This is a genomic window from Bacillus sp. SB49 (assembly GCF_000469135.2).
Classification (GTDB): Bacteria; Bacillota; Bacilli; order Bacillales; family Halobacillaceae; genus Halobacillus.
In genome coordinates, this window is sequence record NZ_CP048117.1 from 3,372,332 (window position 1) to 3,430,002 (window position 57,671).

Genomic DNA, 57,671 nt, shown 5'->3' on the forward strand with positions numbered 1-57,671 from the left:
ATGTTCCTCCATCCAAGAGGTAAGCGGGCATAGACAGCACCGACAAGTATCATCGTCAAGATGATAAGCACCACAGGCCACGGGCCGACGAACAATTCATCAACCACTTTCCACGAGGGCATCCATAATACGGCGAGCAGGAAGTTCAACACCAGCCATCCCCCCAGGAGACGCCCCGCCATCATCTCCCGCAGACGCGTACAGCGCTTTTTCTTTTCTGCAACCTCGTCCGGAATGTACTTGGGCAACTCTTTCTGCTTCACATACCCTAGTTCATACGGATATGGAAACCGTTCTCCGCTGTCCCTGTAGTATTCGGCATCTGCCAAGGGATCACCCAAAGTATCATCGGGATACTGGGTGAGGTCATAAGGTGTGCTGTAAACCGGAAGCCCTGCCGGAAGGTGACGAAGAGCAGTCGGCCACTCCTTCTGTTTAAGTACCACACCACGGTAATGACTGACTCCGTCCTCCTCCCAGCGGAACACCAGAAGCGGATGAGCAAAAAATTTGGTCAGACGATCCTGCCGCATCACCATTTCCACTACTCTCCCCAAATATAAGGCGGTCATTTTCTTATAGAGAATCAGCTGTTCCGTCTCCTTCTCTTGCTCCGGAACAAGAAAATAGTGATAAAACCCTTCCTTTGTAATTCTTTTGACAGATGTATAGCTTACCTGCTTGTTACGGAACATCCCCACTCCTAGCAGCAGGAACAGAAGGGCCGGGTAAAGCGGAATCAGCCCGATGGACCAGTGACTCGCTCTGGATACCCCCAAGGTTATGTAAAGAAAAAAAGCACCCCCTAAACAAGAGAGTATTCCAAGTCCAATTCCCATGGCCTTGTGTCTTTTACTTACTGATTGTTTATAAGTTAATTCGTTATTCGAGTCCATGAATACCTTCCGCCTTCCTCTTCCTTTCTAATTACATATAAGCACAAGAGAGCGAAATTGCCAAAGCCAAGGTGCACATGGATCGTTTCCATCGACTTCCCCGATGACATTGCAAAGAGGATATCTCCTTCCTAGTGGAAAGTGCCACCTCGCTAAATACTACAACAAAAAAAGCCGGCACGATGGCCGGCTTTGTCGTTGTTTGTTTCTATTATACAGATTGAGCGGCAGTAATGATTGCCAGTTTGTAGACATCATCTGAATTACAACCACGGGAAAGGTCGTTAACTGGTTGATTCAATCCTTGTAGAATTGGACCTACTGCATCAAAGTTACCAAGACGCTGAGCAATCTTGTATCCAATGTTACCCGCTTCAAGGCTTGGGAATACGAACGTATTCGCTTCGCCTTTCAGTGGAGAATCCGGAGCTTTCTTCTCGGCTACAGATGGAACGAAGGCTGCGTCGAATTGGAATTCCCCATCGATAACCAACTCACTGTTCTGCTCTTTAGCAATTTGAAGCGCTTCGGATACTTTTTCCGTTTCCGGAGATTTTGCAGATCCTTTCGTAGAGAAGCTCAACATCGCTACCTTAGGGTCGATATCGAAGAGTTTCGCTGTTTCAGCACTCGCAAGGGCGATCTCTGCAAGGTCCTGACTGTCCGGCGTAATGTTGATCGCGCAATCAGCGAACACATACTTCTCTTCTTCCCTTACCATTACGAACACACCGGAAGTCTTCTTAATTCCTGGTTTTGTCTTGATGATCTGCAGGGCAGGTCGTACTGTGTCTGCCGTAGAATGAGCCGCACCGCTGACCAGGCCGTGAGCTTTGCCCATGTACACGAGCATAGTTCCGAAGTAATTCTCGTCCTGCAGGATTTCACGAGCTTTCTCTTCTGTCGCTTTTCCTTTACGGCGCTCGACGAAGCTAGCAACCATTTCATCATATTCCGGGTAGTCAGAAGGATCAAGAATTTCTGCTCCGTCAATATTTACATTGATTTCAGAAGCCTTCTGTTCTACTTTATCCTTATTTCCGACTAGTACAGGTTTCACTAGGCCGTCTGCACCAAGCTGGCTTACTGCTGTAAGAATACGTTCGTCCATTGCTTCAGGGAATACGATTTTCATGCCTTTACCGTCAATTTTAGCTTTCAGAGTATCAAATAGGTTACTCATGTTTGTCCCTCCAATTTTCATTCTGTTATATATGATAAGACCTTTTGTGTTTAAATGAAAGTGGTACGAGAGAAAATTTCCTTTTGAAGCGATTTCATTTTATAACTTTACCCTATTTGTCACTTATTGATACGCAACCTTGACAATTCCGTGAGCATCCACCGTTTCGTTATCTCGGACCTTTCATCTATGTTATATTGAGAAAGGAAGTAAACACCACACACCCTACTATAAAGGAGCGATTGATCCCATGCCTGAAGCAGTAGTTACAATGGATGGCTGGTATTGCTTGCATGATTTCCGTTCCATCGACTGGACAGCGTGGAAGTACGCATCCACCGAAGAACGGGAACAGGCGGCCCGCGAATTCCAGGAATTGATCACCAAATGGGAAAACACCGAGCAGAACAAAGAAGGCAGCCACGCCTTATATACGATCGTCGGCCAAAAAGCGGACTTTATGATGATGATCCTGCGACCGACAATGGAAGAATTGAATGAGATAGAAACAGCCTTTAATAAATCGAAGCTGGCTGAATTCACAAAACCAGCCTATTCCTACGTTTCGGTCGTTGAGCTTTCCAATTATATGGGGAATACCAACGAAGAAGATCCAGAAATTCAAGCACGCTTGAAACCGACCCTCCCTAAGTGGAACCACATTTGCTTCTACCCGATGGACAAGCGCCGTCAGGGCAACGATAATTGGTACGTACTCGAAAAAGACGAGCGCGCCAAGCTCATGTACGCACACGGGATGACAGGCCGTCAATATGCAGGGAAAATCCGTCAGATCATCACGGGCTCCATCGGCTTTGATGACTGGGAGTGGGGCGTCACCCTCTTCGCACACGACGTGCTTCAATTCAAAAAACTCGTCTATCAGATGCGGTTTGATGAAGTGACTTCCCGTTACGGCGATTTCGGTTCCTTCTATATCGGTAACATCCTCAAGCCTGAAGCGCTTGATCAGTTTTTGGAAGTTTGATTGAAAAATGAACGATATATCCGAACCTTCCCTTTGTAAGGGGGGTTCGGATTTTTTATGCCCTCCTCCACTAACCTCTAACCCCTCTCCAGGCCCACATGGAAAAGTCATCATTATTTTTCAGGGCTGGTCATATAGTGTTAAAGAACATGCAAACATGCCTTATTTGAAGTGAGGTGACAGCATGGCCGTCATTCCCTTTACAGAAGCGGACGTTAAGTTACTGGCGAGATTAATGAGGGCTGAAGCCGAGGGGGACGGACAATTAGGCATGCTGATGGTGGGAAATACAGGGGTCAACCGTGTCCGCGGCGACTGCATCGACTTCACAAATATCGATTCAATCCGGGACATGGTGTACCAGAGCCCGGGCGGCTTTGAAGCCACCCAAAAGGGTTATTTCTACCAAAGAGCCAGGGAGAAGGACATCCGACTGGCCCGCCGAACCATCCGCGGGGAGCGGTTCCATCCTGCAACCAACTCCTTATGGTTCTTCCGACCTCAAGGAGACTGCCCTGCTCAGTGGTACGGTCAATGGAACACTGGAAGATATAAGTCCCATTGCTTCTATTCACCGACAAGGGCTGACTGTCCAAGCGTATATTAAATCCATGAAGGAGTGGTTTAAATGGCACAGAATAAACCTCAATCAGGGCAAGGTGCACCGATGTACGGTCAGGGTCAAGCCCCGTTCTACGGGCAGAATCCGTACATGTATTATTACCCTCAACAGGGGCAGGGAGGAATGCAGCCTCCGCAGGTCCAGCCCGGGACATATTCAGGCAGTATCAACCCACCGAACATGCTGCCGTCGGAAGAATCCTATATCGAGAATATTCTCCGTTTGAACGCCGGCAAAGAGGCGACTGTTTACATGACATTCGAGAACAACGATCAATGGAATGCTAAGGTATTCAAAGGAATCATAGAAGCTGCTGGACGGGATCACATTATTCTCAGCGATCCACAAACAGGCAAGCGATACTTACTATTGACGATTTATCTGGATTACATCACCTTTGATGAAGAAATAAACTATAACCTTCCATTCGGAGGCTCTTCCGCCGGATTCGCTCAATACAACCCTCGATGACAGAACCAATCAAAAAAAACTCGCTATTCGTAGCGAGTTTTTAACTATTAAGCGAAAAGGGTGAGGCTATGAAGTCCCCATATGAAAGCTACCAGAGAGCTCAGCTTGGTGCGCTGGCACTTGTCGTCGTGCTCATTGTAGTCGGACTGTTTCAGCTGGAGCACCGCTGGATCCTCCTCTTGATGTTCTATGTTCTTGCCGCCAGTATCGCATTTGAAGCACTCATTGACAAAGCTCGCGAGCAGAAAGTGAATATGATCATCCACTTTACCTGTGCTGTAATAATTTTTCTGTTTACGACTCTTCTCTATTTTTAAACATGTTTGATGACTGCATACCCGAGCAGAATCCAGCCGATCAGGAATGACAGCCCGCCGAGCGGTGTAATCATTGCAAATGTCTTAATCCCGGTCGGCGCATAAATATAGAGGCTTCCGGAGAACAGGATAATTCCAATGAAGAAAAACCAACCGGCCCCTGTCATCGCACCCGTCTGGATTTTGCTCATTAACAGAGCGGTAACAAACAATGCCATCGTATGGAACATTTGATAATCGACTGCTTTCCCCCACTGTTCCAAGCCCTTCTCCGAAACTTTCCCTTCCAATCCGTGGGCTCCGAATGCTCCAAGTGCCACGGATAAAAAACCATTAATAATCGCTAATACCAAAAAGATTTTCATTCCATTCATCCCTTCTTAGAAATCAAAAATCGAGGGCCCGTTCGCCTCCCCGTGATCGACTTTCTTTTGTTGATCCGGACGGCTTGGTGCATCGACCCCCATCATACGACGGACTTCTTCTGCCGTCGGCTCCTGGACAGGTGCTTCCGTTCTTACCGGCTCCTCTTCCAATAACAAATCGGCCAGCAGGCGGATCGAGCGGACATGCTCGCGTACTTTTTGCTCGTCCCCATACTGAAGCATTGCTTCCTGTATTTCATTCGACATTTTCTTAAGCACTGTTTGATTCGTGATGGCCATATATTCAAACTCCTTTTTCTAAAAAAGATCCTCTGTCGTAGTTTAACACGCCTGTAACATCCCTGTCTTTCCATCTATGAAAGGTTTCAATAATTTGTAAGAATAGCTTCCCGCCTAAAGCAGAAGAACATAGAGCAACCCCCGATTATGCATCGGGGGTTGTTTCAAAACTGTATAATGCCGATCTGATACAAGAAGATCAGGATGATGATGATCGGCGCTATGAATTTCACAATGATATACCACAAACCTCCGATGGATGATCCAGTCAAATCCGTTGATTCCAGAGCGTCCGCTTTCCTATAATACCAACCGACAAGGAGCGCCATGGAAAGGCCGCCCAGCGGAAGAAGAATATTAGAGGCTACGTAATCCATGGAGTCAAGAATATTCAAATCCCCGATCGGCGTTATGCCTGACCAGATTCCAAATCCTAAGGATACCGCAATACCAAGGATGAACATGATGGATCCCATCACGATACTCGTCGCAAAGCGACTCCAGCCGAATGCACGCATGAAGTAGGCAGTCGGTACTTCCAGGATAGACACGGAAGAAGATAAGGAAGCAAGGATGAGAGCCAGGAAGAATATGATTCCGATCATCCCGCCAAACGGCATTTGTTCGAAAATACTAGGAAGCGTAATGAAGACCAGAGGCGGTCCGGAGCTCGGATCAATGGCAAAGGCGAATACGGCCGGAAAGATCACCAACCCTGCAATGACCGCAAAGAAGGTATCCATCAAACCAATGCCGACAATAGCTCCCGGCAGTTTATTTTCTTTAGACAAGTAGCTTCCGTATGTCAGCATCCCGCCCATTCCCAGGCTCAGGGAGAAGAAAGCCTGTCCGAGAGCAGCGAAATAAATGGAAGGATCCCTGAATGCCGACCAGTCCGGCTGGAAGAGAAACTTCACTCCTTCCATGGCTCCGTCCAGAGAAAGACTGAAGAAAGCAAGAATAATCAGAATGATTGCCAGAAGCGGCATAAAAATTTTGTTCGCTCCTTCAATGCCTTTCTTTACTCCTCCAAGAACGATCACGATCGTAATCATCATGAATAAGGCCGTCCATAAAATTGGCTGCCAAGGATTGCTGATAAATTGACCAAACGCACCATCATACCCAATATCCGGCTGGGTAAAGTACGATCCGTTCACGTACATCCAGAAGTAAAAAATCGCCCATCCGGCAACAACCGCATAAAATCCAAGAATTAAAAATGCACTGGCGATTCCGAAAAAGCCCGTAACGAACCACGGCGTACCTGGAGCGAGCTTCCGGAAGGAGCCGACAACATCACTTTGCGCCTTTCTGCCGATACTCACTTCTGTTAACAGCAACGGAACACCAATCAACAGTACACAAGCTAAGTAGAGGATCAGGAAAGCTCCCCCACCGTTATTACCTGCTACATAAGAAAATCTCCATATATTACCTAACCCGACAGCCGAGCCCATTGCCGCGAGCATAAACCCGAGCTTTGAGCCCCATTTCTCTCTCACCATTTTCCAACCAACCCCTTCTGTTTTTGCAACGGATGAACCTTATTATCTTTCTTTTCTGCATGTCGAAATATTCATCAGCATACCACAAAACATCGGCAATTCCTCTAGATTTCTGAAATTTCTCATTATTTACAGGCGCAGATCAATTCTGGAAGCCTGCCGCGCTTTGTTCTCTTTCTTAGGCGTCATTTTCTCTTGGAACTGCATGCAGCTGCTCCCGGTTGTACGGAGTATATACGCGGAAGGCAATTCCTTCGTTTTAAACTCATAGGCGCTGCAAGATCTGGGAAAGGCCGGATTCCATGTCGTTCGGAAATGCCTGCACTTAAAACAATTGATCTTGTCCATCCCGATCCTCCTCCTTTTCTACTTGTGACTGCATCATAGCACAGCTTCCCTTTCCCAGAAATAACGAGATGCCCGCTCCTTTCCCCGGAGCAGGCATCTCGTTTCATTTATTATCCAAATAGAAGTTTTCCAGCCTTTGAATGCGGGCTTCGAGCTTTTCATATTCTTCCCGCGAAACAAATCCTAGCTCTTTGAATTGATCCTGCATTCTTGCTTTCGCTTGATCATTCCATTCTTTATCTTTCGTTTCTCCCTTGGCAATCCAATTATTCACCATGGATTTCGCCTGAGTCGGACTGATTTCTCCCCGCTTCACCATTTCGTTCACCATCTTTTCGAACATCTCTTTCCCACTGATTGCTGCACCGATTCCCAAATGGAATCCTTTCTTCAATAAATCGCTCATTGTTCATCCCTCCTATTATGATGAATACCCTTCAACATCCGGACATGTTTAATGGAACAAATGAAAAATCCAAGCAACCCGACTCCCATAAAAACGCCGCTGATCCACACGCTCGGAAGAACAGGGACAACAAGTGTGTAATACAGGGCTGCTACCCCTGACACGAATATAAGAAACGAAAAAGCCGTGTAAACCAAATAAAGCTGATGGAACAGGCGATTTCTTTGATGATAGCTCTTCCATTCTCTTTCTTTGTCGCCATCCTCCAAGTACTCGATCAGCGCACGTGGGAACGATAACAGAGGACGAACGGTTTCCTTAATGACTTCTGTGTACAAAGAGGCATTCGATCCGTCGCCCGACACCCACTGTTTGATGACAGGTCTCCCCCATTGAATCAAGTCGATGTTCGGATAAACGGCACTGAGGACACCAATGATAATAGAAGTCGCCCGACCTAAAAATGCATAGTCAGCTGGAAGCTGAATCGGCTGATCTTTGACAAATTGCTGTAAATCAGAAAGCATATCATTCATCATATGCGCATCCAACTTGTCAAAGTTCCCGTCTAAATACATCTCTGTCGTCTGCTTAAGCAGCTTCTTCACCCGCTCGGTATCTGCATTAGGGAGAAGAAAGTCCATCTCCTGCAACGCCTCAATTACTCTATCGTAATCATCCAAAATAAATCCCTGCACCATCGTCCTCAGCGCATCAGCATCTTCCTGTTTGATTTCACCAACCATACCGAAGTCGATGACAACGACCGTTCCATCTGCTTTCAGCATCAGATTCCCTGGATGAGGATCGGAATGAAACATGCCTGCATCAAGAAACTGGGCGATACTTAAATCAAAGAGCGTACGAGCAATCTGTTCCCGGTCTATTCCATTTTTCTTTATGAACGAAAGGTCCGTGATCTTCGTTCCTTCCACCCATTCCATCACAAGTACGCGTTTAGTCGAAAGATCGCTGTAATATTCCGGAATATAGACAGATGGAAAGTCTCCAAACCTTTTCTTGAAATGACGGCCATTCTCCAACTCCATTGTAAAATCAAGCTCATTGCTGATGACTCGGACGACCTCCCTGTACAGGGCTGGTAAATCGGCTTTCTTCCCATAGACCGTAAACTTATTCAACATCCAGAAAACGATCTTCAAGGCACGGAAATCCATCCGGAACGTATCTTTCACTCTATAGCGCTGTACCTTGACTGCCACAGGAGTGCCGTCTTTTAAGTACGCCTTATACACTTCCCCTATGGAAGCAGATGCGACCGGTATTTCTTCTATTGTAGACAGATGTGTATCGACCGATGCGTTCCAGTCTTCTTCTATCGTTTCTTTGGATCGGTAGAATGGAACGGGCTCCACCCTGTCCACAAGTCCTTCCAGCTCCTTAATGAAAGAAGAAGGAAGCAAATCTCCTCTGGAACTCAAAAACTGCCCGAATTTTATCAGAAGCCCACCAAGATGCACCGCTTTTCTTCTATATTCTTCTGCCTGATCTGATAGCATTTCTTCCCATTTACGCTTCGTATCCTGATCCCATATCCTGTGACGCTTCTCGAACCAGTAGATGCGAATCAGGAATTTCATGGACATCCAAACGATGACGGTAATCCTGTATATGGATATGTACTTCATACGCTCCACAAGTTCCATCCCCCCGTTCTTATGTACTTTATCATTCCCCCATCTCTGTTGAATCAATCATCCATATATGGAAGAAAGATGAAAGACAAGACCAGTGTCACAGTTGCAAAAAAGACGGGTGATGTGTAAGAATTTGTTTATATACAGGAGGAGGAGCAAGCATGCAGATTCGGGAACTGGAAGTAAGAGAACTACATAAAGTCGCCGGTTGGCTCCATCGGATGAATGAACAGGACCATCACTATGTTGCTTGGATGGCATCCGATGCGAACGAAATTTTCGAACAAATATGGACATTGACACAATTTCAGGAACCGCTCGCTTATGTGGCTTGGGACGGGGATGAAATCATAGGATTCCTTGGGATTCTGCCTTTTTTCGAACAGAAGCTGTGCCGACTTCTCGGTCCGTTCGCTCTTCATCAGCAGGAGCTGGTCATTGAGAAATTGTGGGACAAAGCTTCTCTTACTGTTCAGCTTCACTTTGACATTGTAAAACTAGCTTGTTTTGAGGCGAACGAAGCACTTGTCGATTTTGCGGAGAAACACGCCTTCGATCTCTATAACGTAGAACGCACTCTGGCTTTGCACAAATCCAGTTATTACCCTTCCGACAAACAGGACGGAGCGATCGTTGAAATTCTTCGCGATGACTACACCGCACTGGATAAACTTCACCCTTCGGCCTCCTACTATACGACAGAAGAGATGCTGCGCTTATCAGAAAAGGACGGCAATCATTTATGGGGGTATGCAGCCGATGGAACCATTGCAGGGTACACATACTTTGAAACCATTGCCGAAGAACAGGAAGGGGAAATATGCTTCGTCAACGTCGGGCGCGAATACCGTGAGAACGGAATCGGGACTGCTTTGATGGAACACGCGCTCCAATATGCTTTCTACGCACTGGAACTCGACGTAGTCACTATCTCTGTACGGACGAATAACAGACAAGCAGCCAGGCTTTATGAACAGTTTGGGTTCCGGGATATCCATACGATACGGGCTTATCAAAAAGCGACAAAACCAGTAACGCAAACCATTCACTAAAAAATGATGTTTCAGGAGGGGAACGAATGAAGGAACTCGTGGGTGACATCTTAAGGAAATTGGATGATGACGCTCCCATCATGACGATTGATACAGTAAGCGGCGGCGATATTAACGAAGCCCTCTTTGTAGAAACGGAGAAGCAGGACTACTTCTTTAAGCTTAATCAACAGGTCCCCTCTCACTTCTTCCGAGTAGAAGCGGAAGGATTAAAGCGGATCCGGGAAAGTCGTTCGATACGGGTGCCCGAAGTGTATTATTTTGATGAACCGGAGAACGGAGAACCAGGAGCTCTTGCTATGGAATGGATTCATTCAGGAAAGCTGAAGCCGGCCTCCGAGCTCGGAAGACAGATTGCCCAAATGCATAAGCAGACAGGAGAAGCTTACGGATTCGGTGAACCGACCTTTGTCGGCCAGCTCGACCAGCCCAACGATTGGTGCTCTGCCTGGACGGATTACTATGCGGATTTCCGGCTAAAGAGCCAATTGCAATATGGCATATCAAACGGAAGAATCACAGGGCAGCGCCGCAGCCGGCTCGAGCAGCTGATTGCCTTCCTTGACCGCTGGGTTCCAGCACATCCGCAGGCTTCGCTTCTGCACGGTGATCTCTGGGGAGGAAACTGGATGGCGGATGAAAACGGCTCTCCCTGCCTGATCGATCCTTCCGTCCTGTATGGAGACCCGTGCTTTGATCTTGCCATGACGGAATTGTTCGGTGGATTCCCTTCTGAATTCCTCCACCATTACAGGGAGGTTGCGGACCTTCCGCCACACTACCATGATACCAAACCGATCTATCAACTCTTCTACCTGCTCGTACATTTGAATATATTCGGGGAGAGCTACGGTGGACAGGTCGACAGAATATTGAAACACTATGCGGGGTGATTCAGGAATAGGCCCTGCCCTTTCCTGAATCCGATATTTCCAAGAGATCAGATGGATACGGCTCAAAATACGTCTGGTCTTTTAAATACCCGCTGCGGAAGCGGACCGTCCATGTATTCAATACGCTCAGCACCGCACTCAACGGCACCTTCTCTTCTTTGTATCGTTTGAGCAGCGTCTGGAAGTCCTCTTTCTCTTCTGCCGAAAGCTCCTTCTTGAAATACCCGGCGATATGCTGACAAACATTAATATGTGACGCAGCTTTTGCCGGCTCTGCCATCAATTCATAAAGCAGCGGTTCATATTCATGGAACACACCTTGTATAGACAGATGATCATGATTGGCAACCACTCTCCCCATCTTTTTCAACGTCCCGGGATGATAAGCCATGAACAAGTACTTATTGGAAGAATGAAATTTCTGAAGGTCCTTCATCTGCCCGTGTGCTTTCATCTTCCGGAAAGAGGCCAGCGTGAACAATTTCGTAAAGTAATGATGCCTTAATGTGAAATTCTTCAAGCGTCCTTCTTCCTCCAGGGCAAGACCAGGATACCTCTTTAGGACTCCCCTCGCAAAGAAACCGGACGACTTCCCAGACACTTGCGGATGGTCTATATCGTAGTAGACTTTCACATCCTGCATACCGCATGTCGGAGAACGATTCTTCAATAAAAACCCGTCCACCTCACTGCCGATACTATTCAGAAAAGATTCCGTAAAAGCATTCATTCCTGTCGTCAAATCTTCTCCTGTTTTCGGCTGAACGAGTCTTTCCTTCTCTCCTCCGACAATACGGATCGTCTCCCTGGGCACTCCAAGCCCGATTTCCACTTCCGGACAAACCGGCACGAACTCTACATACGGAGCCATCCGCTGGACTGCTTTATCCGGAATGACCGCTCCGTTGTACCTCACTTCATCAAATTCCAAACAGCGGCTCACGACAACTTTGGGAACAACGAATTCTTTCACAATAATCCCTCTTTTTCTAATTAAAGTCTGTAGTATTAGCAGAAATTCCTCATTTCCCCAATAGATAAACATACAAGGACGATCCTCTACAAATTTCCTATTGGTTTTTGTCCCAAAACGTAATAGAATAGATAATGCTGTATAATTATTCTCAAATGCTTATAAATAAAACAACACTGAACGACAGGAGAGATTCCGGATGAAAGCTAGAGACTTTAAGCTTACTTCACACCTGCGCTTCATCATTCCGTCCCTGATCGGTATTTTTCTTTTTATGTTCCCGATCTCCGGCGAAGACGGCGCGATTACGATTCCTATCGCCATACTGGCTGGATGGGTCGAGACAGGTTTAGCTGATTACTTATCCTTGATCATGACGATCATTATTACGATAACTGCCATCGGCACGATTTTGACGAAGCTGGCAGGACCAAATGCATTGGAGGATAAACCGTTCTTCCAATCATTATTTAATGTGTCACCCGTTTGGGCATTTACTCGTGTTTTAGGAATGATTTTCGCCATTATGGTGTACTTCCAAATCGGCCCGGAGGCCATCACCTCTGAGAATACCGGAGGCATGCTGCTCGATTCCCTGCTCCACGTCTTATTTGCCGTGTTTCTGTTCGCAGGCTTGTTCCTGCCGCTTTTATTGAACTACGGCCTGCTCGAAATGTTCGGCGTCGTGCTGCAGAAGATTATGCGGCCGTTGTTCCGTTTGCCGGGAAGATCTTCGATTGACTCCCTCGCATCCTGGCTCGGAGATGGAACCATCGGCGTCCTTTTGACAAGTAAACAATACGAAGAAGGCTATTATACTAAACGGGAAGCTGCCGTCATCGGGACGACCTTCTCTGTCGTATCCATCACCTTCAGCCTTGTGGTCATTAAAGAAGTAGGGCTGGTAGATATGTTCATACCATTCTATTTGACCGTCGTCGCTGCTGGATTTATCGCTGCTTTAATCATGCCGCGTATTCCTCCGCTCTCACGCAAAGCGGACACCTATGTTACAGAGGAACCAGCAGACCAGAACGAAGAAGTACCCGAACACCACAATCTGTTCACTTACGGCTATGCCAAAGCCGTAGAAAGAGGAAGCAAGTCTACAAGCCTCGCCAACTTCTTCAAACAGGGAGCGCAGAACATCCTGGACATGTGGATGGGTGTCGCCCCGATTGTCATGGCTCTAGGGACGCTGGCTCTAGTGGTAGCCGAATTCACTCCATTCTTTGCATGGATTGGAACACCGTTTATCCCATTACTTGAGCTCATGCAGGTTCCTTATGCTAAAGAAGCATCAGAAACCATTCTCGTCGGATTTGCCGATATGTTCCTGCCTGCCATTATCGGTTCTTCCATCGAAAGTGAAATGACACGATTCATCATTGCTGCACTTTCCGTCACTCAGTTGATCTATATGTCTGAGGTCGGTGGGCTGCTGCTCGGATCGAAGGTGCCGGTCAATATGAAGGACTTGTTCATTATCTTCCTTGAACGTACCATCATTACACTTCCGATCATTACACTAATTGCACATTTCCTGTTCTAAAATCCTAACTCCCGCCGAGAATTCTCTCTCGGCGGTTTTTTCATACATGCATGTACTTAAAAAACCCGCTGAGATCACACTCAGCGGGTTTTCAATTCCTCTATAATTTTTTGGGCCGTACTTAAGCTGGATTGAGGATTCTGCCCGGTGATAAACGGAAGATCGACAACGACATGATCGCTGTAGTCCTCCCCCTTATCAAACACGGCACCGGATTCATTCATGCGGTCTTCCAGAGAAAACGGCACGACAGAAGCAAGCCCCGTCTTCTCTTCTTCTTCATTTGTGAATCCGGTCACTTTCCGACCTTCCAGGAGCAACTGATCGTTGTGGTCTTTCACTCCGATAAATCCGGCCGGCCCGTGGCAGACAGAGGCGATAACTTTCCCTTCGGTTAGAAAATGCCGAAGCAGTTCCTCTAAATGCTCATTAGCAGGAAAATCAATCATCGTCCCGTGTCCACCGCATAAGAAAATAGCACTGTATTTCGTAGGATCCACAGCGCCCAGCGGAACCGTATCATGGATGGGTTCCATCACACCGTCCCAGAACCGGGGAAGTTCGTTACTATAGCTGTTCGGATCAATGGGAGGCCGTCCACCCTGAGGGCTGGCTGCGGTTACTTCCCAGCCTTCCTCCATGAATGCGGTGGCGGGCTCGACGAATTCAGATAACCAGAGTCCCGTTTCGTTCCCATCCATACGATCGGCATTCGTTACAATCATCAGGATTTTTTTCGTCATATCTGTACCCCTCCTTGCAAATATCTTTCCTATTATTCGCAAGTCCAGGCATTTCAATCATTAAGATTGGAAGGTGGAATCTTTATTTACCATACGGCTCCACCATTTCTTAATCAGTTGGAAGCGTCCTTCGATCAGCGGCTGGGTCAACGTCCTGATTATGCTGCTGGACAGTAGATATACGATAGCTGCCGCAATAATCGCGAGACCGAGCACGTCGAATACGTTATCGACCTTAAACCAGCCGGCCTGACGGAAAAACTGGATGAAGAAGCCATGGAGCAAGTAGACATACAGGGTCTTTCCGCCCAAGTAAGTGAGACGGAATTCTTTTCCCGGTATCCAGGAAAGAACACTGACCATCATAATTCCGGCTAAAACATAGATTCCCAAGCGGACGATACCGCCCATTTCCGGACTGCCGAGTACCTCATATGACTTAGAACCTAGCAGCCATCCGGAACTGATCTCCGGAAACATCGCAATCAATACAGCGACAGAGGCCATAATCACAAGGCTGATTTCTCTTACCCTTCGCGTTCTCCACTGCTTCACATGATCTTTCGTCAACCAGTAACCAGCAAGGAAGAACGGGAAGAATACGAATGTTCGTGACAAGCTGAAATGGTGACCGATATCCGTAAAGTATCCAACCACCACTCCGATTTGGACGGCAATCGCCACCCCGAGAATCGGCGGTACCTTCTTGAACCAGTAAAGGAGAATATGCCAGCAGAACAAGCTGAACAAGAACCACAGGGACCAGTGCGGGTAGAAAATACCGGTCAATTCAGACTCTTTACCGATGAAGAAGTAATACCCGGTATAAACGAGTTGGAATATCAAGTAAGGAAGAATCAGCTTCTTCGCTAAGTTCATAATATAGTCCTTCTCGCCGGAGCCTTTCGCAAAGAATCCAGCAAGGAAAATGAATGCAGGCATATGAAACGTATAGATCCATGTATAAAGGGTGTACATAGGTCTGGAATCGCCGGTGAACGGCTGTATCAAATGTCCGAAAACGACAAGGAAAATCAACACCAACTTTGCATTGTCAAAAAAAGCATCACGCTTCATGTGGTCTCACCCTTCTTTATGAATAGAAAAAGTTGTCTCAGTAATTTATCTCTACCCTATTGTTACCACATTTATGAACAATCCAAGCGGTATTCATCACAATTTAAATGAACTGTAATACGAATGTCAAGGATGGAAAGTGTTTGTAAATGATCCGTCAAAAAAGAAAGAGGACACCCCGTCCGACGGGGTGTCTTTCCTTGATTAATCTTCCAGGGGAATGGCCCATGCTCCTTTGCGGAAGATAGGTTCATAACTTCCATCATGGGTTTCTCCATCAATATCCAGCGCCCCGGAACCCATCATGAAGTCCTCGTGAATGAGACTGTCATTAACACCATGATGATCCATCTGCTCTTTTGTAAAGCCGGATCCGCCTGCTACGTTCGTCGGATAAGCCTTTCCAAGTGCTAAGTGGCAGGAGGCATTCTCATCATAAAGTGTGTTAAAGAATATATGTCCGGACTGGGAGATCGGAGACTCATGAGGTACGAGAGCAACTTCCCCTAACCGTTTCGCCCCATTATCCATTTCCAATAAATGCTTCAGCGTCTCTTCTCCCGACTCTGCAGAGAAGTCGACCACCATACCATTCTGGAAAGTCAGTGTGAAATTATCAATCAGATTCCCACCGTAATTAAGAGGCTTGGTGCTTGTCACCGTCCCCTGCACTCCGTTTTTATGAGGCATGGTAAACACTTCTTCTGTCGGGATATTCGGGTTGAATTCAACCCCTCCTTCAGAAACAGCTGATCCCCCGTGCCAAATATGATCCTGCACAAGTTCGATGGACAGGTCCGTGCCGGGTCCCTTGTAGTGGAGTTTCTTGTACTGCTTTCCATTCAGGAATTCACGGATTTTTCGAAGCCTGTCATTATGGTCTTCCCATGCCTGTACAGCGTCTTCCTGATCGATTCTCGTAATATGGAAGATCTGCTCCCACAGCTTTTCCTGCGCTTTGTCGGCTGAATCGTCAGGGAACACTTTCTTTGCCCACGCTTTCTGTGGATAAGCGATGACAGACCAGGTGGTTTTGTCATTCATAACGTAGTCCCGATACTCGGTCAACGCTTCTGCACTCGCTTTATTCGCTTTCGCCACGCGTTCCGAGTCCACATCCTTAAGAAGGTCGGGGTCCGGCCCATAAATGCTGAGAAGAGCGTAGCCGTCTGCCACCATCTGCCTCAGCCCTTCTGCTTTCCATTCCGGAAAATGTTCCAGCACTTCCATCGGGGCATTCTTAAGCTTCATGTAATTCAACATTTCGTCGCTCCACTCCATGTGGACGTCCTTAGCTCCTCTACCGTATGCTTTCGCCCCGATGGTGCGCACGAAATCAGCTGCTTCGATAGGGGCGTTGATGATCAGCCCCTGTCCCTGCTGTAAATGAACACCTTTCTTTAAAGCAATATCTGCGTATTTTTCCAGTTTCCTCTGAAAACTCATCTATATACCTCCTCTAAGACTGTTATGATTTATCTTTGAATAATTGAATCGCTCTCTCACGCATTCGTTTATGATCAACCATCGGTTCCGGATAATCCTCCCCGATCATACACTTCGCTTTCTCTTGTTCGTTTTCCGGCATCTTCGCTGGTTCGTGGATATACTTCTTCGGGACGTCCCGCAGCTCCGGCAGCCATTCTTTAATAAACCGCCCATGTGGATCGAACCTTTCGGACTGCCGGGTCGGGTTGAATACGCGGAAATATGGGACCGGATCCGTTCCGGTTGAAGCTGCCCACTGCCATCCCCCGATGTTGGAGGCGGGATCATAATCGACGAGTTTTTCCTGGAAATAACGTTCGCCTTTCCGCCAATCCATCAGCAAATCCTTCGTCAAAAACGACGCAACCGCCATACGGAGCCGGTTGTGCATCCAGCCGCTCTCGTTCAACTGCCTCATCGCCGCATCAATGATAGGAAATCCGGTCCTTCCTTCTTTCCAACGCTCCAATACGTCTTCGTCATTATTCCAGGGAATCCCTTGATACTTTTCTACTACTTCTTCATCATGTGCATTCGGATAGAAGTGATAAATCATATTATAAAAATCACGCCAGGCAAGCTCGGATATATACGTTTCCACTCCTTCCGTTTTCTTACGGAAGTCGACCTGGTCATGGATCTGATGATAGACACTGCGTACAGAAATGGCACCGGTCCTCAAATACCTGGACATCAGACTTGTCCCATCGACCGCAGGGAAATCACGGCGCTCGTCATAATCGTAAATATCCGCATCAAGGAATTGTTCCAGACGTGCCCACGCATCTGCTTCCCCGACACCGCCGAAATCTGCTTTGATTTTTTCGAGCAAATCAGCATACGCGGATTCCCCTTCCTTGAACGAGGCACGCTCATCGACGGCAGCTTTCTTCAGTAACTCATCATCGACTTTCTGCACCGCCGGTTTCGGAAGCTGCTTCCACTTCTTCAGATAAGGAGTGAAAACTTTGTAAAAACCGCCATCCTGCTTCTTCACTTCATCGGCACCATGAATATGGTGGTCCAAGTAATGATAGACGTCGACATCCAGAGACGTTACGTATTTCTCGACCTGCTTATCTCTCTCATAGCCGAACCCTGTTTCGTCTCGGTTAAAATAAACCATTTCGATCCCGGCAGTTTCGATTAAATTTTCAAATGCATCTTCTGTATCCCCTGTAATAAAATGAACCGGCGCCCCGGCATCTTCTGCTTTTTCAACGAAAGATGCAAGGGTTTGGAAGAAATAATCATGCCTTGCTGTAAATGATTCATTTAAAGCCGGGTGTATATGAAAGAACAGGAGAAGTTCATCCCCGTCCTTTGTATGCTCCAAAGCCTTCGCTAATGCTGTATTGTCCTGTAATCGTAAGTCTCTGCGGAACCAGACCGCTCTCTTTGTCATTGTTCTCTTCCACTCCTTCTCTATTATCCTTTCCTTTTTAATAAAAGCCATAAACCGGACGTATAAAAAAAGAGCCGCTCAGATGGAACTGAACAGCTCTTGGTGTATTAAATCACTCGAAATGCTTCATCAATGTAGCCATCTCGATCGCCGCAGTGGCTGCTTCCCAACCTTTATTACCAGCTTTCGTACCCGCACGCTCGATTGCCTGCTCAATTGTGTCTGTTGTAATGACACCGAAGATCACCGGGATACCGCTCTGGTTCGATGCCTGGGAAACTCCTTTTGCTGCTTCGTTACATACATAGTCGAAGTGCGGAGTAGATCCGCGGATGACAGCACCAAGGGTGACGACTGCATCATATTTCCCTGAATTCGCCATCTTGGAGGCTACAAGAGGAATTTCAAAAGCACCCGGTACGTAGGCGACTTCCACATCATTCAGTTCTACACCGTGACGTTTGAACGCATCGACTGCTCCTTCGTACAGTTTACCTGTAATGAAATCGTTAAACCGTCCTACGACGATTCCCACTTTCAAACCAGTTCCTACTAAGTTTCCTTCTATTGTTTTAACCATGTTCCATCTCCCTTTCTAATAGTGAAATAAATGACCCATCTTGGATTGTTTCGTCTTCAAGTACCGCTCGTTCTCTTTGCGGGACGGCATCTGAATCGGGACTCTTTCTACAACTTCAAGTCCAAAGCCGCCGAGGCCGGAGATCTTCTTAGGATTATTCGTCAGCAATCTCAATTTAGTGATGCCAAGATCCTTTAATATTTGAGCACCCACGCCATAGTCACGAAGATCCGGTCCGAAACCGAGTTTCTCATTCGCTTCGACCGTATCCAAGCCTTCTTCCTGAAGCTTATAAGCATGCAGCTTATTCAAAAGTCCGATTCCGCGCCCTTCCTGCCTCATATAAAGCAGGACACCGCTTCCGTTTTCAGAAATCTGTCTCAATGCATTGTGGAGCTGTGGACCACAGTCACAGCGATAGGATCCGAAGACATCTCCAGTCAGACACTCAGAGTGCACACGGACAAGCGTCGGTTCGTTTGGATCGATATCTCCTTTGACAAGTGCGATGTGGTCTTTATTATCAATATCGTTCGTGAAGGCAACAGCCCGGAAATCTCCGTATTCCGTAGGCATCTTCACCTCCACCTCACGCTTGACGTGGTTTTCTTTCATATGGCGGTACTGGATCAAATCTGCAATCGTGATCATCGGGATATTAAATTCGTCGGCCATCTCCCGCAGATCGGGGACACGCGCCATCGTTCCGTCATCTTTAATGATTTCACAAATAACGCCGGCAGGCTTTGCTCCGGCCAGCCGTGCCAAATCCACCGCTGCTTCCGTATGGCCTGCCCTTCTCAGGACACCGCCTTCTTTAGCAATCAGAGGAAAAATGTGGCCTGGACGTTGAAAGTCAGCTGCTGTTGCCTCCGGATTCAACATCTCCCTGACAGTCCGGGCCCGCTCATCTGCAGAAATCCCGGTCGTTGTGGAGGTATGGTCGATGCTTACCGTGAACGCCGTCTGGTTCGGGTCGGAATTACTATCGACCATCGGCATCAACTCGAGATCAGAAGCCAACGCTTCCGTCACCGGAGCACAGACGAGACCCCGGCCGTATTTGATCATGAAATTGATCATCTCAGGAGTCGCATGTTCTGCAATTCCGATAAAGTCTCCTTCATTTTCACGGTCCTCGTCGTCACAAACGATGACGACTTTCCCCGCTTTCAAATCTTCCAATGCTTTTTCTATGGAATCAAACATAGTTTTCACCCCTTATGCAAATCCGTTATCTTTAAGAAATTGTTGCGACATACCAGCCGCTTGTTCATGCTTCTTTTCTGCCCCTAGAAAATGGGCTACGTACTTACCGATCATGTCACATTCTATATTCACTCGGTCCCCGCGGTCCTTCCCGCCGAGAACTGTATGCTCGACCGTATGAGGAATCAAGGATATCGTCACCTTGTTCTCTGAGACACCGAAGACCGTCAAAGATGTACCATCGACTGCAATCGATCCTTTATATACGAAATAATGAATGAGTTCGTCCGGAAGTTCAATCTCATAATAAACAGCATTCGACTCCGGCTTCTTGGAAACGATGGTGCCCGTTCCATCAATGTGTCCGGAAACTAGATGGCCGCCGAATCGCCCGACGGCAGCCATGGCCCGCTCGAGATTCACCGGACTCCCCTGTTTTAATTCGTGAATATTCGTCGCTCGGTAGGTTTCCGGCATGACATCGAAGGTTACCGTTTTATCCGTAAAGCCTGTCACAGTAAGGCAGACGCCGTTTACCGAGATACTGTCTCCAAGCTGGACATCTTTTACTACCACATCTGCTTCGACCGTCACTTCCAACGCTTCCGTCTTATTCTTTACGGATTTCATCGTTCCTATTTCTTCAACGATTCCTGTAAACATTGTTTCTACTCTCCTTTTTTCACAGATACGACTTTGACATCGTCTCCCAGTATTTCCGTCAAGATCACTTCAAACGACTGGACGTTCTTCAATTGCTGGATCCCTTTGCCTCCGACAGGGGTCAGCGCCTCTCTGCCGCCGATCAGCTTCGGTGCGATATAGGTTACTGTTTCATCTACTTTCCCGGCACGGACGAAAGCATCCGCTATAGTCGCCCCGCCTTCTACCAGAAGGGAAGTAATCCGCTTCTTTCCAAGATAGCGAAGCACATCATCGACGGCAATAGTCGAGCCTTCCATTCGAATGACTTCCACATGATCCTGTTCTTCGAGCAAGTCTTTCTTCTTTTGATCGTTCTCCAGAGTAAAGATCCATGTAGGCGCCTCGCCGTTTTGAATTAACTGCGACGATGGAGGAATCCTCAAATGTGTATCCATGACAATCCGAACGGGATGGGAACCCTGCCCTTCCATTCTTGTTGTCAGCTTTGGATTATCCATCAGTACTGTATTGATGCCGACGAGAATAGCGTCCGAAAGGTGGCGGTATCGATGCCCGTCAGCACGTGCTTTCTCGCCCGTAATCCACTGACTCTCGCCTGTCGATGTTGCAATCTTTCCATCGAGGCTCATGGCTGATTTCAACCGGACATAAGGCATTCCTGTCTGGATGGAATGGAAGAAAGCGCGGTTCAGCTTGTCGGCTTCCGCTTTCAGCACACCCATTTCTACTTCCAGGCCATGCGCTCTCATCATCTCTATTCCTCTTCCTGACACTCTCGGATTGGGGTCGTGGGATGCAATGATGACACGTCTGATTCCCGCATCTATGACAGCTTGTGCACAAGGAGGCGTGCGTCCGTGATGACTGCACGGCTCAAGCGTCACATAGATCTCTGCGCCATCCGCCTTTTCCCCGGCCATCCGCAGCGCATGCACCTCTGCATGGGCTTCACCTGCTTTGACGTGGACACCTACGCCGACAACTTGGTTATCTTTCACCACAACAGCCGCTACGGAAGGGTTAGGGCTCGTCTGCCCTACCGTGCTGCTCGCCATTTCCACAGCCATAGACATATATTTCTCGTCGCGTTCCATCTGCATCCCTCCGATTTTTGAAAAAAAAGACCCTGAAGAAGACATACTTCTCCAGGGTCGTTAACGTAATTTTTTTTGCGTACAGCAAACAAAGGGTACACTTAACTCAAGAAATGTACCATTACGTTCCTACAACCTTCTCCCATCCAGACTTTAACTGTCGGCTTTGGATTTTCACCAAATCAGGGAAAGCCGTGCTTAACACTGACTTTCCGTCGCGGGCTTGGAGCAGCTGCTCTTTACCGCCGGCTGGGATTTTCACCCGACCCCGAAGGTTCTCTTATTCGATTTGAACACTTTAAATATAACGGAAACGAACAAAATTCGCAATCCTTACGTCTGACAATCCCTTACACCCATTCGATCAGTCCGTCGATGAATGCTGTTTCGTCCTTATACACCTTATATAAAAAATACGTTAGCACAATCAGGGGAAACAAGAAAGAATCTTCAGTGACATCCTCAGAAACCGACAGATCCGCCCCCGTCTTCCATGTAAAAGGACGAATAACCGCCAGCTCTTTCTTTTTTGTTTTTACTTCTATTTCCTTATTCCAGTTCTCCTCCAGCTTTACGGCGTCTCCCCGTACCTCCCCTTCCACACAGAAATAAAGCAGACTTTTCAAGGGGTTGTCTTTAAAGATGAATTCCATGCCTGAGATGGAATAACGATACGCAGCAAAAAGGATGCGTCCCTTCTGAATACCGAAAGAAACCTCCTGAGAACGAAAGGAAAAAAGAAAATTATTCTCCTTTTCCAAGCCTCTTTTGGAAGTTTTATAAATTTCACCGATCACTTCTCCACAATCATTACTTACACAGATGCCACGTCGTTCCTTATCCTTAGCAATTTTGTACCCGCGCATCAAATCACCCTCCCGGTATTCTCTCTTATTGCTTACGCTTGCATCATGTAATAAGTTTCACACCTCTCCCTATTGTAAATCGAAAGATATTCGATTAGGATACAAATAAAAGAAAACGTTTGCACAAAAAGGCTTATCTTAAAGTGGATGTTTTTTGATTTTTCTATATAATCAGTACTATATAGATATCCTTCGTCATGCAATCGATTGCATTAATAATTTTATTTCCTAAAGAAATGGAGCGATGGTTATGGAGCGTGTTTGGTGGAAAGAAGCGGTTGGTTACCAGGTGTACCCGCGGAGCTTTCAGGATTCGAACGGGGACGGCATCGGTGATTTACAGGGAATGATCGACCGGCTCGACTATTTGAAAGAAATGGGCATCGATTTTATTTGGATTTGTCCAATGTACAAATCTCCGAAAGACGACAACGGTTATGATATTTCTGATTACCAGGATATTCTTGAAGAATTCGGTACGATGGATGATTTTGACCGTCTATTGGAGGAAGTCCACCAACGCGGGATGAAGCTGATCATTGATTTGGTTTTGAACCATACGAGCGATGAACACCCTTGGTTTATGGAATCAAGGCAGTCGAAAGACAATCCAAAACGCGACTGGTATATTTGGAAGGATGGGAAAGAAGGAAGCGAGCCGAACAACTGGGAGAGTATTTTTGATGGATCGGCGTGGGAATGGGATGAAAAGACGGAGCAGTACTACCTTCACGTTTTCTCTACAAAGCAGCCGGATTTGAACTGGGAGAACGCCGAAGTAAGGAAGGCGCTCTACGATACGGTCAACTGGTGGCTCGAGAAAGGGATCGACGGTTTCCGCATTGATGCAATCAGCCATATCAAGAAGCGGCCGGGGTTTCCTGATATGCCGAATCCAAAGAAAGAGAAGTACGTCTCCTCCTTCGATATGCATATGAATCAGGAAGGTATCCACGAGTTCCTTCAAGAATTCAAGGAGGAAACCTATTCGAATTACGACGTCATGACCGTTGGAGAAGCGAACGGAGTCAGCGCAGATGAAGCGGATTTATGGGTCGGCGAGAATGGGAAGATGGATATGATCTTCCAATTTGAACACTTGGACTTGTGGGATCAGAATGCCGAACAGCAGTTGGATATTCCCGGACTGAAAAAAGTACTGACCCGTTGGCAGAAAGGCTTGGAAGGAGACGGGTGGAATGCACTCTTCGTAGAGAACCATGACAAAGCCCGTGTCGTGTCCACATGGGGAGATGATGAAGTGTACTGGAGGGAAAGTGCCACCTCCATCGCAACTATGTATTTCCTTATGCAGGGCACACCCTATATTTACCAAGGACAGGAAATCGGCATGACGAATTTCGCCTTCCCTTCCATCGAAGACTACGATGATGTGGCTGCAAAGAATTTGTATCAGAAGAAAAAGGAACAGGGAGTCCCTCATGAAGAAATCATGGAAATTCTTTGGAATACATCTCGGGATAACAGTCGGACTCCTATGCAGTGGAGCGATGAACCGAATGCGGGATTCACTACTGGAGATCCGTGGATCCAAGTCAATCCAAACTACCAGACCATTAATGTCGCTGATCAGGAAAACAACCCCGCATCGATTCTTAATCATTACAAGAATCTGATCCGCCTGAAGAAAGACCATGATCTTTTCACATACGGCACGTACGAATTGATCATGGAAGACGATCCACACATTTACGCATACACGCGTACGCTCCATGACAAGACAGCGATCGTCTTTGCTAATTTGACCGGCAGCGTCGCCCGTGTTCAATCTTCTTTCTCCCTCGATTCCAGTGCTCTCGTCTTGTCCAATATGGAAGTACCAAAGCATATACAAGCAAAGGAATTTCCACTCAAACCGTTTGAAGCACGTGTATATATCGTTTCAAACAACTAAATACAACAGAAAAAAGGAGTGTCTCCCGCCGCAAAAGCCAGAGACACTCCTTTTTTTATTCAGCATCGGCGATCCTTACATCCGCCTCCAGACGAAGTTCAACATTTCCTTCGATCGCGCGGGAGATCATACAGCTTTTTTCTGCCTTCTCCACCAAACGGTTCAGCTTGGATAATTGCTTTTCATCAGAATCGGACTTTAAAACGACGCGTGGACGATGGATAATCGTCTTATAAGTAAAAACACCATTGGTAACGTCGACAATTCCTTCCGAGTCCATATCCATTTCCTGCAAAGGCAGGTCGGCACGCTCAATCATGGCGGCCAGACTTATGATATAGCACGTTGAAGCTGCTCCCAACAGCATTTCGTCGGGGTTCGTGCCTACTTCAGGCCCGTCCATGCTTGCGGGTATGGATATTTTCGTCTTTAAGTTTCCTGCATCGATATGGCCGACTTCGTTGCGTCCTCCCGGCCATTCGGCTTTCAAGTAAAAATGATGATCTGCCATTCTATTTCCTCTCCTTATCTAAGGGGTCCTCGATCCTTGATGCTCCATAGCGATAAAATCAAACACATCTCCATTTGTCGCCTGCTCGAAACTCTTCGTGCAAGAAAAACCGCACCGCTCATAAACACGAATCGCCCGTTTATTAAAAGCGGCTACAGCTAAAGTGAAGCGTCTGTTTCCGTACAGGGACCGGCCAAACAGAAGCACTTGTTTGAGAAAGTATTCCCCTTCGCCTTTCCCGGTACGTTCCGGATGCAGTCCCAGGCTGATGTCCACAGCTGTGTTCTTGGTAAAGCTGAAAAACCCAATGAGGCTTCCTCCCTGGCTGACACTGTACGTCTCTGGATTTCTTCTAACTGGATCAATGAATTCCACGTAATCCTCTTCATCCGCTGTCATGTCATAAAAGTCATAAGGGGCAGGGTACTTCCATTCGGCGATCGTTTCCGCCTCCTGCTGGGTCATTTTGGTGAACTTCCAGATATCATTCATTCGCTTTTCTCCCAGTCCTGTTTAAACCGGGTCATTTTCATCTGCAACTGTTCAATCATATCCAGGACCCTGTTGAAATCTTCCATATCCACGTCTTCCGATTCCATGGTAGACACGACTTGATTCAACATATGAATCCGATTCTTAATGTAATGAAACTGTTCGGAAGGATGCTGTACGGCTTTGCCCATCGATAAAACCCTCCTGTCATAGTTAGTCACTCCATCGTTATTACTTCTATCTTAACCTGCCGGTATGTGGGTTGAAAAGAATTTGGCACAAAAAAAGCGGCATACCCTGCCGCTCTTACCTTTAACTTAGTTAAGAATCCTATTAAGATGTCGGACCACTACAGCTGCGGAACTCCGAACCATCAACATTACGAAGGGAGATATAACAAACTGCATGCTCTTTCCTTTCTCAGTCTTCCTGTACTTCTTTCTTTCCTGACAAGAACCACCCAAGAACGGCAATCAACACGAGGATAGAGTAGAAGATCAGCTTCCACGTCGTAGAATGAGCGAAGTGCTCATCGAGAATCTGAATATTCGGGTGGGCTAATGTAGAAACGACGAGCTTTACCCCTACCCATCCGACGATGACAAAGGCAGCAATTTCCAATCCAGGTCGTGATTTCAACAATTTAACGAAAACGTTGGCCGCAAAACGCATGATGATGATTCCAATCATACCTCCCGCAAGGATGACAGCGAATTGCCCACCGTCCAAACTCCCCACTTCCGGAAGAGGTGTTTCCGGCAAAGCGACTGCAAGAGCTACCGCAGCAAGAATCGAATCGACCGCAAAGGCCAAATCAGCAAGTTCCACTTTTAAAACCGTTGCCCAGAAACCTTTCCCCCGCTGATTCTCAACGGCGACGACCTCTTCTTCTTCCTCTTTTCCACGCTCTCTCCATTTATCAAATAAGTGCTTTCCTGATATGAATAACAGATATGCAGCTCCAAGCGCCTGTACCTGCCACACATCCACAAGAAAGGAAATGACGAACAAGGAACCAAATCTAAGTATGAATGCACCAGCCAATCCGTAAAACAGCGCCTTCTTCCGCTTTTCCTCCGGCAGGTGTTTGACCATGATTGCCAACACCAGCGCATTATCTGCTGCCAGTATACCTTCCAACCCGACTAAAACAATTAATACCCAGCCATACTCGATCAATAATTGAGCATCCACTATTCTGTCTCCTTTTCCATTAAAAATAGTCCCGGCCACTGTGGTGGACAGGACTATAAATAAATAGACCTTTACCACAGTGGGTAAAGGTCTCGCTAACAACGAACGTTGCCAATAAAGCCGGGGATCCATCCCGAAATGACGACTTTATTGTATAAGCTACTCCCCTTTAAGGAACGCTGAATCTATTCCTATCATAGCACGCGACCTTCGAAAGTCAACGGCTTTCACCCACTTTTTTACAACCTTAGTATGGAGCATAGGACTAAGCTTATACAAAAGGATTAAATGAGCGTTTGATGAACAGGACAGCAGTCGTCATTCCCCTGCCTTCTCTTCAAATAACCGGGAGATTTCTACAATGGTACGGGTTGCTTTCTCCATGCTTTCCAAGGAAATGTACTCGTATTTGCCGTGGAAGTTCTCCCCGCCTGTGAAAATGTTCGGAGTCGGCAGCCCCATGTAGGATAATTGGGAACCATCCGTTCCGCCACGGATCGGTTTGACTAGTGGTTCGATTTCCAAATTCTCCATCGCCTCGTAGGCAATATCGACGATGTGCTTCACAGGAGCAATCTTCTCGCCCATATTATAATACTGATCATTGATTTCCAGGGAAACGCGGTGCTTTCCGTATGCGTCTTCCAATTCTGCGGCCAATCGTTTCAGGTTTTGTTTCCTGTTTTCAAACTCTGCTTTATCATGATCACGGATCAAATAGTTAAGTACCGCCTCCTCCACATCGCCTTTGAACGTATGCAGATGATAAAAGCCTTCATATTCTTCGGTATGTTCCGGCGCTTCGTTCTGAGGGAGCTGCTGCTGGAATTCCACAGCCAGTTTCAGCGCGTTTACCATTTTCCCTTTAGCCGTGCCCGGATGCACGCTGTGACCATGGAACGTCACGCGGGCAGCTGCGGCATTAAAGCTTTCATATTGCAGCTCGCCTACCGGACCCCCGTCTACGGTATAAGCATAGGAGGCTGCAAACCTGTTGACATCAAACTTATGGGGCCCCCGTCCGATTTCTTCATCCGGCGTGAATGCGACGCGGATTTCTCCATGCTTTATTTCCGGATGCTGAATCAAATAATCCATCGCGGTCATGATTTCCGTAATTCCGGCTTTATTATCAGCACCAAGTAATGTCGTGCCATCTGTGGTGATGAGCGTCTCTCCTTTATATGTAGCAAGTTCAGGAAATTCATCCGGTGTAAGGGCTGTACTTTCGTTCAGTTGAACCGGTCCTCCCTCATATTTAATGATCTGTGGATTTACTCCTTCACCTGTAAAATCAGTAGCTGTGTCGATGTGAGCAAGAAAGCCGATTGTCGGTACTTCCTTCTTTGTGTTTGCAGGCAGTGTAGCCATCACATACGCATGCTCATCTATGGTTACATCCTCCATCCCGATGGCTTTCAATTCCTCCACTAACTGACGTGCCAAATCCCATTGCCCGTCGGTGGATGGTGTCTGACTGCTTTCCTCATTGGATTGAGTATTCATCTTCACATAAGAAATGAAACGTTCTAACAATTCCTTCTGCATATCGGTATCCTCCTTCTAGTGTTCTATACCAAGTGTAGCGATTTCAAGCTCCTAAAGTAAGTGTACTGCTTCACGTCATTTTTTGGTATTCTTATTATATAAAACAAACATCCTTCCAAAAAAACTTTCCATAAAGGTGTGTGTGTCCTTGATACATAAGCGTTGGTTCCAAGCCCTTGTGGCTGCCGTTTTAGTCGTATTACTCATTCTTCTGCTGCATGAAATCAGTTTTTTCTTTGAACCTGTCCTGACATATATCGGTGCAATCGCCGTACCGCTGATCGGAGGAGGGATTCTTTTCTATATATCACGTCCAATTATGCACTTCCTTGAGAAGAACCGCATCCCTCGTGTACTGGCAATTATCATTGTCTTCGCGTTATTCCTGTTTATCGGGTTTCTGATCAGCCGCTTCATCGCTCCGATCGCTCAGGAGCAGTTTACCAGGCTGATCGATAACATTCCTGCAATGGCAAATGCGGTCAGTGATGCTGTCACCTACTGGCAGCAGAATCAGGATATTATTCCGGATGAATTCAATGACACCATCTCAGGATTTGCCGAGAACCTGGAGTCTTATGTTCAAAACGCATCGATGATCATCATCAACTTCATCAGCCAGCTCATCGGTTTTGTGTTTGCTCTCGTATTGATTCCATTCTTCCTTTTCTTCATGTTGAAGGACGGAGATAAGCTCGTACCATTTATTACTCAATTCTTGCCTGAGAAAACAGCTGAAAGCTTCCGTAAACTTTCGGGATCAGTAGACCGGACCTTGAATTCCTTTATTCTCGGGCAGCTTACCGTGAGTATCGTCGTCGGGCTGCTTCTGTTGATCGGCTACTTAATTATAGGGCTGAAATATTCTTTGACACTCTCCTTGTTTGCAATGGCAATGAACGTCATTCCGTTCGTCGGACCATTTCTAGCGGTCATCCCGGCTATTCTGGTTGCCTTTTTCCAGGACCCGATGCTTGCCGTATGGGTAGCTGTCATTACCGTTATCGCCCAACAGCTGGAAGGCAACTTCGTATCTCCTAACGTGATGGGTAAAGCATTAAGCATCCATCCGCTGACAATCATCACACTGATCCTGGCTGCCGGCAGCCTGGCCGGTTTCATCGGGTTATTGTTCGCGATTCCTGCCTATGCCGTCATTAAAACAGTCATCAGCCACTTCTATCATGAGTGGATAGAACGAAAGTCAGAGACAACTTAAGATTCCAGTGAAGCCTGTCGTGCTCTGTGCATGACGGGTTTCCTTTTTGACAGAAAGAGAGGACCATTAAAATGACACATTCTACACAACAGAAGCTATGGACGCTGCCATTCATTTTCCTGATCATTGCCAACCTGTTCACATTCATGAGTTTTCAAATGCTTCTCCCTAACTTACCTCCATACATAGAATCCATTGGTGGAACCAGCCTTCAGGTAGGACTTATCACGACGACCTTCGCCTTTGCTGCAATCATCATCCGGCCGTTCATCGGTCATATGCTCATGACAAGGCCGCGCAAGGTACTCGTCATGGTCGGATCCGTATCCTTACTGATCATGACCGTATTGTACCCGGTCACTCAGGTTGTCGTCGCACTCCTGATCATCCGATTCATCCACGGAATCGCCTGGGGGTGGTCCACCACCGTCAACGGTACCGCCGCCGTCGACCTCGTACCAAGGCGCAGGGTCGGGGAAGGCATGGGCTATTTCGGACTGTCCGTTACAGTCGGTATGATTATGGCACCCAGTATCGGTATCTTCCTTTATCAGAACTACTCTTTCGATCTCCTCGTGTGGATTTCTGCGGGGCTTGGAGTCATTGCCATCATCCTGTTTTCCTTCACGTCTTTTGTCACACCGCCGCAGGTCTATGAAAATCAAAAAAACCCTCCGAAATTCTCCTTCGTCGGGTCGCTTGTCGAGAAAAAGAGCTGGTATCCAGCGCTTGTCACCATCCTAAACACCTTCGGATACGGTTCTGTCATTACTTATATTGTCATCTTCGGGAATGAGCAGGGACTCAGTGGTACGTTCTTGTTTTATTTCTTTAATGCATTATTCGCCACCCTGTCGCGTCCAATCACCGGAAGGTATTTCGATAAACACGGACCTTGGAAGCTGATTATCGTTTGTTCCGGCCTGTCTTTCATCGCCATGTGGCTCCTTGCATTATCCAACTCGAACGTGGACTTGATCATCGCCGGTTCGTTGTTTGGATTAGGCTACGGCTCCATGATGCCCGCCCTGCAGGCATGGGTTATATCAAAAACGACGACCGAGCGCAGCGGAATCGCCAACGGCATGTATTATTCATCCATCGATTTAGGAATCGGGGCAAGTGCCTTCCTGCTTGGATTCGTTTATCAGTTTGTAGAGACGGCTACCTTATTTAAACTGTCCAGCTTTTTGTTCCTCGTCGTTATGATTCTTACTTTCTTAGACCAACGAAAACAAACGGAACCGTGGCAGGCACCAAGATAGAACAAACAAATGCGGAGGACTGCTGTCCTCCGCATTTTTCAATTCAAAAAGTATAGACGATCGAATCCCCTGCGTGCTTGTATCCGATCCGTTTATATATCGAGTTCGATGTGGGATTGGCCATATCCGTGTAGAGAGAACAGAATCGGTATCCGCTCCGCAAGAGCTTATCCGTTAAGTGCCAGACAGCCTTAGATGCATATCCGTTACGCTTGAATATATCCGGTGTGTACACAGCGTTAATGGTCGCTCCATTCTTCGTCGCTCTTGCTCTTGCCGCCATGGAAACCGGTTCTCCATCTACTTTCCACAAATAGATTTTACGCTCCTCCACCATTTCCGCTGCCAATACTTCTGCACGCTCAGAAATGTTCTTCTCGCCCGTTTCTATACCAAATTGATACATCCATGCCTGCAGAAGCGGCAGATCAGATTCCACAGCCGGCACAAGTTCCCCCGGAGCATCCGCAATGGGTTGCAGATCATCCAGACGATAAATCCCCTGTTCCATATGCAGGGACCCTTTCAATCCTGAAACGTTTTCCCATTCTTCTACAAACCATTGAACAGCACGGCGATCTCCAAGCACGCCGGGAACCTCATAGTTCCCACCATGCAAATAATCGACCAGCTGTTTTATGAAAGGTTTCTCCATGACCTCTGTTGAAGGAAGAATCCATAAGTGCGGCGGTGTCCGGAGTGCTGCATAAACCGGATTTTCTCTTTCTATGACTGTAAGCATATGACAGACCTGATCTGTACCCGTCCGCTTCCTATCTTCAAGGAGGCCAAGCGGCAGATTATTTTGAGCTTCCCCATGCATCAACAGCCCCTCTACTTGATTCAAAAAAGTGACCGGGTCTGTTTCTTTTCGTACAACCATTCCTCTTCCCCCTTTTCTTCTTTCATGATTTTTTGTTAAAATTCTGAATATGGATAGTTCTTCTATTATACGTCCCGACTAATCATCCAGCAACAACGGAAAGGAGCATGTATGATGACTAAAAAAGAAATACAAGATCAAATCACATTCCTTAAATCCGACTATATCCGTATCCAGGGGGATCTTGATAAACTGGAAGCTGCCGGCGGCAATGTCCGTAATGCCGAAAAGCAGCTGGAGAGGATGGAAGCAGAGCTTAAAGAACTGAACACTAAACTGAAACAGGCAGAAACAACTAAATAAATACAACGAAACAAATGCAAAAAGGTGGAGGGTATAACCCTCCACCTTTTTGCTCTTATTAGTCTTCCTTCTGTTTTTCTTGTTCTTTCCTCTGGTCTTCCAATCGTTCCTGAATCTTCTCGAACTCTTTGCTCGGAGGCATCAAGGAGACGATGATATCCCCATTCTCCGGACGATATTCCATGTCAGGAGTAAAGAAGTCCACTTTCCCCGTCGGACGCTTCACGAAAAGGAGCATGGCATGCTCATCCACATTGTCCCGATAGTTATCAAACGTGTATTGGTCCGTGATGGTGGTCTTACGGAACACATATCCGTTTTCCACCCGAGCATTCATTTCTTCCCATGATGCACCTTCTTCGAACAACACACGCCCGCCGATGGTATGGACTAGGCTTTCCAGATTATCCCCTTCTGCATTGCTCAAGCTCAACTGAAAGCAGTTGTTCCTCCCGAATTCTGGAACAAATGTCGTACAGACCAGCGCATTATAAGAATCCATCTCCGATGCAGCAATTAAATACTCATACGGCGTCATATCTAAATAATATTCCGTCTGTTCGGACAGGATTTCGCCGTGATACGATTCGATCCCCCGAGATCTTGCACGGGAAAGTTTCTGCCAGGAGGAGTCTGTCAGAAGAACCGGAATTTTCAGCTCTTCCAGCACCTTGGCGAGACCTGTAGTAAACGCACTTCCACCAGCAATGAGAACGCCGGGAGGCCCTTCCATAGACAAGCCAAGTTTCTTTGCAAGCCATCCAATGGAGAACCCGTGAGCCACTACCGTTGTAAATACCAGCGCAAACGTAAGGGAAATAAGAATCGAAGCATCTTCAAACCCTGCATCCAATAAAACGCTGGCAAAGTAACTTGCAACGGTCAAAGCAACGATTCCCCTTGGAGCAATCCATCCCACTAACAGTTTTTCAGATTTGGACAACCCCGTTCCTGCTGTAGACAGGAAAATCGACAACGGCCGGACGACGAACAACATCAAAATAACGAACCCGATAATTTGCAGATTAAATATTTCAAGCAGCGTATCTACCGTTAAAGAAGCCGTCAACATGACAAAGATTGTCGATATTAGCAACAGGGAAATATTCTCTTTGAAATGCCGCATATCTGCAATGGATGATATGTGCATATTGGCAAGAGTCATCCCCATAGCCGTCACGGATAGAAGCCCTGTTTCATGCATGATCTCATCAGCGATGGTAAAGCATGCAATAACGATCGTGAAGACGACTGGTGATTTCAGAAATTCCGGTACATAACCGGTTTCAAACATCCACCCTGTCCCTTTCCCACATACCCAGCCGAGAAAGACAGCGAATGCGGAAGCTGCAAAGAATAGAAGAAGAGATGTAGGGCTCGCACTTTCCTCCATAAAGAACACGATGAATTCGAATGCAAAGACTGCGAGCAGTGCCCCGATCGGATCCACGATAATTCCTTCCCACTTGAGAATCTTTGCCGGTCTGGGTTTTAATTTCGCCTGCCTGAGCAATGGCAGGATGACGGTTGGTCCTGTTACGATAAATAACCCGCCGATCGTGAAAGCGACTGCCCACGATAGTCCGGCAACATAGTGGGCTGCCAGAGAACCTAAGATCCAGCTCAGGAAGGCTCCTAATGTAACAATTCGAAACACCGGCTTTCCAAGCCCCTTCACTTCTTTGAAGTCAAGGTTCAAACTTCCTTCAAAAAGAATGACAGCTACCGCCAAAGAGATAATCGGACTGTACAACTCACCAAAATCCTGTTCCGGATTCATTAACCCGAATACCGGACCTGCAAGCAGCCCCGCAATCGACATAACGACGATGGCTGGAAGGCGAAACCTCCAAGCCACCCATTGGGAACCGATACCTAGAAAACCTATTAACATGAATTGAAGTAACAGCGAATCCACCATAGAATAAACTCCTTTATATTATGAATGTGTATATGTACCTTTTTTTCTTATTTTTATATAGAACACATTCTATCGACCTCCCCCTCGTCTGTAAACCAAGAAGGGGCGCTCCCTAAATCCTTCCTGAATATAGGAAAATCATACCGCCATGGAAATCATAACCTTTTAAATTTTCTAATAAATCGTTGACATAATTTTTTGAAATTGATAGTATTACTCCGGTGAATGAAGAAAATTGATTGTTTTTGTCGAAAAATTCGTTTAAAGTACCATAGTGTGCCTCGCTCTTGCCGTGGATAAGAGCGGTTTTTTTACGCAAAATATAGAGACATCTAAGAGGAGGAGCAAGTTTATGAAAGCAAAAGATACCATTGTGATCGGGTTTACTTTGTTTGCTCTATTTTTCGGTGCCGGAAACTTAATATACCCCATTTCCTTAGGGTTTGAATCAGGTACTTCTTATATTCCCGCAATCATTGGTTTCGTAATCACCGGGGTAGGCCTGCCTATAGTCACAATTGCAGCCATTTCACTCGTCAAGAATGGAGCCGTCCAGCTCGCAGGTAGACTGCACCCTACATTCGGTCTGTTGTTCACCTCTATGGTTTATCTTGTGATCGGTCCATTTTTCGCTATTCCAAGAGCTGCCAACGTAGCTTTCGAAACAGGAGTCGCTCCATTTACGAATGGTGCTTCTTATGCCTTGTTGGTGTTCACCGTTATATTCTTTGTCTTGGTCTACATCGTTGCCCGAAACCCATCCAAGCTGGTGGACCGTGTGGGACAGATCTTGACACCCATGCTTTTCCTGGCAATTTTAGGATTGGTTATCGGCAGCTTTTTCTTATTGGATGGTCCCATACAACCGCCTGAACCAAAGTATGCAGAGCAGCCTTTTTTCTCCGGTTTTGTTGAAGGTTATTTAACGATGGATGCTATCGCTTCGCTTGCTTTCGGTTTGATTGTCGTGTCATCCTTCCGCGAGCGCGGGGTAACGAAACCGAGGGAAATTACTTATCGTACATTGAAAGCCGGACTGGTGACAGCCATTGGTTTAATCGCTGTGTACGTTTCCATTGGATGGATTGGTGCCCGGATGGCTACAGAAGGAACGTATGAGAACGGAAGTGCCATTCTTTCCGGCGCTGCTACCATTATGTTTGGAGATCTTGGTACCATCCTGCTCGGTGTCATTGTAGGACTTGCATGTTTCACGACATGTGTCGGATTAAACGTTGCCTGCGCACAGTTCTTCTCCAACCGGATCAAAGGATTGTCTTATACACAGATCAACCTGCTCGTTACGCTGCTCAGCTTTGCGATTGCTAATATCGGACTGAATCAAATTATTGCCTATTCTGTTCCTGTACTTGTTTTCGTTTACCCGATTACTATCGTTCTAGTCGCTCTTACCTTCATGGGAAAACTGTTCCAGCACTCCCCTTATGTGTACAGAGGTGCTGTTCTATTTACAGCTATTATCGGACTGTATGACGGACTGAAAGCTTTTGGGACGGACGTTTCTCTGCTGGAACCCATCATCAGCCATCTGCCGTTTTACGATTTCAGTTTGGCCTGGATCGTGCCGGCAATTGTCGGAGGATTAATCGGGTTGATCATTCATTCGATTAAAGGACAACCGAACCACAAGGAAAGCTACCAGAATTAACAGCTTACTTAAAATCCCTCTTCATACAGAAGAGGGATTTTTTCTTTATTATTGATGCAGAAGCGTGACGCTTACTTTCACATCAAGGCTCTGCCCGCCTCCACGATATACTCCTTGGAGAGGACTGACATCTGCATAGTCCCGCCCTGTTCCAATTCGGATATGTTGTTCGAGAGCTTCCACATTGTTCGTCGGGTCAAGGCCAACCCAACCGATGCCGGGTACCATTACTTCCACCCAGGCATGTGTCGCTGCATCTCCTACCAACGCCGAGTCTTCACCTACGTATAAGTATCCGCTGACGTATCTGGAAGGTATCCCCTGGGAACGAAGCACACCGAGCATCACGTGGGCATAATCCTGACATACGCCCGCTTTCAGCGGCCACGACTCATGGGCTTTTGTACTCACTTCTGTGGTCATAGTGTCATAGGAAATAGATTGATGCAGGTATTCCATCAGACGCAGCGAGAATCGCACGGGGTCTTCCGCACCGCCTACCTCCTTCATAATATCTTCCACTTGGTTCTTATATAAGAAAGTGTATGGCGTATCATTTAAATAAGCCAGGTAATGGTGATGGAACAATTCCGAATGGAAAATCTCTCTCATTTCATCCGAACAGGTGATCATTCGGATGAAAGGGCTTTTTTGAATGCTGACAGTTGAACTCGTCTTCAGCATTAAGTGGTCGTGTTTCTCCGGTATGAAGAATGTCTCTACATGGTTCCCCCATAAGTCGATATGTTCTTTCGTCATGGACCCCGGAGTGATCTCCGTCCGATAGGTCAGCAACCGTTGGCATTCATCGGTTCTCGGCTTTAACCGGATGTGGTTCATACTTTGATCCACAGGGCTGTCGTATTGAAATGTATTGGTATGTTCTATGTGGTATTTCATCTGTATTCCTCCCGTATGTGTCTACTTCACACGAATAGGTTCTATGAGGTAATATGTCTCGGAAAACATTCGACTGAATGTGAGACAACGATCTTGGAAATGATCAAGAAAATGCATCAGCTGTTCCATATCCATCTCTTCGATATTCGTTTGTTGGATTTCGTTTTGTATCACTTCAAGCATTTCGAATAAGTCCGCAGAATAATGAGATATCTTTCCATCTTCTAAATTTTCAATTGCTTCACAGACATGGTTCATGCAGTAACGGATCGAACGGGGGAACGTCTCCTCCTGAATCATGAAACGCAGCACACTTTTGGAGTCCATGGTAGGTGGATGCTCCTTAATATAGGCGTCATATCCGTTTAAGAACTGCAAGGCTGTCAGCCAATAATAATAGGTAGCCGTATCGACCGTCGACTCTTTTCTGTTCTTCTCACAGGTGACGTTCAAAAGCCGTGCCGTTTTTTCCGCCCTCTCCAGCCATTTTCCAATTTTAATGAATGTATAAGGAATTCCACGTGTCATACTGGACTCGATAACTCCTTGAGCCGTCATCGATGTATTTACTACATTCTTCAAGTAACTTTGCGTATGCTGTCTTGTATTCGGTAGTTCCTGCCAATCCTTTTGATTGAGATGGAACTCATTTAACACTTCCCAGAGCTCCCCCGGCAGGTTGTCCCTGGTTATACGTGCATTTTCCCGTGCATAATTCATGCAATTGATTAAGGAATTCATATTGATCGGACTGATGGTTAAGTATTCCAGAAGCGTCTCACTGTCGAGTCGCTCATAAGTATCATAGTAATCCGCTTTAGAGGAACAGATTTCAAGTACCTCTTCCCAATCACGATCCGCTGTCTCCTGACTGGTTGCTTCCAGCGAATGGATGAGCTGGACGCTGAGAACACGCGCATTGTTTTCCGCCCTTTCCAAATTACGTGACATCCAATAAAGAGAATCTGCTACTCTGCTAAGCATGAACACCACCACCCTCTGTCATAATCCATGTGTCTTTACCGCCGCCACCCTGAGAAGAGTTCACAACAAGCGATCCTTCTTTTAAAGCAACCCGCGACAGACCTCCCGGCAGGACGTTGGTTTTCCGCCCGTTCATGACAAAGACCCTTAGATCGACGTGGCATGGGTAGAAACGTCCCCCCTGGTATGCAGGGGCTCTGGAAAGCTTGATCGTCGGCTGGGCGATATACTGATTAGGGTGCTCGATGATTTTGCGACGGAATTCTTCCTGCTCCTCTTCGCTCGATTGTGGACCAATCAGCATGTCATAGCCTCCTGAGGCACCGACATTTTTAATGACCAGTTCATCGATATGATCTAAAACGTAACTCAGACGTTCCGGATCACTAAGAAAATAGGTTTCTACATTCGGGATGATTGGTTCTTCATCCAGATAGAAACGAATCATTTCCGGCACATAAACATACATGGCTTTATCGTCTGCTACCCCGTTTCCAATCCCGTTCAGAATCGAAACATTCCCCTTCCTGTAGGCTCGAAGCAACCCCGGAACTCCTAAAGCAGAATCCGGCCGGAAGGCTTCCGGATCGAGAAAATCGTCGTCAATACGACGGTATATAATATCGACCCGCTGCAGCCCCCTGATCGTCTTCATATACACTACATCATCTTTCACCGTTAAGTCCCGGCCTTCGACGAGGTCGATTCCCATTTGCTGCGCGAGGAAAACATGGTCATAATAGGCGGAGTTATATGTACCAGGTGTCAGCAGGACAGCCTTTGGTTCTTTGTCTTGTAGAGCATTTTCCGGCACATGACTGATGACAGCCTGATGCAGCTCGGAAATCTGGTGCTCCAGTGTCTCGATGGCATGCTGGAAGAACAGCTCCGGATACACCTGTCTCATGACGTAACGGTTTTGGAATACGTAGGACATCCCGGATGGGTTCCGGAGGTTATCCTCAAGAACACGATAGTCCCCGTTCTCATCACGAATTAAATCGACACCGGCAAGAAAAATGTGGTTATTCAGAGGAATGGATAACCCACCCGCTTGTTCCTTATAGTAATAGGGGTTGTTCTCTATTAATTCTTTCGGAACGATTCCAGCTTCAACAATCCTCTGATCATTATAGACATCTTCAAGAAAGTGGTTCAGGGCTTTCATCCTCTGCACCATCCCGCGCTCGATCTTCTCCCAATCTTCTCTGGGAATAATGATGGGAACGAAATCGAACGGCATCGTCCGCTCCGTCCCGCCTGTGTGGTTGTAAACAGTAAACGTAATACCCTTTCTGAGAAAATTCATCTGGGCCGTTTCATGTTTGTTCATAAGTTCACGTTCGGAGAACTGCTGTACGAGTTGATAGAACCATTGATAGTGCTGTTTTGGCCCTCCATCCGAATGCATCATTTCGTCAAAATATACCCCGGTCTTATAATTTATAAGCACACCACTTCTCCTCCAATTCTGCTTCTTTAAAAGCCTTTACCCTTAGTTTACTGCAGGTACACAAAAATTGTAAGAAAATTCGAAAATAATGCATCCTCTATTTTATGTAATCGCTTTATAATAACTGACCAAAAAAGTGTCCCTTCGCTTTATCAAAGGGACATAAAAAGTGGTCTATTTCATTTTAATAACAATTTTTCCTTTGGCATGGTGCGTCTCACTTAATTTATGAGCCTCCCGCAATCCTTCACCGGAAAAGTCGAAGGTGTGGCCGATGACGGAGACAAGGCTTCCTTCCTCCATGAACTGCGCTAACTTCGCCAATTGTTCACCACTTGGTTCCAGCCATACAGACCCCGCTTTTACCCCGTGTTTCTCAGCAAGCTTTTCATCAGGAGGCTGAACGATGGAAGGCATTCGCCCTCCTTTTTTCAATACAGCGAAGCTCTTCTCCTGAATTTCTCCACCTAATGTATCAACGACGATATCGAAATCATGAAGTACCTCCGAGAAGTCCTCTTCTTTATAATTGATAAACCGGTCAACACCCAGCTTCTTGACCCAATCCTTATTCTTACCGCTGGCAGTGGCTGCAACATACGCTCCCATTTTTTTTGCAATCTGTACCGCGTAATGTCCGACTCCGCCGGATCCAGCATGAACAAGTACCTTGTCCCCTTCCTTTATATCCGCGAAGTCAACGAGGCACTGCCATGCAGTCAGCCCTGCCAACGGAACCGCAGCAGCTTCTTCAAACCCGATCCCATCAGGAAGATGTGCCAGAAGGTGCTCATCGACGGTCGTATACTCCGCATACGTGCCGAGCCTTGTCGTATCCGGCCGTGCAAAAACGCGATCTCCTGTTTTAAAGCCACGGACGTCTTCGCCCGTCTCCTTAATAATTCCTGCGACGTCCCATCCAAGAATTATCGGAAAGTCAAAATCAAGCATTTCTTTCAAATATCCTTCGCGCAGCTTCCAGTCGATTGGATTGATGGACGTCGCGTGGACTTCCACCACCACTTGATTAGCAGCCGGTTCGGGATTCGGCATTTCCTTCTCTATCAATTCATTTCTATTTCCGTACTGTTCGATAACAACCGCTTTCATGCAGCGATCACTCCTTTTGTTTGTGCTTTACCCGTGTAGTTTTCCCCACAGAACCAGCTTGAAACATGATAAGATGGAGGCACGAATGATTACAAATAAAGGATGATCCAAATGATGCAGCAAGCGGAAAAAATACTACAGCAATATTACGGCTATTCCTCTTTCCGGCCAGGGCAGGAAGAAGTAATTCAACATGTCCTTCATGGGCATAACACGCTCGCAGTCATGCCGACAGGCGGAGGGAAGTCACTCTGCTATCAAATCCCCGGGCTCACACTAGATGGTACTGCCGTGATCATCTCCCCTCTCATTTCATTGATGAAGGACCAGGTCGACGCTCTCCTATCCTATGGAGTACCGGCGACTTACATCAACAGCTCCCTCTCCGCACGAGAACAGCAGGAACGCATGACTGCCATCCGGCAAGGAAGATATTCTTTTGTGTACGTCGCACCGGAGCGGATGGAAGCACCGGATTTCCTTAATCTACTTTCCTCCATCCCGCTGTCCTTGATCGCTTTCGACGAGGCCCACTGCATATCGCAATGGGGACATGACTTCCGCCCAAGCTACCGATCGATCGTCCCTACTCTCCGTACCATACCGAACCTCCCGGTGGTCATGGCATTGACAGCTACGGCCACGAAAGAAGTAATCGAAGATATTAAGCGCCTCATCGATGTGCCGGAAGAAGCCGTCGTCAACACAGGTTTTGCCCGTGAAAACCTATCCTTCCGGGTCATCAAAGGACGCGATAAGCGTGACTTCGTTGAAACATATTTGCAGAAAGTTCCGGAGGATGCCGGCATCATTTATACCGCTACTCGTAAAGATGCTGACCAACTGCATACATACTTATCGGAAAAGGGGTATGCTTCCGGGAAGTATCATGCTGGGATGACGGAGAACCAGCGTAGACAGACACAGATGGATTTTGTCCAGGACAAGGTGACCACCATGGTTGCTACGAACGCTTTTGGAATGGGGATTGATAAATCCAACGTCCGTTACGTGATCCACTACTCCATGCCGATGAATATTGAATCGTATTATCAGGAAGCCGGTCGTGCCGGTCGGGATGGAGAACCGGGAGACTGCGTTCTGCTTTTCACCAGTCAGGATATCAACCTCCAGCGCTTTTTGATTGATCAGTCTCCTTCTGAAAAGAAGCGGACAGCTGAATACGATAAACTTCAGGCTATGATTAATTACTGCCACACCCACACGTGCCTGCAGCAATATATCCTTGACTATTTCGACAATCCGGTACCTGTGGAGCCATGCGGAAAATGTTCGAACTGTATGCATGAAGGGCAGAAGACGGATATGACGAAAGAAGCTCAAATGGTGCTGTCCTGTGTGAAGAGGATGGGGGAACGGTTCGGTGCCTCCCTTACCGCGAAGGTGCTTCGGGGATCGAAGGACCAAAAAGTAAAGCAGTTTCGTTTCGATTCCTTGTCTACCTATGGAATCATGTCCAACTATACGGAAAAAGAATTGACGCGCTTTATTCATTTTCTCACCGCAGAAGGTTATCTGTACCCCGGTTCCGGCCGTTACCCAACCTTACAGCTAACCCAGGAGGCTAAGAAAGTAATTAAAGGAGAAGAACCTGTAATCATGCTGGTGGAAGCCGTCGTCACAAAAACGAAGGCTGATTACAACGTAGAATACTTTGAAGAATTACGCCGTTTACGCAAGCAGATAGCCGAACAAGAATCCCTGCCGCCTTATGTCATTTTCTCTGATGCGACTTTGAAGGACTTGACCGCTTATCTCCCGGAAACGAAAGATAACATGTTGAAGATAAAAGGTATCGGGGAACAGAAATATCAGAAATACGGGGAAGCATTTCTTGAAATGATTCAGCCATGGGCAAAAGCCGCGGCGGATAAGCCACGGCCTTCCTCCTCTTCCCCCTCTGCTCCTATAAAGAGAGACCCAGGTGACGATCGACCGAGTCACATCATCAGTTACGAGATGTGGAAACTCGAGGAACAGACGCCAAAGGAGATAGCTGAAGCCAGGGGCATGAGTCAACTTACCATTGAGAGCCATTTGTTCCGTGCAGCCAAGGAAGGCTATGATATCAACTGGCCAAGCTGGTTTGATGAGCAACAGGAGACCTCTGTACTGGAAGCCTATGAACAATTGGAGGATAAGAAGCTTAAACCTTTAAAAGACATGCTTCCGGACACTTACAGCTATTCTGCCATCAAAGCTGTTTTAGTTAAACACGATTTAGTATAAAAGGAGGAACCCGAAATGACAAAGCATCTATGGACGTTGGACGCCGTTCGGCAGTTGGACCAAGAAGATCCGATGAAGCACTTCAAGAAAGAGTTTTACTTGAAGGAAAGCAGCTATTACATGGATGGAAACTCACTGGGCCTGCTTTCCAAACGGGCAGAACAATCATTGTTTACGTCACTGGAGGATTGGAAAACCTCGGGTATTGATGGATGGACGGAAGCGAAAGAGCCGTGGTTCTATTTGTCGGAGAAGCTGGGAGACGAGACGGCTCCCCTCATCGGAGCAAAGCCGCATCAGGTTATTAACACCGGCTCCATTACGACCAATCTCCACCAACTGCTGGCCACTTTCTACAACCCGGCAGGTAAAAGAACAAAAATTCTTGCAGATACCTTGAATTTCCCATCCGATATCTATGCTCTGAAAAGCCAAATCAAACTTCGGGATTTAGACCCGGCACAAGAGTTAGTACAGATTCAAAGCAAAGATGGTTACACGCTGGAGGAGACGCACATCATCAATCAAATGGGAGAGGATATTGCTCTGTTGCTGCTGCCTTCTGTCCTGTACCGCAGCGGTCAGCTTCTGGATATCCAAAGGATTACAGAAGCAGCGCACAAACATGGCATCATCGTCGGTTTCGACCTGGCTCATTCCATCGGCTCTGTTCCGCACTCCCTTGATGAATGGGGAGTCGATTTTGCCGTTTGGTGTACGTATAAATACTTGAACAGCGGACCAGGAGGTGTCGGCGGTTTATATGTCAACGAACGTCATTTAGGCAGGAGTCCCGGCCTTGCCGGGTGGTTCAGCTCTAATAAACAGAAACAGTTCGACATGGAACACGAACTGACGCCTGCTGAAGATGCCGGTGCTTTCCAGATTGGAACCCCGCACATTTTGAGCTCCGCCCCGCTTCTTGGTTCCTTGGAGCTTTTTCACGAAGCTGGTATAGACACTATACGGACTAAATCATTAAAGCTGACGCGGCTTTTTATGGACCTCATCCATCAAGAGCTTTCCGGGAAAGGCTTCCGTATCGCCAATCCTATGGAAGATGAACGGCGAGGCGGCCATATCTGTCTTCTGCACAAAGAGGCAGCAAGTATATGCCAAGCATTGAAAGTAGAAGGAGTCACCCCGGATTTCCGGGCACCAGATGTTATCCGACTCGCTCCGATCGCTTTCTACACATCCTTCGAAGATGTATTTACAGTGGTCCAGGTATTGAAAGGCATTATGGACCAAGACAAGCATAAGCAATATAAAAACGAGCGTGGAATCATAGCATAAGGAGGCAGAAACATGAAACTTATCGATATCAGCATGCCCCTGCATGAAGGAACCCCGCCATGGCCGGGAGATACGCCTTTTCACTATGAGCATACATTTACGATGAAAGAAACAGGTTCTGTTAATGTCGGTCAATTCCAGGCAAGCAACCATATCGGAACCCATGTGGACGCGCCTTACCATTATGACTCCAATGGGTGGAGAATTGCTGAAGTCCCATTGGAGAGATATATCGGTGATGCTTTAGTTCTTTCCCTTCCGGATAAAGATAGAATTCAAGCGAAAGATTTGGAAGGCATCGACCTGACAGCCGTAACGAAGGTGATACTCCAAACAAAGAGTTGGAAAGACCGCACTAAATTCCCGAATACCTACACCACCATCGGCGAAGATCTAGCTCCCTTGCTTCGGGAACACGGCATCGATTTGATCGGCGTGGATACGCCCTCTGTCGATACGGAAAAAAGCAAAGCCTTACCTGGTCATCATTCCCTATATGCTAACGACATTCTCATCCTCGAAGGTCTGCAATTGGATCACGTTTCTCCTGGATTTTATGAACTCATGGCTTTTCCGTTGAAAATGGAGGACGGCGATGGGAGTCCGGTACGTGCTGTGTTGCGAGAAAAATAATTCTCCATAAAAAAAGCTTAGAGCCCATGCTCTAAGCTTTTTTCCTTTTATTGATTCACTTTACCTTAAGAAAGAGTGGATAGGGTGATACGACGACGGCCTCTCCTTCCCCTTCCAAAGTCATTTCCTATTTGTTTTTTGCTCGAAGGCCAGTTGTTTAGCGACCTTAGGAGCAAGCCACAGCATTGGAAGCAGCAAAATGGAAACAGGTACAGCGGTGACAACAATAAAGTTCTGCAACTGCGTAATTCCGCTGTCTCCTGTTACCAACAAAATCACTGCGATTGCGCCCATCAGAACCGCCCAAAAGACACGAACCCATTTCTTAGGGTCCCCCTGTCCTGTGACAGCCATAGCAATGGTATAAGACATGGAATCTGTTGTGGTCACGACGAAAAGAATCGTCAATACCAAAAACAATGGTGAAATGATAGTCGCCAGAGGGAACTGCTCCGTGATGGCAAACATAGCCGCCGGGTTCCCCCCGGCCTCCAACGCTTCTGAGATTGATCCTGGATTACTTAACTCAAAGGAAATCCCGGAACCGCCCAGCACGGTGAACCAGAAGGTAGAAATAATCGGTGCGAAAATAGAAACGGCTATAATAATGTCACGAATCGTCCGTCCTCTGGAAATTCTACTTACGAGAATAGCCATCATCGGTCCGTACCCAATGAACCATCCCCAGAAGAAGACAGTCCAGCTGGACAACCATCCTTCATCTCCCCGATACGTACTCATCGGAACAAATTGATCGATATAATAGCCGAAAGCTGAAAGAAAATGATTGATGATAAACCCGCCCGGTCCAAAGATGACGATGAAGATCATCAAACCTAACGCGAGCCGGACATTGAAATTACTCAGGAACTGAATTCCCTTATGCAATCCTGTTACTGCAGAGATAGTCGCAACCAGCACCACGGCCAATATGATAGTGAACTGTGTGCCGAATTCATCCGGGATTCCGAAAATGGCCTGCAAACCATAACTCGCTTGTAACCCCAAGAAGCCTAACGGACCAACCGTGCCGGCAGCAACCGCAATGACAGAGAACGCGTCGATTACGGTACCAAGCCAGCTGTTTCGCAGCTTTTCACCGAAAATAGGGTAAAGAAGGGTACGAGGTTTCATCGGCATTCCTTTATGGTAGTGGCCATACATCATAACGATAGCACTGATCGTTCCTAGAATAGCCCATGCGAGAAAACCCCAGTGCATGAAACTTTGTGCCAAAGCTGGATCGACAGCTGCTTCCGTACCTGCTTCCACCCCGGCTTGGGATGGCGGAACCGTCAGGAAATGCCACATCGGCTCGGCCGCCGCCCAGAAAACACCGCCGCCCGCCAGAAGGGTAGCCATAATGATAGAAAGCCATTGATATAAACCGAGCTCGGGCTTCTCCCTGTTTCCCATCTTTACCTTTCCATATTTAGAGAAACCAAGCCAAAGGCCCACAAAGAACGTAGCTAACATAAGTACCTGCCAGAAGGCACCGAAGTATTTTGCTGACCATGCAAAGCTCTCATTTACGATTAGTTCGATCAAATCAATATCGATTAAGGCAAAAATTACGAATAGTACCAGCAGTCCGCCGCTGATCGCAAATACCGGCCAATCGATTCCATTTGTTTGTTTATTTTTCATGATTCTCTCCTTCATAGTAACTCTTAGTTGTTTTAAGCACAGTGGACCACTTTAACATCAAGGGATTCGGATGTAAAGAAACAGTTTACTCCTATCGTTTGGTAATATTCCCCTGATGTTGCATTATATCCTGACAACTCCATGAGAAAAAGGTCACGCTTCCGTGACCTTTTTTCATTCTGATTCGTCATATTCAATTTCTTTATCTTTGTGTCTTCTTTGACACTCTTTGCAAAGCTTCATTTCCTGTTCCTGCTTGCTCGTCAAAAGTGTTCCACAGCTGCTGCATTTGTCAAACTCATTAGGGTTCGCCTGGAATCCCGGGAGTTCATGTTCTGGACCTGGCATTTACATCGCTCCTTTCCTTTCTTATTCCCTTACTCCACGTTTTCAATCAGCCGAAACTTCTTTCGCTGCCATTAAACCGGAGAGTGTGACACCGAGGGTGCCTGCCCCCGGGAATACCGTATCGCCACATTGATGAACACCGTCGATACCTGTACGGACCGAATAGCTCTTCAACCAGCTGTATCTCCCATCCGGTGCATATCCTCCAACTTTTCCTTCCTTTCTTCTCAGCCACTTATGAAAAGTCAATGGTGTACCCGGCAGGACAATATCCAACCCTTCCGCGAATCCCGGGAAGTAGTGTTCCACCGTCTGAAGCATCCGGTTTTTCATGGTTTCTTTATGTTCTTCATACTCCTCCGCCTGCCACCACTGCTCCAACTCCGTATGGGTCGATATGGTAAGAGACCGCTTCCCTTCAGGCGCCATGCTCTTATCTGACGGATCGGAAAGGGATAAGAGGAACTGCCCTCCGTCATGCAGTTCCTCCGGCCGTTCCGGATCGATGAACTGATGATACAGCACATCTGTATTTAGGAATACAGATGTGTCGATCCCGGCATGTATAATAAAAGCCCCCCATGCCTCCCGCTGCACTTCCTTTGTCTTCTTAATATAGGTCTGTTTCAGAAGCTCTTCTGATAACGTATCATGGAGATTATGGACCGAATTGTTAAGGATGATTTCTTTCGCCTGAAATACTTTATTGCGTTTGGAATGAAGAAGGAACATTCCCGCTTCCTTCTCTACCCGATGTACAGGGTGGCGCATATAAATCTCTCCCCCGCCGCTCTTGATATATTCGGAAAGCTGTTCTGCTATCGTTGCAAGCCCTCCATGAACGGCGTAGGCACCTTTATGAAACGTCTGGAGAGCTGCACAACCAAGAAAGGCCGGACAATACTCTACGCTTGTCTGTACACTGTCCATCAGCTCTCCATTAAGAAACGTCCGAAACAGCTGGTGGCGTTCCAATCCATATTTCTTCAATCGATCTTCGACTGTCTGGTTCAGGAACGGAAGCAGACGCAAAGAAGACCGGTCCACCATCGGCAGCAGGTTTTTAACATCTTTCCATGTCCGGGGCGGAAATATTGGAAGCTTGTCTATTAAACGGTCGACAAGGGCACCGACGTAGAAGATTTCATCATAAAAAGCTTGAATAGCCGCGGACTTCTCCGGAAAGTGAAGCTCGATCTCTTCATACCACGCTTGTCTGTCCCGATAATAGTGAATGGTTCGATCAGGCATGTGGATATCCATGATCGTATCCAGTGTGGTCATAACAGGAACCTCGAGACCAAGCTCGTCATACAATTGATCAAATACACCTCCCGGTTCAAAACCCATTCCGACCGTTGCACCTGATTGGAAACGGTAGCCTTGACGGTCAAATTTCCCGGCACTTCCTCCCAGCTCATTGGAGGCTTCAAAGACAGCGACCTTTCGTCCTCGCTTCACAAGGGACGCAGCAGCTGCCAAACCACCGAACCCCGCTCCAACTATGGCTGCATCATACATCACCTTCACCTCCATTTCTTCTGTTTTCCCCCTGAACCCCCGTTTCAATACCTTCTATGCTCTGTCTGACGATAATAAAGGAAAAAAGAAGACTTTCCTCCACATGGGAACGTCTAACAATCAGAAAGGAGAGTGAAATTTGGTGATGGAACGGAAGGAGCCTTCCTTCACACGTGATGAAGCCATTGAATTCGTGATGATGGAATACGGCGAAATGTTAAAACGGATGATATATACATATGTGAAAAATCACCACACCACAGACGATCTGTTTCAAGAGGTACTCCTGCTGGTTTATAGGAAATGGGATCGTTTTGATGGTCGTTCACAGTTAAAGACGTGGGTGATGCGGATTGCTATCAACCGCTGCAAGGATTTTCTTCGGTCTCCTTTCCAGAGAATGAAGCTCATGAAAGATCAATGGTTGGAACAGACGGATCCTAAACAGTTGGAGGACGTTGTCTTACAGAAAGAGCAGTGGGAAGAAATTGCAGAAGCAATCCTGAATATGCCTGTTAAATACCGGGAAGTTATGATTCTTACGTTTCATCAACACCTGACACAAAAAGAAATCGCAGAAGTGACCGGCATCCCCTTATCCACTGTAAAGACGAGAAAGCAGCGCGCAAGAGAAATGCTGAAGGAAAAGCTCATAGAAGGAGAGTGGACCCTTGAATAATAAGAAGAAGATCCAAGAGGCTCTTGATAATAGAATCAGTGAAAAGCCGTTATTTACGGATAGAGACCGCCGTAGGTTTTACGAAGGAAGAAAAAGGAAACATTTACGGTCGACTATGGTTCCTCGCCTGCTGACGGCTTTGCTTGCCGTTCTATTCTTATCAGGGACCATCTATTACGTGCAGTCCAGCAACCTCTTTGAACAAACCGCGTCTCCGGAGCAGAGCAAACCAGAGTCAGAAACGGAGCCATTGGTATCCGTTAAAGAACCGAAGCTTACACAGGAAGCGTTTCTGGAAGAATTCAAGCAGGTTATCCTTACCAACCCTCTCCCGGAGAATATGCAAGACGTCTTGGATAAGTACGGAAGTGGAGAAACGTTACCAAAAGTGGGTGTGGAAGAAAACGCGACCTATACCTATGCTTATCATTGGAAGGAAGACAATGACGGCATTGCAGAATCCTGGTCGCCGAAGGGCACGCCGGACCTCGAGGATTATCAAAATGGCGAGATCGACGTGTTCCTTGAAATAGACATCCCCTCCTTTGACGTCAGTCCTTTGGTAAAGATCTCCACCCTCTCAGAAGATGGAAAGCACGTAACGATTGAGACGTTCTACTCTAATCCTACAGACCATGCCTTCAAAACTTTTGAGGATGATCAAGAGCCATTGGAAATAAACGATCTGCTGTTACGATCGATCGCCCGTGATTTGAATAAGAAGCCGGAGGAAATTACGAAAGCAGACTTGATGAACCTTCAGGAATTAACAATTAATGCATCTCATTTAGACAGCACTTATGTTGTGGATGAAAATGAAGAGGTCTTTGAAGCGATGCAGTCGCTCCGCGTCTTGAAACTCAATCATGCAGTCATCCCGGGATATCTGCTGAAGCACCTCCCCATATTGGAACAGGTCACCATCATCGGTGAGACCGTCACTGACTTAAGTTCCATGCAGGAAGGGATGCAGCATGTCCAATATTTAAATATTGCAAGTTCCTCTTTCAATGGGACAGTAGATGATCTTTTAAAACTGAAATCTCTGACCATCGTCCGACTCGACCCCACCGTCGTTCCAAACTATGAGGAACTCCAATTCGAAGGCATTGATGTACGCTGGTAACAAAAAAAGGAAGCTGAAATATCAGCTTCCTTTTTCTATCTTATTATTCGAAAGTAAGAGCCCAGCTTCCTTTACGGATCACTGGTTCTGTTGTTCCATCTGCAAGAACGCCGTCGACGTCCAACTCAGCAGAACCCATCATGAAATCAACGTGGGAGAGGCTGTGATTGATCCCGTTCTTATCAAGCTCCTCTTCACTCATGGATGAACCGCCGGTCATGTTTGTTGGATATGCTTTTCCAAGCGCCAAGTGACAGGAGGCATTCTCATCATACAATGTGTTGTAGAAGATGAGTCCCGACTGGGAAATCGGAGATTCATGCGGCACCAATGCCAGCTCCCCCAGACGACGGGAACCTTCATCCGTATCAAGAAGGTGCTTCAATGTTTCTTCTCCTTCTTCGGCTGAAAAATCGACGACTTTCCCTTCTTTAAAGGTCAGTTTAAATCGATCGATGACGTTCCCGCCATAGTTCAACGGCTTTGTGCTTGAGACCGTACCTTCTACTTCATATTTATGAGGCGCGGTGAACACTTCTTCTGTCGGCATGTTAGGGTTGAACGGAATCTCTTCTCCTTCTGTCTGTGCAGGACCGCCTTTCCAAACGTGCCCCTCCGGTAGACCGACAGCAAGGTCCGTACCCGGTGCCTTATAAATCAGCTTCTTATACTGCTTCTTATTCAGGAATTTACGGGCCTTGATCAATGTTTTATTGTGCTCTGCCCACGCTTCATTAGGATCCTCACGATCGACGCGGACGATGCTGAAGATTTGTTCCCAAAGTTTCTCAACCGCTGTATCCTCTTCTTCCCCCGGGAAGATCTTTTGTGCCCAGGCAGGTACAGGAATACTTACAATCGACCACGGAATACGGTCATTCATCGTGTAGGAACGGAAAGTAGACATCGCTTCTGCCCCGGCTTTGTTCGCCGCTGCAATTTTCTCTCCGTCTATTCCTTTAAGAAGATCCGGATCAGTAGAACGAATCGATAGTACTGCCGCCCCCTGCTCTGCAAAGTAGGTGAACTTCTGCTGCTGCCATTCCGGAACGTCAGATAACGTCTCTTTATCCGCATGTTCATATTTCATACGCGTCAGTGCGTCGTCAGACCAGTTAATATGTACATTCTTCGCACCAAGCTCAAAAGCTTTACGTGCTACAATACGGGTGAATTCTGCACCTTCAATAGTAGAGTTAATCATTAGCAGCTGGCCTTTTTGCAGGTTCACACCTGTTCGTAAAGCAAGATCTGCATATTTCTCTAATTTCTCAACACTAGGCATTTTCATTGAATTTTCCTCCAATTCAGTTTCCTTGTATCCGAATACATTATTTCATATTATAACCAGAACCACAAAAAAGGAGACTCGGCCAATCCGAGTCCCCCGGTTATCAGTCTTCCATTCCTTCCACAATGAGCGACAATTCTTCCCACCGCTCCATTTTCGTTTCCAACTCTGTTTCCGCCTTTTGCTGCTCGGAAGATAATTCCTGCACTCTGTCATAGTTGGTTGCTTCCGCTGCAAGCTGATGATTTAAATCTTCCAGCTTCGTCTCCAATTCAGCAATTTCATCTTCAATCGTTTCCCATTCCTGTTTTTCTTTATAGGAGAGCTTTCTTTTACGGTTGGATCGGCGCGTTTCTTCCTGCAGGGAGGCTTTTTTCTCCACTTGAGCCTTTTGTTCTGTTTCCTTTTTCAATTCCAGGTATTCCGTATAATTACCATAAAATTTGCGTACAAAGCCTCCATCCTCGAAAGCGAGCAGCTTATCGACAACCCGATCAAGGAAATAACGGTCGTGGGATACAGTCACGACAACCCCAGGGAAATGCTCGAGATACTCTTCCAGGACACTGAGCGTTTCCGTATCCAAGTCATTGGTCGGTTCATCAAGAAACAAGACGTTCGGTTCACTCATCAGCACACGCAGCAAATACAACCGTCGTCGCTCTCCACCGGATAAACGTTTAATATACGTCCATTGCTGAGGTCTCGGGAACAAAAAACGCTCAAGCATTTGTTCTGCGGTAATTTCCGTTCCGTCCGCCGTACGAATAACCTCTGCCACTTCTTTAATGTATTCAATTACCTTAAGGCTTTCATCTAATTCTCCATGATCCTGCGTATAATAACCGATTTTTACGGTGGTCCCTGTTTTCACAACACCTCTGTAGGGCTGCAGGCGATCCGCCATGACGTTCAACAACGTCGTTTTACCGGAGCCGTTAGGGCCGATGATGCCCAGTCTTTCCCCCGGAACGATAAGGTAGTCGAGATTCTCAAACAGTTTCTGACCCTCATACTGATAGGTCACCCCTTGCAACTCGATAACCTGATCTCCCAGTCTTGTGGAGCCGATTGCCATATCCACTTCTTCTTTCTGTGTATGGAACGTTTCTTCTTTCATGGATTCGACTCGTTGAATACGCGCTTTCTGTTTCGTCGATCTCGCCTTTACACCAGCCCTCAGCCAGGCAAGTTCACGTCTCAGTGTGTTTTGATGCTTTTGCTCCGCCTGCCGTTCCCACTCTTCTCTCTCTGCCTTCTTCTCAAGGAAAGTCTGATAATTCCCTTCATAGGTGTAAAGCCTGCCTTTATCCAATTCATAAATCAAATTGGTCACCCGATTCAGGAAGTACCGATCGTGGGTGACGATCATCAACGCACCTCGATATGACGCAAGGAACTCTTCCAGCCATTCAATCGTTTCGTTATCAAGGTGGTTGGTCGGCTCATCCAATAGAAGCAGATCTGCCGGTTGTATCAATGCTTTGGCGATGGCCACCCTTTTTCTCTGGCCACCGGACAGCTCACCGATCTGCTTGTCGAAATAATCGACGCCTAATTTGGAAAGGATCGTCTTCGCCGCTGTATTCGCTTCCCAGGCGTTCTTCTCCTCCATGTGCTGCTGCACACGGAACAACTGCTCTTGAACATCCGTGTCCTCTGGATCTGCCGAGAGTTCCAGCAGCACTTTCTCATACTGCCTCATCGCGACCATAATTTCTGCATTTCCCTCATAAATCTGTTCAAGGACGGTTTTCTTTTCATCCAATTCAGGATCTTGAGGCAGGTATTCCACACGAAAATCCTTTGCGTGGTCCATATCCCCCGCGTCCACGCTGTCCATCCCGGCTAGAATCTTCAACAGTGTCGATTTCCCTGTTCCGTTGACACCGATCAAGCCGATACGCTGTTGATTAGCTATGGTGAAAGAAATGTGATCGAAGAGATCTTTATCTCCATAACTTTTGGTTAACTCATTCACTGATAGTAAGCTCATTCCGCTCATCCCTTTAACATAATCTGCATTCATCATATCACATCTATTGGTTTCTTTCGCTTGCCCGGCGCCAGGCCATAACGCGTCTCCAAAAAGAAAACTGCTCTGATTGATCATCAGAGCAGTTCCTGTACTTCCATCCTATTTATGAACCATGTTCGTGTTCTCTCTTCCAATATTCCATACCGTCTACATCAGGAAGATGATCCTGGTAGAAGACCGGGTCCTTACCGGCTTTCCGCTGTTTACGATAGTCATTCAATGCAGCATAAGCAACAGGTGCCAAGCGGAAGATAGCATAAAGGTTGATCAAAGCCATAATTCCCATCATTAAGTCGGCTAATGCCCAAACAAGGCCGAATTCAGCAATAGCACCGAACATGACCATCGCTAGTACTGCGATACGATAAACGAAGATATTTACTTTGCTTGTCTTGATAAAGTCCATGTTCGTTTCACCATAATAATAATTTCCAATGATAGAACTGAAAGCGAACAAGAGAATAGCAACCGCGATGAAGATGGCTGCCCACGCACCAAGCTCCGATTCAAAAGCAGCCTGTGTCAATTGAATACCGTCTAGGTCCGTATTGGCGTAGTCTCCCGCGAACAGGATGATGACAGCTGTCGCACTACAGATTAGCAGGGTATCTGTAAAGACACCCAACGTCTGAATCAACCCCTGCTTAACCGGGTGAGACACCTCTGCCGTAGCAGCAGCGTTTGGCGCACTACCCATCCCAGCTTCGTTCGAGAAGAGTCCACGCTTAATTCCAATCAGAATCATACCTCCAAAGGTTCCACCGGCAACTTCTCTGAAACCGAAGGCTCCTGCAAAGATCTGTCCAATCATATTCGGTACTTGGCCAAGATTCATGATAAGCACGTACCCAGCAAGAATAATATAGAAGATAGCCATGATTGGAATAATGATTTGTGTAACTTGTGCGATCCGATTCAGACCACCGAAGATGATCAACGCGACAGCCAAGGTCAAAATACCACCCATCAACCATTTACCGATATCGAATGAATTTTCAAACGCAAGGCGAATGGTATTGGATTGCACAGAGCTGAATACAAGACCGTATGTAAACGTTATCGTAATAGCGAAGACTATACCCAGCGTCCTGTTCTTAAGCCCTTTCTCAATATAATAGGCAGGACCGCCTCGATATTGGTTTTTATCCGGAACTTTATACACTTGAGCTAACGTACTCTCAATGAAGCTGGATGCTCCACCCAGAATCGCAACAATCCACATCCAAAATACTGCACCAGGTCCACCGATGGTAATTGCCGCAGCCACACCAGCAAGGTTACCTGTACCAACCCGTGATGCTGTACTGATAGCAAATGCCTGAAAAGGCGATGTTCCTTTCTTCCCTTCCGCAGAAATGGATCGTTTATCGAATAACACGCGGAACATTTCCGGAATATAACGGAATTGAATAAATTTCAACTTAATAGAGAACCACAAACCTACTCCGAGCAATGCCACAACAAGGATGGTTCCCCACATCCAATCGTTTAAGAACGATAGAACTGCTTCCATACCATTCACCTCTTTTGTAATTTTTAAAATTCATTTAGTTTCCAGTTATTAACACTTTCCCGATTAAATCTTTTTAAAAACTTCGAAAAGTGACAACTTGTTTATCATATCATATATGTTAGGTTTTCTTCCATAACTCTTTACAAGATAGAAAAGAGTAAAAATTGCTATTGACATCTCTTTGATAATCCTTATCATTAAGATAGAAAATAGATTGATAATGATTATCATTCTTCACTTAACCGATTACATAGCAGAGGTGGATGCAGATGAAAAAGAAAAAGTATTTAATTGGATTCTTATTACTACTCACTTCCCTCTTCTTAGCCGCTTGCGGAAGCAGCAGTAAAGAAGAAAGCTCGGAAACGGCGGGCGATGAAAAAGAAAAGGATAAAGGCGAAATCAACTTATATACAGGGCGGCATTATGACACAGATCAGCAGCTATACGAAGAATTTGAAGAACAAACAGGCATTAAAGTCAACGTGATAGAAGGTAAAGATGACGAACTGATTGCACGCCTGGCCAGAGAGGGCGAAGCATCAGAGGCAGATCTTCTTGTTACTGCCGATGCCGGACGCCTGCACCGAGCAAAAGAACAGGAGTTACTTCAACCTGTAGACAGTGACGTACTTACAGAGAACATCCCTGAAAAATTCCGGGATACAGATAAAACCTGGTTTGGCTTGACGAAGCGGGCCCGGATTATCGTAGCTCACAAAGATCGAGTTAATAAAGAAGACATCCAAACGTATTCCGACTTGACCAAAGATGCCTTTCAAGGGAAAGTCTTAATCCGCTCTTCCTCCAACATTTATAATCAATCTCTACTCGCATCCATGATATCCATCGATGGGGAAGAGAATGCGAAGGATTGGGCAAAGGGTATTGTAGACAACATGGCAAGAGATCCTCAAGGCGGTGACCGCGATCAGGCGAAAGCCATTGCATCCGGTGAAGGAGATGTTGCAGTCATGAACACATACTACCTCGGCCAGATGCTGAATTCTGAAGAGGAAGAAGAAGTAAAGGCGGCGGAACAACTCGAGGTGATTTTCCCTAACCAGGAAACAACGGGTACACACGTCAATATCAGCGGAATAGGTATGACAACCAGCAGTAAAAACCAAGAAAACGCTAAAAAGTTCATGGAGTTTCTGACGGAAGAGAAAGCACAGAAAGAATTTGCAGAAGCCAACTACGAATACCCTGTCAATCCAAATGTAGAAGCATCAGAGCTTCTGCAAAGCTGGGGAGACTTTAAAGAACAGGATATCCCGTTGAATGAACTTGGCGAAAACAATGACAGAGCCATTCAAATTATGAATGAAGTCGGTTGGAAATAACAGTTGAATCAGAAGTACCGCACCAGGTTTCCTGTGCGGTACTTCCACTATGAGAAAACAGTGCGGTCGTTAAAGGATGTGTCGCTTTTGAAACTCTCCAGAAAATTATCCGGTTATACAAATAGTTGGACGCTCTTCACCATAGCTATCGTTGTTCTGATCCTGATCCCCAATCTCTCCATCTTCACTAACTTTTTCACCAGAAAAGCAGAAAACTGGGAACACATACAAACGTACATTTTACCAGACCTGTTAACGAACACGGGCCTTCTCATCATAGGCACCGGATTATTCACGATTCTTATCGGGACAAGTCTAGCTTGGATTATTTCCGCGTATGACTTCCCTCTGCGTGGATTTTTTAAATGGGGGCTCATTCTTCCCCTTGCAGTTCCTCCTTATATTGCCGGATACACATACAATGGGATCCTCAATTATACAGGAGTCATTCAAACTACGTTAAGAAACCAGTGGGGAGTGGAAGTGAATCAGGACTACTTCAACATCCTGAACTTACCCGGAGCTGTTCTCATTTTCACATTATTTCTCTACCCTTACGTCTATACGATAACGCGGGCCTTCCTTGCCAACCAATCCGCTTCGTTAATTGAAAATGCCCGTTTATTGGGACGGAATCCAATGGAAATATTCTTCCGTGTCGTCCTCCCGGTGTCCAGAGGTGCAGTTGTAGGAGGAGCGAGCCTCGTTCTATTAGAAGTGCTGAATGATTATGGGGTCGTTCAATACTTTGGTGTTCCCACATTCAGCACAGCCATTTTTCAAACTTGGTTCGGAATGAATGATTTGAACGCAGCAATCAAATTATCTGCCACACTTATGATGATCGTATTTATTGTACTGCTGCTTGAAAGATGGCTGCGGGGCAGGAAGAAATATAGTACGACTACAGCCAAAGCCAGACCATTGACACCAATTCGTTTACATGGTGTAAAGGCAGCCATGGCATTTCTTTACTGTTTCCTTATCTTTGCTGCAGGGTTCTTGATCCCTGTGCTTCAGTTGGTTGATTGGCTGTTCCTGACGTATAAAAAGATCCCCTGCATTTGCACAATTAATATGGAATTCTCTCCTTGTGTCTATTGCAGGTGCAATGATTGTCACCCTATTCGCTGTCATCATTGCTAATTTTTCAAGGATGCATCAAAGTTTTCTTTCCAAATTAGCATCCAAGTCGACCATTCTCGGTTACTCTATTCCAGGGGCCGTGATTGCAGTGGGAATCAGCACTGTATTCATTGACCTGGATGAGAAGCTTTCCTTGTTCTATCAACAAACGGGTCTGGAAAGCCGGCTCTTCCTGAGCACAAGTCTGATCATACTGGTGTCCGCCTATATCATACGCTTTCTGGCAGTTGGTTATAATTCCATAGAAGCTGGTTTTGATAAGATAGGCAACAAGTACACCGAGGCATCCAGAATGCTGGGAATGAACGTGACGCAGTCGTTCTTCAAAGTAGATCTCCCTATGCTGAAAGGGCCCATCATCAGTGGATTTCTACTGGCTTTCATTGAGATAATAAAAGAACTTCCCTTGACCTTGATCCTTCGGCCGTTCAACTTCGACACGCTGTCAACCAATGCGTTTAAGTATGCCAGCGATGAGAAAATACAGGAAGCAGCTCTGGCATCGATCATTATTGTATTGATCAGCGCCTTGGCTATCTACATTTTTTATCAAGTATTAGAAAAGGAGCCTACATGATATGTTTGTGACCATTCAGGACCTTACCTTCAAATACAAGAATGTGAAATCGTACACAGTCGATCACTTGAACCTTCATATTAAAAAAGGAGAAATTATTTCCATCCTTGGCGAAAGCGGAAGCGGAAAGAGTACAGTCCTACGCCTTTTATGTGGACTGGAAAAGCCTGAGAAAGGGCGCATTGTCATTAACGAGGAGACGATGACGGATGATCATACCTTCGTTCTTCCTG

At 46.5% G+C, this 57,671-nt stretch carries 54 protein-coding genes, 1 pseudogene and 1 riboswitch (2 of these 56 running past the window's edge); of the genes and pseudogenes, 20 read left to right on the forward strand and 35 right to left on the reverse strand.

Annotated elements, in window-relative coordinates:
- Together M662_RS17590 and pta are read right to left on the reverse strand one after the other, a co-directional pair.
- Positions 1-896, reverse strand: partial view of a hypothetical protein gene (locus M662_RS17590; RefSeq protein ID WP_152522205.1) — the 5' portion only. The gene continues 262 nt to the left of window position 1, outside the view; 896 of the gene's 1,158 nt are visible here — the first part of the coding sequence; it begins with the start codon at positions 894-896; its stop codon lies off the left edge, out of view.
- 211 nt (positions 897-1,107) lie between these two features.
- Positions 1,108-2,079, reverse strand: coding sequence for a phosphate acetyltransferase (gene pta / locus M662_RS17595; protein WP_008632260.1), 972 nt, complete (start codon positions 2,077-2,079; stop codon positions 1,108-1,110).
- 250 nt (positions 2,080-2,329) lie between these two features.
- Here pta and hemQ point away from each other — a divergent pair, with 250 nt between their 5' ends.
- The 4 genes from hemQ to M662_RS17615 all read left to right on the forward strand — a co-directional run bounded on the left by hemQ (position 2,330) and on the right by M662_RS17615 (position 4,477).
- On the forward strand, positions 2,330-3,067 hold the full coding sequence (gene hemQ, locus M662_RS17600) for a hydrogen peroxide-dependent heme synthase (protein ID WP_026577845.1): 738 nt from the start codon (positions 2,330-2,332) through the stop codon (positions 3,065-3,067).
- A gap of 184 nt (positions 3,068-3,251) precedes the next feature.
- The gene (locus M662_RS17605; RefSeq protein ID WP_026577844.1) at positions 3,252-3,674 is read left to right on the forward strand and encodes a cell wall hydrolase; all 423 of its coding nucleotides are present in this window, start codon (positions 3,252-3,254) and stop codon (positions 3,672-3,674) included.
- 21 nt (positions 3,675-3,695) lie between these two features.
- Positions 3,696-4,160 carry a spore coat protein GerQ gene (gerQ, locus tag M662_RS17610; RefSeq protein ID WP_008632246.1) on the forward strand — a complete coding sequence of 155 codons (465 nt, stop codon included), beginning with the start codon at positions 3,696-3,698 and terminating at the stop codon, positions 4,158-4,160.
- 68 nt (positions 4,161-4,228) lie between these two features.
- Positions 4,229-4,477, forward strand: a complete 249-nt coding sequence (locus M662_RS17615) for a hypothetical protein (RefSeq protein WP_008632244.1) — start codon at positions 4,229-4,231, stop codon at positions 4,475-4,477.
- Here the strand turns inward: M662_RS17615 and M662_RS17620 are convergent.
- The 6 genes from M662_RS17620 to M662_RS17645 form a co-directional block, all read right to left on the reverse strand.
- Positions 4,474-4,842 carry a DUF423 domain-containing protein gene (locus M662_RS17620; RefSeq protein ID WP_008632242.1) on the reverse strand — a complete coding sequence of 123 codons (369 nt, stop codon included), beginning with the start codon at positions 4,840-4,842 and terminating at the stop codon, positions 4,474-4,476. The two genes, M662_RS17615 and M662_RS17620, sit on opposite strands and share 4 nt — an antisense overlap.
- A gap of 15 nt (positions 4,843-4,857) precedes the next feature.
- Entirely contained in the window at positions 4,858-5,142 is a 285-nt protein-coding gene (locus M662_RS17625) for a YwdI family protein (protein ID WP_026577843.1), read from the reverse strand.
- A gap of 164 nt (positions 5,143-5,306) precedes the next feature.
- Positions 5,307-6,650, reverse strand: a complete 1,344-nt coding sequence (locus tag M662_RS17630; protein ID WP_008632240.1) for a sodium-dependent transporter — start codon at positions 6,648-6,650, stop codon at positions 5,307-5,309.
- A gap of 129 nt (positions 6,651-6,779) precedes the next feature.
- Positions 6,780-6,998: a hypothetical protein gene (locus tag M662_RS17635; RefSeq protein ID WP_008632239.1), complete on the reverse strand. Its 219-nt coding sequence runs from the start codon at positions 6,996-6,998 to the stop codon at positions 6,780-6,782.
- A gap of 103 nt (positions 6,999-7,101) precedes the next feature.
- Entirely contained in the window at positions 7,102-7,404 is a 303-nt protein-coding gene (locus tag M662_RS17640) for a phasin family protein (RefSeq protein ID WP_026577842.1), read from the reverse strand.
- Positions 7,401-9,071, reverse strand: coding sequence for an ABC1 kinase family protein (locus M662_RS17645; protein ID WP_026577841.1), 1,671 nt, complete (start codon positions 9,069-9,071; stop codon positions 7,401-7,403). The genes M662_RS17640 and M662_RS17645 overlap by 4 nt, the downstream gene beginning before the upstream one ends.
- Positions 9,072-9,223: 152 nt before the next feature.
- Here M662_RS17645 and M662_RS17650 point away from each other — a divergent pair, with 152 nt between their 5' ends.
- Both M662_RS17650 and M662_RS17655 read left to right on the forward strand, forming a co-directional pair.
- Positions 9,224-10,114, forward strand: a complete 891-nt coding sequence (locus M662_RS17650; RefSeq protein WP_008632235.1) for a GNAT family N-acetyltransferase — start codon at positions 9,224-9,226, stop codon at positions 10,112-10,114.
- 26 nt (positions 10,115-10,140) lie between these two features.
- On the forward strand, positions 10,141-11,007 hold the full coding sequence (locus tag M662_RS17655) for a fructosamine kinase family protein (protein WP_026577840.1): 867 nt from the start codon (positions 10,141-10,143) through the stop codon (positions 11,005-11,007).
- A 1-nt stretch (position 11,008) separates the two neighbouring features.
- Here M662_RS17655 and M662_RS17660 read toward each other — a convergent pair whose 3' ends face one another.
- Complete coding sequence (locus M662_RS17660; RefSeq protein ID WP_008632233.1) at positions 11,009-11,980, reverse strand: YbgA family protein; 972 nt, start codon at positions 11,978-11,980, stop codon at positions 11,009-11,011.
- A gap of 199 nt (positions 11,981-12,179) precedes the next feature.
- On the opposite strand from M662_RS17660, the gene M662_RS17665 reads away from it, so the two are divergent.
- Positions 12,180-13,532, forward strand: a complete 1,353-nt coding sequence (locus M662_RS17665) for a YjiH family protein (protein WP_026577839.1) — start codon at positions 12,180-12,182, stop codon at positions 13,530-13,532.
- 80 nt (positions 13,533-13,612) lie between these two features.
- Here M662_RS17665 and M662_RS17670 read toward each other — a convergent pair whose 3' ends face one another.
- The 9 genes from M662_RS17670 to M662_RS17710 form a co-directional block, all read right to left on the reverse strand.
- A complete protein-coding gene (locus tag M662_RS17670) occupies positions 13,613-14,275 on the reverse strand; it encodes a type 1 glutamine amidotransferase domain-containing protein (protein ID WP_008632231.1) in 663 nt (220 codons plus the stop codon).
- Positions 14,276-14,335: 60 nt separating this feature from the next.
- Complete coding sequence (locus M662_RS17675) at positions 14,336-15,352, reverse strand: acyltransferase family protein (RefSeq protein WP_008632230.1); 1,017 nt, start codon at positions 15,350-15,352, stop codon at positions 14,336-14,338.
- Between the two features lie 204 nt (positions 15,353-15,556).
- A complete protein-coding gene (locus M662_RS17680; protein WP_008632228.1) occupies positions 15,557-16,798 on the reverse strand; it encodes an aminopeptidase in 1,242 nt (413 codons plus the stop codon).
- A gap of 22 nt (positions 16,799-16,820) precedes the next feature.
- Positions 16,821-18,245 (reverse strand): cryptochrome/photolyase family protein, encoded by a 1,425-nt coding sequence (locus tag M662_RS17685; protein WP_026577838.1) that lies wholly within the window; start codon positions 18,243-18,245, stop codon positions 16,821-16,823.
- A gap of 112 nt (positions 18,246-18,357) precedes the next feature.
- The gene (gene ribH, locus M662_RS17690) at positions 18,358-18,825 is read right to left on the reverse strand and encodes a 6,7-dimethyl-8-ribityllumazine synthase (protein WP_008632226.1); all 468 of its coding nucleotides are present in this window, start codon (positions 18,823-18,825) and stop codon (positions 18,358-18,360) included.
- Between the two features lie 15 nt (positions 18,826-18,840).
- A complete protein-coding gene (locus tag M662_RS17695) occupies positions 18,841-20,034 on the reverse strand; it encodes a bifunctional 3,4-dihydroxy-2-butanone-4-phosphate synthase/GTP cyclohydrolase II (protein ID WP_026577837.1) in 1,194 nt (397 codons plus the stop codon).
- A gap of 12 nt (positions 20,035-20,046) precedes the next feature.
- Positions 20,047-20,697: a riboflavin synthase gene (gene ribE / locus M662_RS17700; RefSeq protein ID WP_162129319.1), complete on the reverse strand. Its 651-nt coding sequence runs from the start codon at positions 20,695-20,697 to the stop codon at positions 20,047-20,049.
- A gap of 5 nt (positions 20,698-20,702) precedes the next feature.
- Positions 20,703-21,794, reverse strand: coding sequence for a bifunctional diaminohydroxyphosphoribosylaminopyrimidine deaminase/5-amino-6-(5-phosphoribosylamino)uracil reductase RibD (ribD, locus tag M662_RS17705; protein WP_026577835.1), 1,092 nt, complete (start codon positions 21,792-21,794; stop codon positions 20,703-20,705).
- Positions 21,795-21,924: 130 nt separating this feature from the next.
- A riboswitch (FMN riboswitch) is annotated at positions 21,925-22,074 on the reverse strand.
- Between the two features lie 70 nt (positions 22,075-22,144).
- On the reverse strand, positions 22,145-22,660 hold the full coding sequence (locus M662_RS17710) for a hypothetical protein (RefSeq protein WP_008632218.1): 516 nt from the start codon (positions 22,658-22,660) through the stop codon (positions 22,145-22,147).
- A gap of 250 nt (positions 22,661-22,910) precedes the next feature.
- Between M662_RS17710 and M662_RS17715 the strand changes: the two genes are divergently transcribed.
- Positions 22,911-24,575, forward strand: a complete 1,665-nt coding sequence (locus M662_RS17715; protein ID WP_026577834.1) for a glycoside hydrolase family 13 protein — start codon at positions 22,911-22,913, stop codon at positions 24,573-24,575.
- A gap of 55 nt (positions 24,576-24,630) precedes the next feature.
- Here the strand turns inward: M662_RS17715 and M662_RS17720 are convergent, their stop codons facing one another.
- The 5 genes from M662_RS17720 to pepT form a co-directional block, all read right to left on the reverse strand.
- Positions 24,631-25,086, reverse strand: coding sequence for an OsmC family protein (locus M662_RS17720; RefSeq protein WP_026577833.1), 456 nt, complete (start codon positions 25,084-25,086; stop codon positions 24,631-24,633).
- Between the two features lie 18 nt (positions 25,087-25,104).
- Complete coding sequence (locus M662_RS17725; RefSeq protein ID WP_008632210.1) at positions 25,105-25,578, reverse strand: GNAT family N-acetyltransferase; 474 nt, start codon at positions 25,576-25,578, stop codon at positions 25,105-25,107.
- Positions 25,575-25,769, reverse strand: a complete 195-nt coding sequence (locus tag M662_RS17730) for an SE1561 family protein (protein WP_008632208.1) — start codon at positions 25,767-25,769, stop codon at positions 25,575-25,577. The genes M662_RS17725 and M662_RS17730 overlap by 4 nt, the downstream gene beginning before the upstream one ends.
- Before the next feature lie 229 nt (positions 25,770-25,998).
- Positions 25,999-26,772 carry a TerC family protein gene (locus M662_RS17735; protein ID WP_026577832.1) on the reverse strand — a complete coding sequence of 258 codons (774 nt, stop codon included), beginning with the start codon at positions 26,770-26,772 and terminating at the stop codon, positions 25,999-26,001.
- Between the two features lie 318 nt (positions 26,773-27,090).
- Positions 27,091-28,320 carry a peptidase T gene (gene pepT, locus M662_RS17740; protein WP_026577831.1) on the reverse strand — a complete coding sequence of 410 codons (1,230 nt, stop codon included), beginning with the start codon at positions 28,318-28,320 and terminating at the stop codon, positions 27,091-27,093.
- A gap of 148 nt (positions 28,321-28,468) precedes the next feature.
- Between pepT and M662_RS17745 the strand changes: the two genes are divergently transcribed.
- Complete coding sequence (locus M662_RS17745) at positions 28,469-29,539, forward strand: AI-2E family transporter (RefSeq protein ID WP_008637847.1); 1,071 nt, start codon at positions 28,469-28,471, stop codon at positions 29,537-29,539.
- 71 nt (positions 29,540-29,610) lie between these two features.
- Complete coding sequence (locus M662_RS17750) at positions 29,611-30,804, forward strand: MFS transporter (RefSeq protein WP_026577830.1); 1,194 nt, start codon at positions 29,611-29,613, stop codon at positions 30,802-30,804.
- 43 nt (positions 30,805-30,847) lie between these two features.
- Here M662_RS17750 and M662_RS17755 read toward each other — a convergent pair whose 3' ends face one another.
- Positions 30,848-31,687 (reverse strand): GNAT family N-acetyltransferase, encoded by an 840-nt coding sequence (locus M662_RS17755; RefSeq protein WP_026577829.1) that lies wholly within the window; start codon positions 31,685-31,687, stop codon positions 30,848-30,850.
- A gap of 114 nt (positions 31,688-31,801) precedes the next feature.
- On the opposite strand from M662_RS17755, the gene M662_RS17760 reads away from it, so the two are divergent.
- Positions 31,802-31,990, forward strand: coding sequence for an SE1832 family protein (locus M662_RS17760; RefSeq protein WP_008637851.1), 189 nt, complete (start codon positions 31,802-31,804; stop codon positions 31,988-31,990).
- Between the two features lie 58 nt (positions 31,991-32,048).
- On the opposite strand, the gene M662_RS17765 is transcribed toward M662_RS17760, so the two are convergent.
- The gene (locus M662_RS17765; RefSeq protein ID WP_008637852.1) at positions 32,049-33,911 is read right to left on the reverse strand and encodes a cation:proton antiporter; all 1,863 of its coding nucleotides are present in this window, start codon (positions 33,909-33,911) and stop codon (positions 32,049-32,051) included.
- 352 nt (positions 33,912-34,263) lie between these two features.
- Here M662_RS17765 and brnQ point away from each other — a divergent pair, with 352 nt between their 5' ends.
- On the forward strand, positions 34,264-35,580 hold the full coding sequence (gene brnQ, locus M662_RS17770) for a branched-chain amino acid transport system II carrier protein (RefSeq protein WP_026577828.1): 1,317 nt from the start codon (positions 34,264-34,266) through the stop codon (positions 35,578-35,580).
- A gap of 48 nt (positions 35,581-35,628) precedes the next feature.
- Here brnQ and M662_RS19610 read toward each other — a convergent pair whose 3' ends face one another.
- The 4 genes from M662_RS19610 to M662_RS17785 form a co-directional block, all read right to left on the reverse strand.
- Positions 35,629-36,480, reverse strand: coding sequence for a transglutaminase family protein (locus M662_RS19610; protein WP_008635011.1), 852 nt, complete (start codon positions 36,478-36,480; stop codon positions 35,629-35,631).
- A gap of 21 nt (positions 36,481-36,501) precedes the next feature.
- Entirely contained in the window at positions 36,502-37,464 is a 963-nt protein-coding gene (locus M662_RS19615; RefSeq protein WP_008635009.1) for an alpha-E domain-containing protein, read from the reverse strand.
- Positions 37,457-38,917: a circularly permuted type 2 ATP-grasp protein gene (locus M662_RS17780; protein WP_008635006.1), complete on the reverse strand. Its 1,461-nt coding sequence runs from the start codon at positions 38,915-38,917 to the stop codon at positions 37,457-37,459. The genes M662_RS19615 and M662_RS17780 overlap by 8 nt, the downstream gene beginning before the upstream one ends.
- A 174-nt stretch (positions 38,918-39,091) precedes the next feature.
- A complete protein-coding gene (locus tag M662_RS17785) occupies positions 39,092-40,027 on the reverse strand; it encodes an NADP-dependent oxidoreductase (RefSeq protein WP_026577827.1) in 936 nt (311 codons plus the stop codon).
- Positions 40,028-40,138: 111 nt separating this feature from the next.
- Between M662_RS17785 and recQ the strand changes: the two genes are divergently transcribed.
- From recQ to kynB, 3 genes are read left to right on the forward strand one after another with little or no spacing between them, the layout of a single operon-like run.
- Positions 40,139-42,277 carry a DNA helicase RecQ gene (recQ, locus tag M662_RS17790; protein ID WP_026577826.1) on the forward strand — a complete coding sequence of 713 codons (2,139 nt, stop codon included), beginning with the start codon at positions 40,139-40,141 and terminating at the stop codon, positions 42,275-42,277.
- A gap of 15 nt (positions 42,278-42,292) precedes the next feature.
- Positions 42,293-43,573, forward strand: coding sequence for a kynureninase (kynU, locus tag M662_RS17795; RefSeq protein WP_026577825.1), 1,281 nt, complete (start codon positions 42,293-42,295; stop codon positions 43,571-43,573).
- 12 nt (positions 43,574-43,585) lie between these two features.
- Positions 43,586-44,206: an arylformamidase gene (kynB, locus tag M662_RS17800; protein WP_026577824.1), complete on the forward strand. Its 621-nt coding sequence runs from the start codon at positions 43,586-43,588 to the stop codon at positions 44,204-44,206.
- Positions 44,207-44,326: 120 nt separating this feature from the next.
- Here the strand turns inward: kynB and M662_RS17805 are convergent, their stop codons facing one another.
- From M662_RS17805 to M662_RS17810, 3 genes are all read right to left on the reverse strand, one after another.
- Complete coding sequence (locus tag M662_RS17805) at positions 44,327-45,853, reverse strand: BCCT family transporter (protein WP_026577823.1); 1,527 nt, start codon at positions 45,851-45,853, stop codon at positions 44,327-44,329.
- Positions 45,854-46,027: 174 nt separating this feature from the next.
- Positions 46,028-46,201, reverse strand: coding sequence for a hypothetical protein (locus M662_RS19510; RefSeq protein WP_008634993.1), 174 nt, complete (start codon positions 46,199-46,201; stop codon positions 46,028-46,030).
- A 42-nt stretch (positions 46,202-46,243) separates the two neighbouring features.
- Positions 46,244-47,737 carry a phytoene desaturase family protein gene (locus M662_RS17810; RefSeq protein ID WP_008634992.1) on the reverse strand — a complete coding sequence of 498 codons (1,494 nt, stop codon included), beginning with the start codon at positions 47,735-47,737 and terminating at the stop codon, positions 46,244-46,246.
- Positions 47,738-47,867: 130 nt separating this feature from the next.
- On the opposite strand from M662_RS17810, the gene M662_RS17815 reads away from it, so the two are divergent.
- Together M662_RS17815 and M662_RS17820 are read left to right on the forward strand one after the other, a co-directional pair.
- Entirely contained in the window at positions 47,868-48,401 is a 534-nt protein-coding gene (locus M662_RS17815; protein ID WP_026577822.1) for a sigma-70 family RNA polymerase sigma factor, read from the forward strand.
- Positions 48,394-49,527, forward strand: a complete 1,134-nt coding sequence (locus tag M662_RS17820; protein ID WP_026577821.1) for a hypothetical protein — start codon at positions 48,394-48,396, stop codon at positions 49,525-49,527. The genes M662_RS17815 and M662_RS17820 overlap by 8 nt, the downstream gene beginning before the upstream one ends.
- Before the next feature lie 43 nt (positions 49,528-49,570).
- Here the strand turns inward: M662_RS17820 and M662_RS17825 are convergent, their stop codons facing one another.
- The 3 genes from M662_RS17825 to M662_RS17835 all read right to left on the reverse strand — a co-directional run bounded on the left by M662_RS17825 (position 49,571) and on the right by M662_RS17835 (position 54,369).
- On the reverse strand, positions 49,571-50,818 hold the full coding sequence (locus M662_RS17825) for an aminopeptidase (protein ID WP_081694888.1): 1,248 nt from the start codon (positions 50,816-50,818) through the stop codon (positions 49,571-49,573).
- 103 nt (positions 50,819-50,921) lie between these two features.
- Positions 50,922-52,814 carry an ABC-F family ATP-binding cassette domain-containing protein gene (locus tag M662_RS17830; RefSeq protein WP_026577819.1) on the reverse strand — a complete coding sequence of 631 codons (1,893 nt, stop codon included), beginning with the start codon at positions 52,812-52,814 and terminating at the stop codon, positions 50,922-50,924.
- 145 nt (positions 52,815-52,959) lie between these two features.
- Positions 52,960-54,369 carry an alanine/glycine:cation symporter family protein gene (locus tag M662_RS17835; RefSeq protein WP_008634984.1) on the reverse strand — a complete coding sequence of 470 codons (1,410 nt, stop codon included), beginning with the start codon at positions 54,367-54,369 and terminating at the stop codon, positions 52,960-52,962.
- 269 nt (positions 54,370-54,638) lie between these two features.
- On the opposite strand from M662_RS17835, the gene M662_RS17840 reads away from it, so the two are divergent.
- The 3 genes and pseudogenes from M662_RS17840 to M662_RS17850 form a co-directional block, all read left to right on the forward strand.
- The gene (locus M662_RS17840) at positions 54,639-55,715 is read left to right on the forward strand and encodes a Fe(3+) ABC transporter substrate-binding protein (protein ID WP_026577818.1); all 1,077 of its coding nucleotides are present in this window, start codon (positions 54,639-54,641) and stop codon (positions 55,713-55,715) included.
- An 87-nt stretch (positions 55,716-55,802) separates the two neighbouring features.
- Positions 55,803-57,438, forward strand: a pseudogene (locus tag M662_RS19785) (ABC transporter permease).
- A gap of 1 nt (position 57,439) precedes the next feature.
- On the forward strand, positions 57,440-57,671 hold the 5' end (the start) of the coding sequence (locus M662_RS17850; RefSeq protein WP_008634972.1) for an ABC transporter ATP-binding protein. Its footprint extends 485 nt past the window's final position; only the first 232 of its 717 coding nucleotides appear in the window; it begins with the start codon at positions 57,440-57,442; its stop codon lies off the right edge, out of view.

Excerpts from the sequence above, each read along its gene's own strand:
- M662_RS17620 (WP_008632242.1), bottom strand. The coding sequence starts at position 4,842 with ATGAAAATCTTTTTGGTATTAGCGATTATTAATGGTTTTTTATCCGTG.
- M662_RS19610 (WP_008635011.1), bottom strand. The coding sequence starts at position 36,480 with ATGAAATACCACATAGAACATACCAATACATTTCAATACGACAGCCCT.
- M662_RS17840 (WP_026577818.1), top strand. The coding sequence starts at position 54,639 with ATGAAAAAGAAAAAGTATTTAATTGGATTCTTATTACTACTCACTTCC.
- M662_RS17825 (WP_081694888.1), bottom strand. The coding sequence starts at position 50,818 with ATGAAAATGCCTAGTGTTGAGAAATTAGAGAAATATGCAGATCTTGCT.
- M662_RS17680 (WP_008632228.1), bottom strand. The coding sequence starts at position 16,798 with ATGAGTTTTCAGAGGAAACTGGAAAAATACGCAGATATTGCTTTAAAG.
- M662_RS17695 (WP_026577837.1), bottom strand. The coding sequence starts at position 20,034 with ATGTTTGATTCCATAGAAAAAGCATTGGAAGATTTGAAAGCGGGGAAA.
- M662_RS17755 (WP_026577829.1), bottom strand. The coding sequence starts at position 31,687 with ATGGTTGTACGAAAAGAAACAGACCCGGTCACTTTTTTGAATCAAGTA.
- M662_RS17730 (WP_008632208.1), bottom strand. The coding sequence starts at position 25,769 with ATGGGCAAAGCCGTACAGCATCCTTCCGAACAGTTTCATTACATTAAG.
- hemQ (WP_026577845.1), top strand. The coding sequence starts at position 2,330 with ATGCCTGAAGCAGTAGTTACAATGGATGGCTGGTATTGCTTGCATGAT.
- M662_RS17615 (WP_008632244.1), top strand. The coding sequence starts at position 4,229 with ATGAAGTCCCCATATGAAAGCTACCAGAGAGCTCAGCTTGGTGCGCTG.
- M662_RS17665 (WP_026577839.1), top strand. The coding sequence starts at position 12,180 with ATGAAAGCTAGAGACTTTAAGCTTACTTCACACCTGCGCTTCATCATT.
- M662_RS17645 (WP_026577841.1), bottom strand. The coding sequence starts at position 9,071 with ATGGAACTTGTGGAGCGTATGAAGTACATATCCATATACAGGATTACC.
- M662_RS17720 (WP_026577833.1), bottom strand. The coding sequence starts at position 25,086 with ATGGCAGATCATCATTTTTACTTGAAAGCCGAATGGCCGGGAGGACGC.
- kynB (WP_026577824.1), top strand. The coding sequence starts at position 43,586 with ATGAAACTTATCGATATCAGCATGCCCCTGCATGAAGGAACCCCGCCA.
- M662_RS17805 (WP_026577823.1), bottom strand. The coding sequence starts at position 45,853 with ATGAAAAATAAACAAACAAATGGAATCGATTGGCCGGTATTTGCGATC.
- M662_RS17670 (WP_008632231.1), bottom strand. The coding sequence starts at position 14,275 with ATGACGAAAAAAATCCTGATGATTGTAACGAATGCCGATCGTATGGAT.
- M662_RS17710 (WP_008632218.1), bottom strand. The coding sequence starts at position 22,660 with ATGCGCGGGTACAAAATTGCTAAGGATAAGGAACGACGTGGCATCTGT.
- M662_RS17635 (WP_008632239.1), bottom strand. The coding sequence starts at position 6,998 with ATGGACAAGATCAATTGTTTTAAGTGCAGGCATTTCCGAACGACATGG.
- kynU (WP_026577825.1), top strand. The coding sequence starts at position 42,293 with ATGACAAAGCATCTATGGACGTTGGACGCCGTTCGGCAGTTGGACCAA.
- M662_RS17685 (WP_026577838.1), bottom strand. The coding sequence starts at position 18,245 with ATGACAAAGAGAGCGGTCTGGTTCCGCAGAGACTTACGATTACAGGAC.
- M662_RS17640 (WP_026577842.1), bottom strand. The coding sequence starts at position 7,404 with ATGAGCGATTTATTGAAGAAAGGATTCCATTTGGGAATCGGTGCAGCA.
- M662_RS17715 (WP_026577834.1), top strand. The coding sequence starts at position 22,911 with ATGGAGCGTGTTTGGTGGAAAGAAGCGGTTGGTTACCAGGTGTACCCG.
- M662_RS17650 (WP_008632235.1), top strand. The coding sequence starts at position 9,224 with ATGCAGATTCGGGAACTGGAAGTAAGAGAACTACATAAAGTCGCCGGT.
- gerQ (WP_008632246.1), top strand. The coding sequence starts at position 3,696 with ATGGCACAGAATAAACCTCAATCAGGGCAAGGTGCACCGATGTACGGT.
- M662_RS17605 (WP_026577844.1), top strand. The coding sequence starts at position 3,252 with ATGGCCGTCATTCCCTTTACAGAAGCGGACGTTAAGTTACTGGCGAGA.
- pta (WP_008632260.1), bottom strand. The coding sequence starts at position 2,079 with ATGAGTAACCTATTTGATACTCTGAAAGCTAAAATTGACGGTAAAGGC.
- ribH (WP_008632226.1), bottom strand. The coding sequence starts at position 18,825 with ATGGTTAAAACAATAGAAGGAAACTTAGTAGGAACTGGTTTGAAAGTG.
- M662_RS17625 (WP_026577843.1), bottom strand. The coding sequence starts at position 5,142 with ATGGCCATCACGAATCAAACAGTGCTTAAGAAAATGTCGAATGAAATA.
- M662_RS17785 (WP_026577827.1), bottom strand. The coding sequence starts at position 40,027 with ATGAAAGCGGTTGTTATCGAACAGTACGGAAATAGAAATGAATTGATA.
- M662_RS19510 (WP_008634993.1), bottom strand. The coding sequence starts at position 46,201 with ATGCCAGGTCCAGAACATGAACTCCCGGGATTCCAGGCGAACCCTAAT.
- M662_RS17765 (WP_008637852.1), bottom strand. The coding sequence starts at position 33,911 with ATGGTGGATTCGCTGTTACTTCAATTCATGTTAATAGGTTTTCTAGGT.
- ribE (WP_162129319.1), bottom strand. The coding sequence starts at position 20,697 with ATGTTTACAGGAATCGTTGAAGAAATAGGAACGATGAAATCCGTAAAG.
- M662_RS17675 (WP_008632230.1), bottom strand. The coding sequence starts at position 15,352 with ATGAAGCGTGATGCTTTTTTTGACAATGCAAAGTTGGTGTTGATTTTC.
- M662_RS17815 (WP_026577822.1), top strand. The coding sequence starts at position 47,868 with ATGGAACGGAAGGAGCCTTCCTTCACACGTGATGAAGCCATTGAATTC.
- M662_RS19615 (WP_008635009.1), bottom strand. The coding sequence starts at position 37,464 with ATGCTTAGCAGAGTAGCAGATTCTCTTTATTGGATGTCACGTAATTTG.
- M662_RS17810 (WP_008634992.1), bottom strand. The coding sequence starts at position 47,737 with ATGGAGGTGAAGGTGATGTATGATGCAGCCATAGTTGGAGCGGGGTTC.
- M662_RS17750 (WP_026577830.1), top strand. The coding sequence starts at position 29,611 with ATGACACATTCTACACAACAGAAGCTATGGACGCTGCCATTCATTTTC.
- pepT (WP_026577831.1), bottom strand. The coding sequence starts at position 28,320 with ATGCAGAAGGAATTGTTAGAACGTTTCATTTCTTATGTGAAGATGAAT.
- brnQ (WP_026577828.1), top strand. The coding sequence starts at position 34,264 with ATGAAAGCAAAAGATACCATTGTGATCGGGTTTACTTTGTTTGCTCTA.
- M662_RS17830 (WP_026577819.1), bottom strand. The coding sequence starts at position 52,814 with ATGAGCTTACTATCAGTGAATGAGTTAACCAAAAGTTATGGAGATAAA.
- M662_RS17725 (WP_008632210.1), bottom strand. The coding sequence starts at position 25,578 with ATGAATGATATCTGGAAGTTCACCAAAATGACCCAGCAGGAGGCGGAA.
- ribD (WP_026577835.1), bottom strand. The coding sequence starts at position 21,794 with ATGGAACGCGACGAGAAATATATGTCTATGGCTGTGGAAATGGCGAGC.
- M662_RS17655 (WP_026577840.1), top strand. The coding sequence starts at position 10,141 with ATGAAGGAACTCGTGGGTGACATCTTAAGGAAATTGGATGATGACGCT.
- M662_RS17630 (WP_008632240.1), bottom strand. The coding sequence starts at position 6,650 with ATGGTGAGAGAGAAATGGGGCTCAAAGCTCGGGTTTATGCTCGCGGCA.
- M662_RS17835 (WP_008634984.1), bottom strand. The coding sequence starts at position 54,369 with ATGGAAGCAGTTCTATCGTTCTTAAACGATTGGATGTGGGGAACCATC.
- recQ (WP_026577826.1), top strand. The coding sequence starts at position 40,139 with ATGATGCAGCAAGCGGAAAAAATACTACAGCAATATTACGGCTATTCC.
- M662_RS17760 (WP_008637851.1), top strand. The coding sequence starts at position 31,802 with ATGACTAAAAAAGAAATACAAGATCAAATCACATTCCTTAAATCCGAC.